The following is a 55866-nucleotide window of genomic DNA, read 5'->3' as shown; positions in this document are numbered from 1 at the left end:
TCAGCACCTGGCCGCGCTTGCCCGAACCATTGAGCTCGCCCTCGGCAATGCCATTCTCGGCCATCAGCTTTTGCGCCGATGGAGCCGGGGGCACACCGCCACCACCATTGCTCACCGGCTTGACCGCCTCTGCGACCGCTGCCGGGGCAGAAGCCTCGGCCGGCTTTGCCGCCGCCACCGGAGCCGCCGCTGCAGCAGCGCCCGCTGCGGCAATCGCACCGATCAGCGCCCCGACATTGACCGTGTCGCCGGCATTGGCCGCAATCGATTCGAGCACCCCGGCACTCGGCGCCGGCACTTCGATCGTCACCTTGTCGGTTTCGAGCTCAACCAGCGGTTCGTCGGCGGCAACCGTGTCGCCCACCTTTTTGAACCACTGCCCGATCGTTGCTTCGGTAACGCTCTCGCCCAGCGTCGGCACCCGGATCTCAGCCATCTTGTCGTCCTTTATCTGCCCGTATCGCCACCCGACGGGTCGTGTCTCTTACTTTGCAAACGCTTCTTCGAGGAACGCCTGCAACTGCTGCAGATGCGTGCGCATCAGCCCCGTCGCAGTCGCCGCCGCTGCCGGCCGCCCCGCATAGTGCGGCCGGTTGCCCGATTGCCCCATCTGCTCGAGCACCCAATCGATATAGGGCTGCACGAACGCCCAGGCACCCATATTCTTGGGCTCTTCCTGGCACCAGAACACTTCAGCGTTCTTGAACCGGTTGAGCTCATCGAGCAAGGCCTTGGCCGGGAACGGATAGAGCTGTTCGAGGCGCAGCAGATAAACGTCGTTGATGCCGCGCTTTTCGCGATCTTCGAGCAGATCGTAATACACCTTGCCGGTGCAGAGGATCACGCGGCGGATCTGGTCGTCTGGCGCCAGCTTGATAGTCGTCTTCGGCACACCTGGCGATTCCGCATCGTCCCAGAGCAGGCGATGGAAGGTCGAGTCCGGCCCGAATTCCACCAGCCCAGACACCGCCTTCTTGTGGCGCAGCAACGACTTGGGGGTCATCAGCACCAAAGGCTTGCGGAAATCGCGCTTCATCTGCCGGCGGAGGATATGGAAATAGTTCGCCGGCGTGGTGCAGTTCGCCACCTGCATATTGTCTTCAGCGCACAGCTGCAGATAGCGTTCGAGACGCGCCGACGAGTGCTCCGGCCCCTGGCCTTCGTAGCCATGCGGCAAGAGCATCACCAGCCCGCTCATGCGGAACCACTTGCGTTCACCCGATGAGATGAACTGGTCCACCACCACCTGCGCACCATTGGCAAAGTCGCCGAACTGCGCTTCCCACAGGGTCAGCGTATTGGGCTCGGCCAGCGAATAGCCATACTCGAACCCGAGCACCGCCTCCTCCGACAGCATCGAGTTGATGACTTCGTAGCGTGCCTGGTTCTCGGCAATATTGTTGAGCGGCGTATAGGTCTCCCCATCCCGCTCCTGGTCGTTCAGCACCGAGTGGCGCTGGCTGAAGGTACCGCGCTCGACGTCCTGGCCGGAAAGGCGCACCGAGTGCCCCTCTTCGAGCAGCGTCGCGAACGCCAAGGCTTCGCCGGTCGCCCAGTCGATGCCTTCGCCGGTTTCAATCGTCGCCAGCCGGTTGTCCATGAACCGCTTGACTGTCTTATGGGCGTTGAACCCGGCCGGCACGGTCGAGAGCCTGGTGCCGATCTTGGCGAGGTCGACCGTATCGACCCCCGTATCGCCACGGCGCGGCCCGTCGACATCGGCCTTCTTGATGTCCTTCCAGACACCATCCAGCCAGTCGGTCTTGTTGGGGCGGAAATCCTGGCCGGCCACATATTCGGCCTCCAGCTTTTCGCGCCAGTCGGCCTTCATCTTGTCGACGTCTTCAGGACTGACCAGGCCCTCGCCGATCAGGCGCTTCGAATAGATATCCAGCGTCGTTTCGTGGCCGCGGATCTTCGAATACATCATCGGCTGGGTGAAGCTCGGCTCGTCGCCTTCGTTGTGCCCGAAGCGGCGATAGCAGAACATGTCGATGACCACCGGCCGCCCGAAGCGCTGCCGGTATTCCGTTGCCACCTTCGAGACATAAACCACCGCTTCCGGGTCATCCCCATTCACGTGGAACACCGGCGCCTCGATCATCTTGGCAACGTCCGTCGGGTACGGCGACGAGCGCGAGTACATCGGCGCCGTCGTGAACCCGATCTGGTTGTTGATCACGAAGTGGATCGAGCCACCCGTACGGTGCCCCTTGAGGCCCGAAAGCCCCAGGCACTCGGCAATCACCCCCTGGCCGGCAAATGCCGCATCGCCATGCAGCAGCAGCGGCAGCACCACCGAGCGATCAGTCTGGCGCGTGTCGGCAATGAACTTGCCATCCACCGCCGAGCGCTGGTCCTGCTTGGCGCGCGCCTTGCCCAGCACCACCGGATCGACGATCTCGAGGTGCGAGGGGTTCGCTGTCAGCGACAGGTGCACGCTGTTGCCGTCGAACTCGCGATCCGCCGAAGCCCCGAGGTGGTACTTCACGTCGCCCGAGCCTTCGACTTCCTCGGGGTAGAACGCGCCACCCTTGAACTCGTGGAACAGCGCGCGGTGCGGCTTGGCCAGCACCTGGGTGAGGACGTTCAGCCGGCCGCGATGCGCCATGCCGAGGACGATATCCTTCACGCCCAGCGCGCCACCGCGCTTGATGATCTGCTCAAGCGCCGGGATCAGCGATTCCGAGCCATCGAGCCCAAACCGCTTGGTGCCGGTGAACTTGACGTCGAGGAACTTCTCAAAGCCCTCCGCTTCCACCAGCTTGTTGAGGATCGCCTTCTTGCCCTCGGGCGTGAACTTGATCTCCTTGTCCGGCCCTTCCATGCGCTCCTGGATCCACTGCTTGGCTTCGGGATCCGAGATGTGCATGAACTCGACGCCGACCGTCGAGCAGTAGGTGCGCTTCAAAATATCGAGCATTTCCGGGACGGTCGCGTATTCGAGCCCCAGGTAATTGTCGATGAAGATCTTCCGCGAATAGTCGTTCGGGTTGAACCCGTAGGCCGCCGGCTCCAGCTCCGGCGCCGACTCGTCAGTCTTGAGCTTTAGCGGGTCGAGATCAGCGTGCAGGTGCCCCCGCATGCGGTAGGCGCGGATCATCATGATGGCGCGGATCGAGTCGCGCGTCGCCTGCAGCACATCCACCGGGGTGGGGGCTGGCGCCGCCGCGACCTTGGCCTTTTCGACCAATACCTTCTGCACCTTGACCTGGATCTCACCCCAGTTGCCGTCGAGCGCCGAAACCAGCTCGCCATTGGCGGCCTGCGGCCAGTCGCTGCGCTGCCAGCTCGGCCCGCCCGCGTTCTGTTCAACCTGCTCGGTGGTGTCTTCGAGCTTGCCGAAATAGCTCGCCCAGGTCGCATCGATGCTGTTGGGGTCCGCCTTGTAGCGGGCATAGAGCTCTTCGATGTAACTGGCGTTGCCGCCATAAAGGAAAGAAGAGAGTAAGAACTGTTCGTTCTTGTCTTGTCGGGTCATGATCTCAGTTGCGAGGCGTTTGGCCCCGCCATCCTTCTGAATGCCCGGGATATCCTCAACCGGGCTGCTGCGCGCGGGGCGAACATGCCCGCATATTGTTTGTTTGACGTTAAGGCGCGGGGGTGAGCCCGCGTCCGGTACAACTCACAAGGCGTGACGTCAGCCTTTTAGTACTTCTGCCAGCGTCTGGCCAATTCTCGCAGGCGATCGCGACACTTTGATGCCTGCCGCTTCCATCGCCGCGATCTTGTCTTCCGCGCCGCCTTTACCACCCGAAATTACGGCGCCAGCATGGCCCATGGTCCGGCCCTTGGGCGCCGTCAGCCCGGCGATGAAACCGGCCATCGGCTTCTTCCGGCCGCGCTTGGCTTCATCGATCAGGAACTGGGCTGCGTCTTCCTCGGCCGATCCGCCAATCTCGCCGATCATGATGATCGACTTGGTCTCTTCGTCCGCGAGGAACATTTCGAGCATATCGATGAACTCGGTGCCCTTGACCGGGTCGCCGCCGATGCCGACCGCGGTCGTCTGGCCGAGCCCGGCATTGGTGGTCTGGAACACTGCCTCATAAGTAAGCGTGCCCGACCGTGAAACAATGCCCACCGACCCGCGCGAAAAGATATTGCCCGGCATGATGCCGATCTTGCATTCGCCCGCCGTCACCACGCCCGGGCAGTTCGGCCCGATCAGGCGCGACTTCGATTTTTCGAGCGCCGCCTTGACCTTGACCATGTCTAGCACCGGCACGCCCTCGGTGATGCAGACGATGAGCTCGATCCCCGCATCGATCGCCTCAAGAATCGCGCCGGCCGCACCCGGAGGCGGCACATAGATCACCGAGGCAGTCGCCCCGGTCTTGGCCTTGCCTTCGGCAACCGAGGCAAAGATCGGCAATTCGACATCGCCGCCGCCGGGGATCTTGCCCTGCCACATCTGCCCACCCTTTTTGGGGTGCGTGCCGCCCACCATCTTGGTGCCGAAATACCCCAGCGCATACTGCGTGTGCAGCGTGCCGGACTCACCAGTCAGCCCCTGCACCAGGATCTTGGTGTCTTTGTTGACGAGAATGGACATAAGGACCGACTTTCTGGTGCTTCAGTGTTCGAGAAACGGATTCACGACCCGCACGGGGCCGTAAGCTTGGTTGTGGTTGAGATCTTCTGAGTAAAAGACCCGTGCGCCCAGCCGCTCAGCGGCCGCAAGCAACGCAGCGTCATAGTAAGAAATTCCATAGCGGCGAGAGATATGTATCCCGCCGCGCACCATGGCCTCATCAAGCACGGCCAGAGGACGGTCAGACAGTTCATCGATCCAAATGTCGATGTCCGCCGGCTTCATCTTGTTCTTCGCCTTGCGCGTCACCGCATTGACGAACTCGGCGAGGCTTTGGGCTGACACGCCAAATCCACCGCTCAACACCAGGTTGCGGGCAATCTCGTGCTTGCGCGGCTCACTTACCCGACCCGCCGCCGCATAGACCAGTACGTTGGTGTCCAGGAAACAGTCAGTCGTCATACAGTTCATCCCGATTCCATTTGAAATCGGGCCCGATGTCCGCCGTCGAATTGTCCATCAAGTCCTTGAGCCGCGCCTTGGACCGCGCCCAGCGCTGCTCCTCGGTCGATAGCAGGGTCAAGTAATCGCGGACGATGGCATTAAGCGTCGTACCGCGCTTCTCTGCTACGGCACGGGCCTTCTCAAGCACCCCATCATCAATCGCCAGCGTAATGTTCTTCATCATACCCTCCACAGGTTTACACAGCATACCCTGTGTAAATATGTGGAATTCGATGCGCTCACAAGCCCAGCCATCACTTCGCCTCCACCGTCACGGTGGTATTGAACTGCAGCACCTGGCCGGAAAAGCCGGTTTGCTCTTTGTACTGGCTGACCTCGGGGACGAACGTCAGGTAGGTTTCCCGCGTCCCCGGCAGCGTGGGCGAAGGCGCCCACGAATAGCTGGCGATGTGCTCATCCACCTGGCTGTCGGCCACGGGCGCGCCCATCAGCGCCGTCACGGCTTCAGGATCAACCGACGCCACAGCGTTGAAATTGTAGAGAAAGCACCCGACGACCGATTCATTGGCGGCCGCGGGCCCCAGATCGGCAAAGCTGATCACGAGGAAATGCGGTAGGCCTTCGATGGTCTTGGCATAGGCCGCATAGACCATCCGGCCCTTCAGCGGTTCGAGCTTCTTGGCCACGTCGTCGGTCAGCTTTTCGACGATCCCCAGTTGCGGATCGGCGCTGGATTGAGCAGCAACCCAACCGGCCTTCGCCACCGCCGCCTCGGTCGCCTCATAGCTCAACCGGCCGGGAATGCACGCGTCGGCAAATGCCGAAACGAACGCCGTGTCATAGGCTGAAGGCGCCGCCAGCGCCGGGGCAGCAGCGAGTGCGACGCCAAGCGCCGCCACCACCCCTGCCAGCTGAGCGGCGCGTTGCTGCATCAGCCGCGGCCCTTCACCGCCGCCACGACTTTCTGCGCCGCATCGTCAAGATCGTCTGCCGAGATCACATCGAGGCCGGACGAGTTGAGGATCGCCTTGCCTTCCTTGACGTTGGTGCCTTCAAGACGCACCACCAGCGGCACCTTGAGGCCCACTTCCTTCACCGCCGCGATCACGCCTTCCGCGATGATATCGCAGCGCATGATGCCGCCGAAGATATTGACCAGGATGCCTTTGACGTTCGGATCGGCCGTGATGATCTTGAACGCCGCCGTCACCTTTTCCTTGCTCGCGCCGCCGCCAACATCGAGAAAGTTCGCCGGTTCCGCGCCATAGAGCTTGATGATGTCCATCGTTGCCATGGCAAGGCCCGCGCCGTTCACCATGCAGCCGATATTGCCGTCGAGCGCCACATAGGCGAGGTCGAACTTCGACGCTTCGATTTCCTTGGCGTCTTCTTCGCTGAGGTCGCGCAGCGGCTTCAGCTCGTCGTGCCGGAACCCGGCATTGTTATCAAAGCTCACCTTGGCATCGAGCACCCGGATGTGGCCGTCCGTCATGACGATCAGCGGGTTCACTTCCAGAAGCGACATGTCGGTTTCGACAAACGCCTTATAGAGCGCCGGGAACACCGTCTCGCCATCCTTGGCCGCCGCGCCATCAAGCTTCAGCGCCGCAACGATTTCCTTGATGTCCGCAGCGGTCACGCCGGCCGTCGGGTCGATATCGACCGCGATGATCTTTTCGGGCGTATCGTGGGCCACCGTCTCGATGTCCATGCCGCCTTCGGTCGAAACCACAAAGCTCACCCGGCCCGTCGAACGGTCGACCAGCAGCGAGCAGTAGAGTTCGCGCGCGATATCGGCGCCGTCCTCGATATAGAGCCGGTTGACCTGCTTGCCGGCCGGGCCGGTCTGCTTGGTCACCAGCGTGTGCCCAAGCATTTCCTTGGAATTGGAAACCACGTCCGCAATCGACTTCGCGAGCCGCACCCCGCCCTTGGCATCGGCCGGCAGTTCCTTGAACTTGCCCTTGCCGCGCCCACCGGCATGGATCTGGCTCTTGACCACATAGAGCGGCCCGGGCAGCGACTTTGCCGCCGCCTCAGCCTCTTCCGGCGTAAAGATCGCCACCCCTGCCGCCACCGGCAGACCATACGTCTTCAGCAGCGCCTTGGCCTGGTGTTCGTGGATGTTCATTGCACCGTCTCCCGGAAGCAGCGAGGGAAGGCCCCCTCACCCGGATTGCTCTGCAATCCGACCTCTCCCCCGAGGGAGAGGTGATGTTGTGGCACCATCTCGCCAACCCGCCACCTCTCCCTTCGGGGGAGAGGTCGACGCGAAGCGTCGGGTGAGGGGGCCTTCCCCACCACAACGCGGCTCATGTCTTACGCTAGCTTCGGCGCAATCTTCTTGCACGCGTCAACGAGGCCAGCGACCGCGGCCACCGACTTGTCGAACGCCTTCTGCTCGGAACTGCTGAGCGAAATCTCGATCACCTTCTCGACGCCACCGGCGCCGATGATCACCGGCACGCCGACATAGGTGTTCTTGACGCCATACTCGCCCTTGAGGAACGCGGCGCAGGGGAGAATCCGCTTCTTGTCCTTGAGGTAGCTCTCGGCCATCTCGATGGCCGACGTGGCGGGCGCATAGAACGCCGAACCGGTCTTCAAAAGCCCGACGATCTCGGCGCCGCCATCACGGGTGCGCTGGATGATCGCTTCGAGCTTTTCCTTGGTCAGCCAGCCCATCTTGACCACGTCGGTCAAGGGGATACCGGCGACGGTCGAATAGCGCGCCAGTGGCACCATGGTATCGCCATGGCCACCCAGCACGAACGCCGTCACGTCCTGCACCGATACCTTGAGCTCATCGGCGATGAAGTGGCGGAAACGCGACGAGTCGAGCACGCCCGCCATGCCGACGACGCGGTTGGCAGGGAGGCCCGAGAACTTCTGCAGCGCCCAGACCATCGCATCGAGCGGGTTGGTGATGCAGATCACGAAGGCTTCGGGAGCGTACTTGGCAATGCCAGCGCCCACCTGCTCCATGACCTTGAGATTAATCTCGAGCAGGTCGTCGCGGCTCATGCCGGGCTTCCGCGGCACGCCGGCGGTGACGATCACCACATCGGCGCCTACGATATCCTTGTATTCCGAGGTGCCCTTCAGCGTCGCATTGAAGCCCTCGACTGGTCCGGACTGGCTCAGGTCGAGCGCCTTGCCCTGCGGCACGCCATCGACCACGTCGAACAGGATGACGTCACCCAGCTCCTTGGTCGCCGCCAACAGCGCCAAAGTGCCGCCAATCTGCCCCGCACCGATCAGAGCGATCTTCTTGCGCGCCATACCGAACCCCTATCTTGCCAATCTGGAAATCGCGCTCCTATTAACCCTGTCGGGTGACGGGGGCAAGTCAGCCGTTATGTTAGGAAGACGCTGTTTCCTTGGACACACCGAGTTCACCGTCGCCACGCGGCGCCGCCGCCAGATACTGCGCCGATTGCATCTCGATCAGCCGCGACACGCAGCGCTGGAATTCAGCCCGTGTCTTGTCGTCTTCCGCCAGCGCATCGAGCGGCACCGCAAAGCTCGCCGCGAGCTTGACGCCCCGGTCGTAGAGCGTATCGACCAGCTGGATGAAGCGCTTGGCGGCATTGGATTTCAACCGGTCGAACTGCGGCACATGATCGATCATCACCGCCTCGAAGGCGTGGCTGATCTTCAGATAATCCCGCGCCCCCAGCGGCTTTTCGCAGAGCGCCGCAAACTCGAACCGCGCCGCCCCCATCGCCGCCCGCGGCACCTCGATCACCCTGCCCAGTGAGCGAAGTTCGCTTCGCGCACCCGGCACCCCACCCGTTAGCCGCAGCCACAGCCGGTCCATCGCCTGATCGACCTCGGACCAGGTGCCGAACTGATAGACCGCCTCGCCCTCGAACTTCAGCCGCCGGTAGTCCGTCGGCCCATCGAGTTCCACCACATCGCAGAACCGCTTCAGCTCATCGATAAACGGCAGCACCAATTCCCGGTTAAGCCCATCCCGGTAGAGCGCATCCGGCGGCGTATTCGAGGTCGCGACCACCGTCACTCGCCCGGCCCACAGCTTTTCAAATAGCCGCCCCAGCAGCATCGCATTGGTGATGTCCTGCACCTGGAATTCGTCGAGACAGAGCAGCCGCACCTCTTTGAGCAACGGCGCCACCACAGCCGCCACCGGATCAGCACTCTCCGATTTCCCACGCGGCGATTTGCGGAACACCGCGATGGCAGCGTGCATCTCATCCATGAACTCGTGAAAGTGCACCCGTCGCTTTTCGGCGATCGGAACCTCGGCAAAAAACAGGTCCATCAGCATGGTCTTGCCGCGCCCCACCTGCCCCACGAGATAGGCGCCCTTGACCGGTTCCGGCGAACTGAACAAGCCGCCCAGGAGGCCCTTCGATGGCGCCACCAGCCCATTGGCCACGCGGTCCAGCACCGTCGCCGCCGCCGTCTGCAGCGGGTCAGCCGTCAGCGCGCCGCTCTCAACCAGCGCCGCGAGTGCCGTTGAAACAGGTGTGGCAGCGGCCCCCTGCCGCGGCCGGGCCAACTCAGCCGACCATCGAAATGCCCTGGCCACCCGCCAGGGTACCGATGAAATGGTTCCCCGACAGGATCAGCGAAGCAATGATATCGCCCGCCTCGTCGAAGAGTTGCACCTGCGTGCCCACCAGTTGCCATGAGGCCACGACATTCAGCCCCTGCAGCGTGCAGCCCGGCGTCGAAGCGCGATAGCGGCTGGTGCCCGTCTTGGCCGTATAGGTGAGGTTGAGCTTGCACTGGTCAGCGCCCGCCACCACCGTCCAGCCGCCCAAGAGCTTCTCGATGGTCAGCCCGCTGGTAAGGTCGCGCCCCGGCACGTCCGGCACGCTACCCACCGAACCCAGCGTCACGAACGAGCCGTCATTGCTGGCGGTCTGCGGTGCCGCCGGAGCCGACGGATCGAGCGGCGTCGGCTGAGACAGTTGCGTCAGCGAATTGTTATCCGCCGTCTGCACGGTAGAGCTGTTGCCCAGCGCCGGCAGGTTCGAACTCGCCACCGGCGTATTCTGGATCGGCGTGATATCTTCGATCGTCGCGATATTGCGGGTCGTCACCCCGCTCGAGGCACAGCCCGCGAGCGCCAGCGTGGCGATCACCGCAACTGAAACGCTTGCGCGTCTCACATTCATCATGGACTGGCTCCGTGCCGAAGATGTTAACGAAATCCGAACGGGGCGATATAGCGTCATCGTCCGGGCCGGTTCAACCGCCCTTCCCCGAATTCCCCCTATGCAAGGATCAATATGGCCAAGTTGCGACCTCCACAGCCGGCACCAGCCGAACGACAGACGTCTATGACTTAACGGCAGCCGTTTGCCCGCCTAACGCGCCAGCATATCCTTGATCAGTTCGTCCGCCAGAAGCTTCCCGTCCTTGGCCTCGTCCTCGGGCAACTCGATCGCAATGCCGCGCGGCGCATAGACCCCAGGCAGCCCCGGCAGCCCGCTCTCGCCGCCCTCGCGCGGATGAAACCCATGTGCCTTCAGCGCCGCAATCAGTACCCGCGCCACCGAGGGATCCTTGAGTTCAGCAATCGTTTCAAACACTTGCCAAACCCTCCAGGGCCTTACGCGACGGCGCGCTCCACCATCATCTTCTTGATCTCGGCAATCGCCTTGGCCGGGTTCAACCCCTTGGGGCAGACCTTGGCGCAGTTCATGATCGTGTGGCAGCGATAGAGCTTGAACGGATCCTCGAGATTGTCGAGCCGCTCCTCCGTCGCCTCATCCCGGCTATCGATCAGCCACCGATAAGCCTGCAGCAGCACCGCCGGCCCGAGGTATTTTTCCCCGTTCCACCAATAGGATGGGCACGATGTCGAGCAGCACGCGCAGAGGATGCACTCGTAGAGCCCATCGAGCTTTTCGCGATCCGGCTTCGACTGCAGCCACTCGGTTGTCGGCGGCGGCGTCGTCGTCTTCAGCCACGGTTCGATCGAACGATGCTGGTCGTAGAAGTTGGAGAGATCCGGCACCAGATCCTTGATCACCGGCATATGCGGCAGCGGATAGACGCTGATATGGCCCGAAATATCGTCCATGCCCTTGGTGCAGGCGAGCGTATTGGCGCCCGCGATATTCATCGAACACGACCCGCAGATCCCCTCGCGGCAGCTGCGGCGCAGCGTGAGCGTCGGGTCGATCTTGTTCTTGATGTAGAGCAGCCCATCCAGCACCATCGGCCCGCAATCGTCGCGATCGACGAAATAGGTGTCGAGCCGAGGATTGGCTTCCGTATCCGGATCATAGCGATAGACGCGGAACTCGGTTACCCGCTTGGCACCCGCCGGTTTCGGCCAGGTCTTGCCCGGCGTGATCCGCGAGTTCTTGGGCAGCGTCAGTTCAGCCATTTTGGCTCAGTCCTTGAAAGTGAGACACTCAGTAGTTCGGCTTGCAGACCTGGTTCGAGCGGCCAATGTACTCGGCATATTTGAGGTTGTCGGCCGTCTGCGGGGCCTTGCCCTTCATCGAGGAAATGATCACACCCATGAACTCGGTGTCGACCAGCTTCAGCGCCGCATCCGCCTTGCAGCTGCACAACCCGTCATCCTGGGCAATCCCCATGCAGACCTTGTAGAACTCGTCATGCTGCGCCGTTGTCGGCGGTGTACCGGCAGCCTGGGCCGCGCCCGCCATCATTCCGAGCGCCATCAGCGCCACCAAAACCTGCTTCATTGCCGCCTCTTATACCTCACCGCAACGTTTTGCGGATCACCAGCTTCAAACCCGACCACACCGCATCGACCGCAGCCACTTTTACGTCAACCAGCCCGATCGGCAACACCACGTCCCGGATCACATCTTCGGTGATGTCGGTTAAAACCTTGCTCGCCTTTTTCGGCCACGAAATCCAGATCATTCCATCGCGGGCGATCATGTCCATCAGCGGCCGCGCATTGGCCTCCAGCACCGCCCGCGAGGTCGTGAACCCATGGATCACATCAACCCGGGGCGCCAACGCCGCATAATCCTGCCATCCGGCTCGCGCCACTTCGGCAAAATCCCGAGACTGCGCCAACTCTCCGAGCCCCTCCGGCAAATCCAGAAACACCACCCGCTGCCCATCCTTCAGCCCCAGCTTCTGAGCGAGTGGCGTACCGGAATAGCCGGCAGGATCGGTCATGGGGTATCCAGTGGCAATGACCCGATCAGCGCCGCTAGTCCGTGCTCTTTGGCGCGATCTATAAGTTCCTGATCGTAGGTAATCAGCAGGCCAGACTCAGCTTCCGCGACCGCCAGATAGATGCAGTCATAAATTGGATGGTACATGGCGTGTGACAATTCAAGCGCCCGATCCAGTAGTGCGGGCGTAAGCGGAGAGGTTCGTACCTTTGCACGAACGAAATCCAGGCCGGCCTTTGCCTGTCCGATGCTTATGTCGCCAACCCAGACCATCCGCCTCAGTGCGTTCGCCACTTCAAGCTGCAGCAGTTCAGGGGCTACGAGATCGTCCCTCAGCAAAAGGGTCTCGGACAGCTCTGAACTCTCTTCTTCAGCGACCCACTGCACGGCCACTGACGCATCCACAATGATCAATGGTCCCAGTCCCGACTGGCACGAATGAGCTTCCAGCTCTCCACGACGATGGACCCGGGAGGCGTCATAGCCCTGATGGACCGCGCACGCGCTAGCCAGTCAGCTGTCTCACGCACCGGCGCAACCGTGTCTCGCACAATGGTGCGTACTTCCTCGCCGATGGAATGCCCATGGCTTTCGGCGCGCTGCGCTAACGCCGCGAGTACATCCTGATCGAGATCGATGGTGATTTTGTCGTCCATGCTCTCCGCCTCAAAGCGTGAAAACCTGCTACAAGTACCTAGACTACAATCGGCCCTACTTCGCGCCCTTGCACAGCCCCGGCGCGGTCTTCATGAACTTGTCCACTGCCGCGAGTTCTGCCCCGGTCATCGCCTTGGCTGTCGCCGCCGTGTTCTTCACGTCGGTCGCCCCGAGGCTCAAGTAGAGGATCGAACGCTCATCGAGATCGGCTTCCGCCTTGTCCGCCATGCAGGCGCACTGGGGCGAGGTCATCAACATCTGCGTTTCGCACGATTTGATGAACCCGTCCCGCTGCGTCGGCGCCGCTGCATTGACCGGCACCGCCATGAGCAGCGCGAACCCAAGTCCCATCACCACTCGCCACATGCTTTTATCCCTCTGGAGGTCAGTAAACCCGCGCCTTGGGCGCAATCTTCTTCAAACTGATGCCGCCTTCGCTCTCCGGCGTCAGCGGGTCGACATGCACCGGGCGGTAGCCCAGCGACACGTTCCCCTTGCCGTCGATCCAGCTCAAAGTGTGCTTCCGCCACTCGACGTCGTCGCGGCTCGGATAATCCTCATGCGCATGGGCGCCGCGGCTCTCGTGCCGGGCTTCGGCGGAGACCACGGTCGTTGCTGCGCAGGCCATCAGGTTTTCGAGTTCCAGCGTCTCGACGAGATCGGAATTCCACACCATCGAGCGGTCGTGGACCTTGAGATCGTCGAGCGCCCCATAGAGCGTCGTGATCCGCTCGACGCCCGACTTCAGCGTCTCTGAGGTCCGGAACACCGCCGCGTCTTCCTGCATGATGCGCTGCATCTTTTCGCGCACCACCGCCGTCGGCGAGCCCCCATTGGCGTTGCGCAGCCGGTCGAAGCGCGCGAGAATCCGTTCGTCTTCCGACGCGACAATCCCCGGCACCTTGGCTCCCTTATCCACCGTCTGCGCCGCCCGCAGCGCCGCCGCGCGGCCGAACACCACGAGGTCGGTCAGCGAGTTCGAGCCCAGCCGGTTCGCGCCATGTACCGAGGCGCAGGCCGCTTCGCCTGCCGCCATCAACCCGTGCACGATCCGATCCGGATCATCGACCGTCGGGTTCAGCACTTCGCCGTGATAGTTCGCGGGGATGCCGCCCATATTATAGTGCACCGTCGGCAGCACCGGGATCGGCTCGCGCGTCAGGTCGACGCCGGCAAAGATCTTGGCGCTCTCGGAAATCCCCGGCAGCCGCTCATGCAGCACCTTGGGGTCGAGATGGTCGAGATGGAGAAAGATGTGGTCCTTGTTCTTGCCGACGCCACGCCCTTCGCGGATCTCGATGGTCATGCAGCGTGACACCACGTCGCGCGATGCAAGATCCTTGGCGTTGGGCGCATAGCGCTCCATGAACCGTTCGCCCTCGGAATTGACGAGATACCCGCCCTCGCCACGCGCGCCCTCAGTGATGAGGCAGCCGGCGCCGTAAATACCAGTCGGGTGGAACTGCACGAATTCCATGTCCTGCAGCGGCAACCCGGCGCGCGCCACCATGCCATTGCCGTCGCCGGTGCAGGTGTGGGCCGAGGTCGCCGAGAAATAGGCACGGCCGTAACCGCCCGTCGCCAGTACGGTGAGCTTGGAACGGAAGCGGTGCAGCGTGCCATCATCCAGCTTCCACGCCATCACGCCCTGGCACGAGCCATCGGCGCCCATGATCAGGTCGAGCGCGAAATACTCGATGAAGAACTGCGCGTTGTTTCTCAGCGATTGCCCATAGAGCGTGTGTAGGATCGCGTGCCCCGTCCGGTCCGCCGCGGCGCACGTGCGCTGCACCGGGGGGCCATCGCCATATTCGGTCATGTGGCCGCCGAACGGCCGCTGATAGATCTTGCCCTCATCGGTGCGCGAGAACGGCACGCCGTAATGCTCGAGCTCATAGATGGCCGCCGGCGCCTGCCGCGCCAGATATTCCATCGCGTCATTGTCGCCCAGCCAGTCCGACCCCTTGACGGTGTCGTACATGTGCCACTGCCAAGAATCCGGGCCCATATTGCCCAGCGACGCCGCGATCCCGCCCTGCGCCGCCACGGTGTGGCTGCGCGTCGGAAACACCTTGCTGATGCAGGCAGTATTGAGCCCCTGCTCGGCCATGCCCAGCGTCGCGCGAAGTCCCGCACCACCAGCCCCAACGATCACCACGTCGAACTCGTGGTCGATGATCTCGTAAGCGGCCATATGGACTAACCCCAGAAGACGATTTTTGCGATCGCGGCGAGCACCACGACACCCACACATACGGAAAGGCTGGTGTTGGCGATCAGTGCCATGCGGTTCGCTTCGCCATCGAAGTAGTCTTCAATCACATCGCGCATGCCGTTACGCATGTGGATCACCACAGTGACGATCAACAGCGCGAGGATGATCGCCACCACCGGATTGGCAACAATCGCCACCATCCCGGCCCGGTCAGCGCCCGCAAGGCTGACCACGAACCAGACAAAGAATGCCGTAAACACGATGTTGAGAGCGCCAGTCACCCGCTGGGTGATGAAGTGCCGTGTCGACGCCTTGGCATTGCCATAGTGCGTCTTGGGGTTCCGGATCTCAACAGAACTCGGCTTTTCGCTCATTTGAACCACACGAAAATCGCCCACACGATGAGGGTAAGCGCAATCGAAGCGCCCAGTTGGATGCGCACAATCAGCTCGCGCCCCGCGGGGTCCATCGCCTGGGTGAAATCCCAGATGAAGTGCCGGACGCCGCCCAGCATGTGGTGGAACAGCACCCAGGTGAACCCGAACAGCACCAGTTGGCCGAACCAGCTGCCATAGAGCGCATTGATGACATCGAAGGGTGCACCGCCAAATGCCGCCGCGACCAACCAAAGCGCCAGCAGCAGCGTCCCGCCATAAAGCGCGATGCCGGTGGCGCGATGGACGATCGACATCGTCATCGTCAGGGTGAAGCGGTAAATCGACAGGTGCGGCGAAAGCGGCCGTGAGCGTTGAGCCATATGGTCTCGGGCCTCGCCCGAGGGGGATTCGGGCGCTCCAGTTTGGAATGGTTCGAGACTTCTAGCCGCGCCGCGCCCCAAGGTCAAAGCCTCTGGTGACGCACCGGCCTCACTTATCGCGGATCGAGGGCGGCAGGTGCGGCCCGCAGCGCTTCGAGTGCAATGAGCAAGCTCAACACCCGTTCGCTGCGAAGGCCCGACACCACCCGAACCTGACCAGCCTCCGAACTGCCGGTGCGCCCATACGAGAGCTGCAACCGCGAGCCGTTCTCACCGAGAACTTCTCGTACCTGACCACCGTTCGTCATAAGCGCCTGATCTGCGATCATGGGCCCGGCGGCCATACTGTTCATCGTCTGGTCCTTTGCGGTCGACCCAAACTGGGTTCCCGCTGCTTGAGGTCACTGATATCAGCGCTGTCATGGCCTCGCCGTGAAGCGCCTGTTCAGTTTCGGTTCACCAACGTGCCAGTTTGATGGCGGTTCCCTTTGGAGAAAGTGCCTTGCGCGACCGCGTTAAGATCATTGAAGAAACCCTGCTGTCCCAGAACTGGGCGACGGTCAAAAAGACGACCTTCGAGTTCCGCCGCAATAACGGCCACTGGCAGCAGCAGACGCGCGAGACCTATGACCGCGGCGATGGCGCCGGCATCCTGCTCTACAACCGCGCGCAAAAGACCGTTGTCCTCACCCGCCAGTTCCGTTTTCCGTCCTGGTACAATGGCGAAGAGGGCTTCCTCATCGAAGTCTGCGCCGGCAAACTCGATGGTGACGACCCCATCACCGCCGCCAAAAAGGAAGCCGAGGAAGAAACCGGCTACCGCGTTCACGACGTAACGCCTGTATTTTCAGGCACTTACATGAGCCCCGGCTCGATCACCGAGCGCCTGACACTGTTCATCGCCGAATACGATGCAGGCTCAAAAGTCTCCGAAGGCGGCGGCCTCGTCGATGAAGGCGAGGATATCGAGGTGATCGAACTGGGCTTTGCCGAGGCTCTGCAGATGATCCGAACTGGCGAGATCGCCGACGCCAAGACCATCATGCTCCTCCAATACGCAGCCCTCAACGCGCTACTCTAGGCCGTTACCGCAGCGTTGGCAGTTACCTCACCGGCGCGCACCTGCTGCGCACTAGGCGGTGAGGTCAGATCCCTGCAACGAGTTGAAACGCGCGGCCTAGTAGTCCACCAGCTTCTTGTCCGGATCATACGGCTGGTCGGCGACAATCCGCGTAACCGCCTGCCCAGCCTTCATTTCCTTTTCCTCCGGATCATAGGCATAGGCGGTTGTGCCATGCAGCACCCACCCTTCGGACAGCGCCTTGGTCACCTTGTGGCAGAAGCTTGAATCGTCCACGCCGGTGAGAAACCGGTAGATCAACATGCACCTACTCCTGGTCCCGCACGCACCGTGCGGATTGTAATTTTCTTCAACAGCGGCTAATCGCTGGCCTATGGACAGGTTTCCAGCATTTTTGCTCGACGGCTACAAGTCGTTCATGGCCTCCCGCTACGCTCCTGAACAGGAGCGCTACAAGCAATTGGCCGATCGTGGGCAATCGCCCACCACCATGATCATTGCCTGCTGCGACAGCCGCTCGGCCCCCGAGACGATCTTCGATGCGGGTCCCGGCGAAATGTTCGTGCTCCGCAATGTCGCCAACCTCGTGCCGACCTTCCAGCCCGACGGCGGCCAGCACGGTACCTCGGCGGCAATCGAGTTCGCCGTCAACGCGCTGGAGATCTCGAACATCGTCGTCATGGGTCACGGCCGCTGCGGCGGCATCCGTGCGGCGCTTTTGCCTGATTCCGCTCCACTCGCGCAGGGCGATTTCATCGGCAAGTGGATGGGCATGCTCGCCCCGGTATCCGAGGCCGTCTCAAAATACACGCTGCTGACCGACAAGGAGCGCCAGACCATGCTTGAGCGCTTCTCGATCCGCAACTCGATCGCCAACCTCCGCACCTTCCCCTACGTCAAGCAGCTGGAAGACGAAGGCAAGCTGGGCGTCCACGGCGCCTGGTTCGACATCTCAACCGGTGAGCTTTGGGTCATGAACGCCGACGGCGACTTCTACCGCCCCGAAGTCTGACCCTTGATCCTCCCCCGTTGCAACGGGGGCCGGTGAAGGGGGCAAAACTTCCCTCAGTCGGAAGCTAGCGCTCCCAGCGATACCGCACATCCGGCGAACGCTCCTCATTCCCACTGCCGTCTGTCTCGTACAGCGCAACAAACCCATGCGCCGCGTAGAACGCCCGGCCCTTCAGGTTTTGCTTGAAACACCAGAGTTCCAGCTGCTTCTGACGCGCCTTCGCCTCAGCCATCAACGCCGACCCGATCCCACTCCGCACCGCGGCCGGGCTGACATAGAGGTGCTCGATCCACGCCTCGCCCTCGGCCATATAGCCCAGCAGGCGCCCATCCTCCTCGGCCAACGTCAGCCGGTACTCAGGCACGATATGGTGCGCAATGAACGCCCGGTCTTCCTCGGCGGTGTGGAGCTTCGGCAGGAACGTCAGCAACTCTCGCGACGCGGTGAAAACCTCCGCGATCGCGCCCGCATCGGCCGCCGTCGCCGCCCGCAGCCCGATCACGCCCGCCCCCACACACGCGGCCCGAACACGTTCATCAGCAGCCCGCAAAACACCAGCCCGCTCCCCACCCATTCAAGCCCGCTGATCGCCTCGCCCAGCAGCAGCGCCGCACTCGCGATCCCCGCAATCGGCACCAAGAGCGTGAACGGCGCGACCGTCGAGGCCGGATAGCGCCCTAGCAGTACGCTCCAGGCGCCATAGCCGAACACCGTCGAAAGCCAGCCGATAAACAGCAGCGAGGCAATTCCCAGCCAGGTGATCTGGCTAAGCGCCACCCCAACCGCCCCCGGCCCCTCGATCAGCAGCGAAAGCAGGTAAAGCGGGACCGGCGGCACCAGACTCGACCACACGACAAACGCCAGCATGTCGATCTTGCCCGCCTTCTTGGTCAGCAGGTTCGCCACGCCCCAGCAACCCGCTGCAATGATGGTCATTGCGAACGGCACCAGCGCCGCCCCGCCCAGCCGCTCCGACGCAATCACCCCGATGCCAGCAAACGCAATCAGCGCCCCCAGCAATTGCGGCAGCTTCGGCCGCTCGCCGAGGAACAACACCGCCAGCCCGATGGTGAAAAACACCTGCAGCTGCATCACCAGCGAGGCGAGCCCCGCTGGCATCCCGAGCTTGATCGCCGAGAACAGCAACCCGAACTGCGCCACGCCCACCGCCAGCCCATAGCCCACCAGCAGCGACAACGCGACCTTGGGCCGCCGGATGAAGAAGATCGCCGGCACCACCGCAGCGACATAACGCAACGCGCTCAGCAACAGCGGCGGCACCTCATCAACGCCCCACCGGATGGCCACGAAATTGACCCCCCAGACGGTGACGACGGCAAGGGCCAGGAGAACATCGCGAGGGGTCATGGACAGATCCGTGAGGTGCGCATTGATCTATCCGTGATCGCCTTCTCCCCCTGAGGGAGAAGCGACTGTCTTGTTGGTCAAGCTGGTGACCATGGTTTTTTGTCCCTGACGATGGCGTTGAGGATGGTGAGGAGCTTTCGAGCTGTGGCGACGATGGCGACAAGCTTTGGTTTGCCTGCGGCCACGAGCCTGTCCCGGAAGGCCTTGAGGGTGGGATTATGCCGTGCGGCAACGAGGGCGCCCATGAACAGGGCGGTGCGCACGGCAGTGCGGCCACCACCGATAAGGCTCTTGCCGCGCCATTTGCCGGACTGGCGGGTATAGGGGGCGAGCCCGGCGAGGGCCGCGACTTGCTTGGGATTGAGCTGTCCCAGTTCGGGCAGTTCGGCCAGCAGCGTGCGGGCGATGGTCTTGCCGATGCCAGGCACCGAGGCGAGCAGGTTCTCCTTGTCGCGCCACACAGGGGTGTCACGCACGGTGGTATCTATATGGCGGTCGAGGTCTTTGAGCTCGTCCTCCAGCGTGGTTACAATGCGGGCGAGCGATGTGCGGATCAGCCCCGGTGCTGCCTGCTGGCGCCGCATGCGCTCGGCAGCCAGCATCTGCACCAGTTGCCGGCGTCTGGCCATTAGCGCCGCCAGATCCTCGGTGTGCGCATCGGCTATCGGCCTTGGCTCAGGCTTTACTGCCGCAACGAACAGCGCGATGAGGCGGGCATCGATTGGGTCGGTCTTGGCCTTGAGCCCGATGGCCTGGGCGTAGTGCCGGACCTGAGCGGGGTTGAGCACCACCACCGGCAGACCTGCGGCAGCAAGTTCGGCCACCGCCAGCCGCTCATAGCGGCCCGACGCCTCGATGCCGACCGACACAAGCCCCTCCAGCCTGCGCAGCCGCTCGACGAGTTCACTCGCGCCAGCCTCGTCATTGCCGGACACAAGGCTCTCGCCCAGCGGATGGATATATACATCCAGCCGCGCCTTGCTCACATCGATACCTACGGTGATCTCCATCTTGTCCCCTCCTTGCCTAAGCGGGCTCGCCTTGTTGCGGCCCCGGCGACTGTTCGGGATCGATGGATCGATGCCAGGCGCCCCTCGCTTCTCCACGAGTTTTTCAACTCCTGGTGCCATCGGGCTGCCCGGCATCACCGCAGCGCTATCGATATCAGATAACTGCGGGATCAAGTTACAAGGTGCCCGAAGGGCGGATGAGGGGTCCCGCATCGCATCTCGATGCGCGCTACGAGCGCAGCGAGGAGCGACCCTTTCCCGCCGGGAGAGGGTAGTCCGACAAGACGAACGGCCTTAAGCCGCCTTCTGCTCCACCAGCTTGCGCTCGATCAGCGTCTCGAGGATCTGCACGGTATTGAGCGCCGCACCCTTCCGGAGGTTGTCCGAAACCACCCAGATCGAGAGCCCATTTTCTACCGTCACATCCTCGCGGATGCGGCTCACATAGGTGTCGTACTCGCCCACGCACTCGATCGGCGTGGCGTAGCCACCGGCCTCGCGCTTGTCGATCACGGAGACTCCCGGCGCTTCGCGAAGAATATCACGCGCCTCATCAGGCGAGATCGGCCGCTCGAACTCGATATTGACCGCTTCCGAGTGCCCCACAAACACCGGCACGCGCACGCAGGTGGCCGAAAGCTTGATCTTGGGATCGAGGATCTTCTTGGTCTCGACCACCATCTTCCACTCTTCCTTGGTCGAGCCGTCTTCCATGAAGACGTCGATATGCGGAATGACGTTGAAGGCGATCTGCTTGGAGAACTTCCTCGGCGTCGCGCTGTCGTTGACGAAAATGCCCTTGGTCTGCGTCCAGAGCTCGTCGACGCCCTCCTTGCCGGCGCCCGAGACCGACTGGTACGTCGCCACCACCACGCGCTTGATCGTCGCAAAGTCATGCAGCGGCTTCAGCGCCACCACCAGTTGCGCCGTCGAGCAGTTCGGGTTGGCGATGATGTTCTTGCGATCATTGCGTGCCATATAGGCATCGAGTACATGTGCATTGACCTCCGGAACCACCAGCGGCACATCGCCGTGGTAGCGCCAGAAGCTCGAATTATCGACCACGATACAGCCGGTCTTGCCGATCTTTTCGCCATATTCCTTGGCGACCGACGAGCCCGCGCTCATCAGCGCGAAATCGACGCCGGTGAAGTCGAAATTCTCGAGGTTCTGCACCTTCAGCCGCTTGTCGCCAAAGCTGATTTCCTGGCCCTGCGACTTGGCCGACGCCAGGGCGATCACTTCCGAAACCGGAAACTTCCGCTCATCGAGAATGTTGAGCATTTCGCGGCCCACATTGCCCGTGGCCCCGATAACGGCGACTCGATAACCCATTTGAACTGTCCTTCTTGCCTCAGGTCCCCCGCGCAGAACCGTCATGGTCTGCGGCGTCATGGCTTCCAGCCGCTCCCCGGCGGGAGAGGCCCGGGGATCGGCTCAGGGGGTTTTGGTGGTTTTGGTCGCCGGACAAACGCCAAAAGCCGGACCCTTGGCCCGGCACATCAGCTTTGCGATCATCTGGACGGGCTCGCTCACGGCAAACCGGTTCCTTCTTGCTACGGCGCCGCGTTTCTACGCCGAAATTGGGCGGAGTCAATTGTTTGTAGGCAATCGCCTATGCAACGGCTCAAGCGACTCGCGGCTGCACACCCACTTTCCGCTTGCACGGCGAAGCGAAAACAGGAATGCCGGTGCCATGGCCTCTCCCCTCACCCATCATGACGTCATCATTCTTGGCGCCGGCGCTGCCGGTCTCATGGCCGGCATCGAAGCCGCCAAGCGCGGCCGCACCGTGCTCGTCGTCGATCACGCCCGCGCCCCCGGCGAAAAGATCCGCATCTCGGGCGGTGGCCGCTGCAACTTCACCAACGTCAACGCCACAGTGAAAGCCGGCCGCGACCGCTTCTTGTCCAACAACCCGCGCTTCGCGCTCTCGGCGCTCGCCCGCTACACCCCGCAGATGTTCATCGCGCTGGTCGAAAGCTACGGCATCTCCTTCCACGAAAAGGTCCTCGGCCAACTCTTCTGCGACGGCTCCAGCCAGCAGATCATCGATCTGCTCACTACCGAATTCCGCAACGCCGGTGGCGTCATCTGGCTCAACTCCGAGATCGGCGCCATCGAAAAGACTGCCAACGGCTTTTCAGTGATGATCGGCCCAAAGCCGTTCACCGCCACTTCGCTGATCGTCGCCACCGGCGGCAAGTCGATCCCCAAGATGGGCGCCACCGGCCTCGCCTATCAGATCGCAGAGCAGTTCGGCCTGCGGCTCACCGAAACCCGGCCGGCGCTCGTGCCGCTCACTTTCGAGCCCCGCATCCTCGAACGCCTCGCGCCGCTTTCCGGCATCGCCATCGATGCCAAGGTAACTGCCAACAAGAAGAGCTTTGAGGAAGCCATGCTCTTCACCCATCGCGGTCTTTCCGGCCCGGCCATCCTACAGGTCTCGTCCTACTGGCGCGAAGGCGACCCGATCGTCATCGACCTCTTCCCCGGCGGCCACCTCGGCGACATCCTCAAGAAGGCCCGCGCCGAAACCCCAAAACTGGCGCTCCAGACCATCCTCTCCCACCATATGTCCAAGCGCCTCGCCCAGATGCTGGCCGAAGACCTGGGCGAAACACGCATGATCGGCGACTATTCCGACAAGGCGTTCCTCAGGGTCGAAGACGCGCTCCGCCGCTGGACCATCAAGCCCACCGGCTCCGAAGGCTACCGCACCGCCGAAGTCACCCTCGGCGGCATCGATACCGACGACCTCGATTCCACCACGCTCGCCGCCCGCTCCGATCCCAACATGTTCTTCGTCGGCGAATGTGTCGACGTCACCGGCTGGCTCGGCGGCTACAATTTCCAGTGGGCCTGGTCCTCAGGCTGGGCCGCGGGGCAAGTCGCCTGAGCGCTTGAGTCAGTCGAGAAGCTTCGACGCCATCCGAATTGGGTCGACCGGTACCAGCCGCAGTGACTTGACCATCGCCGCGCTCTCGCTCTTGTACGCAAGGAAATGCGGCGTCTTGAGATGCCGCTCGTAGGCTTGCTGGTCCTGATAGATTTCAAGGATGCGGACCTGCTCGGGCGCATCCTTGAGTGCCACCGCCTGCAACGTCAGGACACCCGGCTCATTGGCGACCGACGCAGCGATTTCCTCGGCCAGAAGGGCCCGATACGCGGCAAGATGCTCGGCGTGGATCTCGAGTTCGGCGATCCGAACTACCCACTCGCTGGTTTTTGACACGCTGTTCAACGGCCCACCCGCTCCACAAACTCCAGCACCCGCTCCAGCATCAGCTCAGCCGCAGCTGCGTCCCAGCCCGGCAGGCTGTTGTCAGTGAAGAGGTGCCGGTCACCCGGATAGATGAACAGTTCGGCCTCCTTGCGCTCAGCCGTAAACGCCTTGGCCGCCTCAAGATCACCAGAGCCGGCAAACTCCGGGTCGTGCTCCATCCCGTGGATCTGCACCGGCAGCCCCACTGGCCACCCGCCAAACTCGCTCACCGGAATGAACGATTCGAGCAGCACCGCACCCAGCGCCCCTCCTCGCGTCTGCGCCAGCAATTGCGAGGGCAGCGCCCCCATCGAGATACCGACATAGACCAGTTCCGCCGGCAGCCCCTCGACCGCCGCCTTGCCGCGCCCCAGCACCGTCTGGAACCCGAGCCCCGTCAGGTGCGTGATGCCCTCTGGGATCGAGCCGAACCGTTGCCCTTCGAACAGGTCCGGAACATGCACCTCATGACCCGCCGCCTGCAGCTTTTGCCCCAGCGCCGCAACACCCGGCGTCAGCCCCTGCACATGGTGAAACAGAACAATCTCGGCCATGGCTCATCCTCACTCTACACGGGTGACAGCCTGCCCTTCCTCCACCACCCTCACAACCCCGCGCCCGCAAAATCCATCCCACTCAGCCCTTGGTGTGGCTTTACCGACGCAGCCACAGCGGGCTAGCTAGCGCCAACAAAACGAGGAGGAACGCATGGCCGCGCAAAAGAAGGTTCGCTGGGGAATTCTCTCCACCGCCAATATCGGGCTCAAGAAGGTCACTCCGGCCATTCTCAAGTCGCCCTTGAGCGAAGTCGTCGCCGTCGCCTCCCGTGATGTCTCGAAAGCCGAGGCCTATATCGCCGAGCTCGGCCTCACCGGCAAAGCCACGGCTCACGGCAGCTACGAAGCGCTGTTTGCCGATCCCAATGTCGATGCCATCTACAACCCGCTGCCCAACCACCTCCACGTCCCCATGACGCTGGCCGCGGCCAAAGCCGGCAAGCACGTGCTCTGCGAAAAGCCCATTGCGCTGAATGCCAAGGAGGCAGAGCAGTTGCGGCAGATCCCCCCGGGCATCGTTTTCTACGAAGCCTTCATGGTGCGCTGGCATCCGCAATGGATCCGCGCCCGCGAGATCGTGCGCTCGGGTGAGCTTGGCGAACTTCGCGCCGTCCGCGCCGCCTTCACCTATTTCAACAATGACCCCGCCAATGTCCGCAACCAGGCCGATATCGGCGGCGGCGGCATCTACGATATCGGCTGTTACCCGGTGACCGGCGCCCGCTTCCTCTTTGGCGCCGAACCGCTGCGTGTCGTCTCGCTCGTCGATCGCGACCCCAACTTCGGCACCGACCGCCTCGCGTCCGTCCTCGCCGATTTCGGCAACGGCCGGCAGTTGAGCTTTGTCTGCTCCACCCAGTCCACCGGACGGCAGTCGATCGAACTGATCGGCAGTAAGGGCCGCGTCGAAATCCTAATCCCCTTCAACGCCCCTCCCGATACCGCCACCGCCATCCTCGTCGATACTGGCTATGCCCTCGACGGCAGCCTCTCCCGCCGCGAAATCATCGCCCCCACCGATCAGTACACCGACCAGGCCAACGCCTTCTGCCGCGCCGTTCTCGATGGCACCCAGCTCGAGTGGGGTGTGGAAGATGCCATTCTCAACATGCGCGTTCTCGATGCGATCTTTGCGAGCGAAAAGACCGGCGGCTGGGCGACGGTCTGACCGGCGAGCGGTCGCAGCCTATTTGAACTCCGGCCCCACCAGCCGCTCCACCAGCACCCGCATCGCCGGCCCGATCTCGGCCGGCGATGCCGCCTTCCGCCCCACCCCAAACGCTGCCGCCAGCAGCAGCTCAGTGAGCCTTCCCGCATCCTTCACACCCGCCGCTGTCAACTCTTCGACCACACGGTCTGCGGTCGCAGCATCGGCCCGCCGCAGTTGCGGCGCCATGCTGCGTTCCTGCTCGCCATAGAGCTCGTCCGCATGCGGCGATCCTGCGAGCACCCGGTCTATCTCCCGGTACTTGACCGTCAGCGCCTCTGCCAACCGGTCGATGATGCCACCATTGCCATCCAGCGCATCGGAGAAATCGGCATGGAGCCGCACCGCGAGGCCGGTGACGATGGCCTCGAACACCTCGCGCTTGTCGCCGAAATATTTGTAAAGCGTGGGCTTGGCCACCTGCGCCTCGGCCGCGATCGCCTCCATGGTGGTCGCGCGCAACCCTTGGCGCAGGATCAACGCCTGCGCCGCCGCGAGAATCTGCTCCCGCTTTGTCCCCTCAGCCAACATTCCCCTCCGGCACGTCACAGTCCTACTTGAACGAATTGAACGTTATTCGTATATTTCGTTCAGTTCAACGGAGACTTCAGTCTTATGTCGACCGCCCCCGACCGCGTCCTCGTCACCGGTATATCCGGTTTTCTGGGCGGCCACGTCGCCCTCCAGCTTCTCAGTGCAGGCTACACCGTTCGTGGCTCGGTGCGAAACCTCGCTCGCGCCGACAAGGTGAAAGCCACCCTCGCCGCCAACGGCGCCGACATCTCCCGGCTCGAGTTCGTTGCTCTTGACCTCCTCAGCGACAAGGGCTGGGAAGAGGCCGTCGCCGGCTGCCGCTACGTCCAGCACGTCGCCTCGCCCTTCGTCATCGATATGCCCAAGGACCGCAACGAGCTGATCATCCCAGCTGTCGAAGGCACGCGCCGCGCCGTCACCACATCTCTTGCGGCGGGCGTCGAGCGTATCGTCCTCACCTCATCGATCGCTGCGATCGTCTACGGGCACTTCGACTATTCGAAAACCTTCACCGCCGCCGACTGGACCCGCCTCGATGGCCGCCCAGTCCCTGCCTACCAGGAGTCAAAACTGCGCGCCGAGCAAGAAGCCTGGCGCCTCGCCGATGGGTTTGGGGCACGCAGCAAGCTCGCCGTGATCAACCCCGGCGCCATCCTCGGCCCGCTGCTCGACGACGATCCAGGCACCTCAGGCGCCCTCATTCAGCGCCTGCTCGACGGGTCCGTTCCCGCCGCCCCGCGCATCGCGTTTTCCATCGTCGATGTCCGCGACGTCGCCGCCGCGCACCTTGCCGCAATGACTAAGCCCGAGGCCGGCGGCCAGCGCGTCATCCTTTCGGACAACGAGATGAGCATCATTGAGATCGCAAACGTCTTGCGCACCGCCCTTCCGACCTATGCCAAAAAGCTCCCACGGTTCGAACTGCCCGACTGGATAGTCCGCCTGGCGGCCATGTTCGACCCGCAGATCCGCGGCAACACCGGCGAACTCGGCAATATCCGCCGCGTCGACGGCAACCCCGGCCGCGCCCTCCTCGGCCGCCCCACCATCACGGCAAGCGACGCCGCACTCGCCACCGCCCAGAGCCTCATCGCGCATGGACTCGTCAAGCCATAAAGAAGGGGTCGCGCTGGTGCGTGCCAGCAGCGGCCCGACAAGTGGCTCTCGTTGCGTCCTAGCGGTAGCGCACCTGGTTCCAGCGATGCCCGAGCAGCGACAGGATGATGATCAACCCGTAGAAGAACTGCACGTAAAAGCCAGAGAGCCCAACGCCCACCACGCCCGTCTGGATGAAGGACACCGTCAGGCTGCCGATCGCACTGCCCAGGATCGTGCCAACGCCACCCCATGGCGCGGTGCCGCCCACAAAGACTGACGCCAGCGTCGGCAGCAGGTAGCCATCGCCGGAACTCGGGTACCAGGTAAAGTTCACCAGCACGGAGAACACCCCGGCAAACGCCGATCCCAGCCCCATGAACACGTAGCACATCACCCGTACCCGGTTGATGTTGATGCCCATCTGCTGCGCTGCATCGGGGTTGTCGCCCACCACATGCACCCGCGCCCCGAACCGGTGCCGGTTGTATAGCAGCGCGCACACGATGGTGAATGCGACAGCCCATAGCGACTGCGCTGGAATGCCGAACAGGTCGCTCGAAAACATTTTGTACATAAGGGTCTGCGGCAACGTCACCACCGCGATCGAGATCCCCTGCGTCTTGATCAGGATCAGCCCGCGCAGCATGAAGCTGAAGCCCAGCGTGGCGATCAGTGAAGACAGCTGGCCATAGACCACCAGCCAGCCAACGGAGGCGCCAAGCACCACGCCCACGAGAAGCGCGGCGATGCCACCCAGAAACGGATCGAACCCCGCCTGCGTCACCAGCACAAAGGCCCAGCCAGAGGCTGCCATAGTCGCCGGAAACGAGAGGTCGATTTCTCCCACCGTGACAATGAACACCAGCGGCACTACGAGGAAGATCACGATAGGCAGTGTGGTCAGCACGGCGCGATAAATCTGCCACTGCGTAAATACACCTGGATTGCCGACCACAAAGAAGGTCAGCATCACCGCAAACACCACCAGCGAGCCGAGCGCAGCGCGGTTGTCGAGGATGAAGCGGCGCAACGGCGTCTGGTCCGGATGCGCCGGGCGCGGCGTGACAGCCATCACCTTGAGGGCCTCCGAAGCCGGGTCGATATTGCTCATTGGTGGCCTCCCGCCAGCGTCTTCATCGCTTCCTGCTTGGGATGCGCGATTTCTTCCATGAAATTGATCAGTCGCTCCGCCGAGCCCATCTCGGCCTTCGTCGCCTCAAGTACGATCCGGCCGCGGTCAACCACCACGAAGCGTTCGGCAATATCGAACACGTGATGGATATTGTGCCCGATGAACAGGATCGAGCGGCCCGCCGCCCGCGCCTGGCGCACAAAATGAAACACCTTTTCGGTCTCGGTCAGCGACAGCGCTGTCGTCGGCTCATCGAGAATGATCAGGTCGGACTGATTGTAGATGGCGCGCGCGATTGCGACGCCCTGCCGCTCGCCTCCCGACAACTGGCCCACGATGGAGTCCGGGGAGAACACCTTTGACGTAAAGCCGATCTCGCGCATCAGCTTCTCGGCCTGCCGGTGCTGCTCGCGGACCTTCAGGAACCCCAGCGGGTTAACCAGCTCGCGGCCCATGAAAATGTTGCGGGTAATGGTCTGCTGGATGGCCAGCGCGCGGTCCTGGAACACCGTCTCGATGCCATATTCGCGCGACTTGGCCGCGTTCCACTCGCTGACCTTCTTGCCCTTGATCAGGATATCGCCGCTCGAGGGCTGCACCGCGCCGGCCAGCACCTTGATCAGTGTCGACTTGCCAGCGCCGTTGTCACCCACGAGGCCGACAACCTCGCCGCGATTGATGTGCAGATTGATGCCGCCCAATGCGTAGACGCGCCCGTAGGACTTCTTGATGTCCTTCAATTCAATAATGCGATCGTCCACCCTGACCTCCTGTTGGGTAGACCCGGCCAGGAGGCCGGGTCCTTTGTCGCTATGTATCGATCAGCGCAGGCCCTGCGTTGCGAGGTCGGCCACGGCCTTGTAGTTTTCCGGCGTCACGAAGCCGGCGCCGGTATCCACATTCATACCGCCCAGGCCATAGACGACCTGTTCGCAGAGGCTGAGGATCGGCAGGTAGCCCTGCTGGAAGGGCTGCTGGTCCGAGGCAAGCTGCACCCAGCCGTCTGCAAAGGACTGCACCACCTGCGGGCTGGTATCAAACCCGATATTGATGATCTCGCCCGGCTTCTTGCCTGCTGCCTGCATGTAGGTCGGCACGTTGCCCAGCAGCTGGCCGCCTGGATAGGCAATCAGCTTGACCTCTGGATGGGCCGCAATGGCCGCCACGAAGATCGGGATTGCCGAGTTCGGATCACTTGCCGAGCCTGTTGGGGCATCGAGCTTGATCACCGTCATGCCGGCCTCTTCGAAGGCCTGCACCGTGCCAAGCTCGCGCTGCGCGCGCTCGACCTGGGCCCAGCCACCCATCACGAACGCCACGTCGCCTGACTTGAGCCCGAAGCGACGGATTGCCTCGACGCCCAGAGCACGGCCCTGCGGGTTCTGCTGTGCACCAACATAGGTGCCGCCGAACTTGGCGGTAACTTCATCGAGCGGCACGTTCTGGTAGATCATCTTGATGCCGGCCTTCTCGGCCTCTTCGGCCAGCGGCATCACGGCGGCGTTGCCCGGGTGACCCATCATGGCAATGCCATCGGGCATGGCAGCAATCGATTCACGCAGCTGCTGGACCATCTTCTCCTGGTCCCAGCCAGAGAACACATAGTCCACCTTCGCGCCGAGATCGTGCTCGGCCTGCTTGGCGCCGTTATAGACGATCGTGCCGAATGCGTCGCCTTCCGCGCCACCGACGAAGAAACGGATATGCACGTCGCTGCACCATTTGTCGCGCAGGGCTTCGGCGCTGGCGGCGCCAGCGGTAGCAAACATTGCGGCCGATGTGAGCGCCAGGGCGGTCATCAGCTTGAGTGTCTTGGTCCCAGTCATAGTCTTCCTCCTCAGGGTCTTGATGGGTTCTGTGCGTCGTCCAGCCGTTGACGGCCTTGGTTCCACGCGCCGCTTAGCCGGAGCGCTTGAGCGAAGGATCTCCCCCTTCGTATTGGGCCGTGACGTCGACAAAATCGCCACCACGGCAATGCTTGAGATAATTGAGCGCCCTGACCTGCCCGGTCATTTCGAGCGCGTTGCGATAGACCGGATCGTGCCAGCCCTCGATATCGATCGAACCGGACCAGCCCGCGAGCCGGAGCTCGGAAATAACATCGGTCCAGTTGCTGTCCCCGAACCCGGGGGTGCGCATGAACACGAACTTCTCCTTGCCGAAAATTCCGTGTTCCTTGACCACGTCCCAGCGCACCGTCGCGTCCTTGCCGTGCACGTGGAAGAACTTGTGTGCCCACTTGCGGATCTGCGGCAGCGGATCGATCAGGTAGACCAACTGGTGGCAGGGCTCCCATTCGAGCCCGATATTGTCGTCCGGTGTCTCATTGAACATCAGCTCCCAGGCATCAGGATTGTGCGCGATGTTCCAGTCGCCGGTGGCCCAATTGCCATCCATGGCGCAGTTCTCGAACGCGATCTTGATACCCTTGTCGGCGGCCCGCTTGGCGAGTTCGCTCCACACCTTATTGTACTGCGGCAGGCTGTCGGTCAGCGGCTTGTTGCGGATGCGGCCGGTAAAGCCCGCCACACAGTTCGCGCCAAAATGATGAGCGTTGTCGATGCAATCCTTCCAGCCCTGCAGCGTCTGGCGATCCATCTCCTGGTCCTCGAGCGGATTGCCGAACATCCCCAGCGTCGAGATCGTGATATCGCGGTCGCCTATCGCCGCGAGGCTGCGCTTGCCCAGTTCGGCAAGATCCTGGCCATTGGTGGTCTGCCAGAAGAACGGCTCAAAACTCTCAAATCCCAGATCGGCAATCTCCGCTATGCGCGCGGCGCTGTGTCCGCCGGTCGCGTTGATCATCGTGCCGATGCGAACGGCTTTGGCTGCATTGCTCATGAGGTCTCCTGAATTTTGATCTGCACGCGCTGGCGAGTGCGGGCGCTTTCGATCGCACCGAACACCATGGCAAGGCTGTTGATATTGTCGCTGCCTGCGGTCTCCGGCACTCGCCCTTCGGCAATGGCATCGAGAAATTCCGCCAGCACGCTGGCGTGGCCATGGGTCTGGCTCTCCTGGCTGACAGCCGGCACGTCGATCGCCTCGAGGGGGCGGAAGAACCCGTCATCGCCAGCGACCCGGTGCGCCTCCCAGCGATCAGCGCCATCCCAGACCAGCGTGCCCTTGGTGCCGATGATCCGCCAGGCACTCTCCCAGCTGGTATTTGCGCCCTCGGCCGCCCATGATCCACGATAGGTAAAGACGATGTCGTTGCTGAATTCGAAGATGGCGTTGGCGACCGCACCGTGCCGATACCAGGAGCCGCGCGGATTGGTTTGGTGGCAATAGACCGCCACCGGTTGGGCGCCCGCCATGAACCGTGCCGCGTCGAGCGTATGGATCGCCATGTCCAGCAGCAGCACATTGTCCATCTGTTCGCGGAACCCGCCGAAATGCGCGCCGATGAAGAAATCCGCGTGCAGGGCCGTCAACTCGCCCAGCGCGCCGCTCGCGATCATCTGCCGGATGCGCCGCACCCCATCGATGAACCGCCGGTTCTGCACCACCGCATGCACGCGGCCCGCAGCCTTTGCCGCCGCGACGATCTCCTCGGCCTCGGCCAATGACGCCGCCATCGGCTTTTCGGTCAGCACATGACACCCGTGTCGCAGCCCCGTCAGCACAACATCGCGCCGGGCCGAAGGCACCACCACGTCAAACAGCAGGTCAGGTTTGGTCAGGGCCAGCATGGCATCGAGGTCGCCACCGCTTCGTGCGCCAGTCAGTCCGAACGCGTCACGCAGCGCATCGGCAGCGCCGATATTCATGTCCACCAGCCCGACAACATCGACGCGACCGATCAGCGCAGGCGCTTCTGCAAGCGCCTTCAGCCAGCCTTTGGCCATAGCTCCGCACCCGACCAAAACAGCACGTTTTGTCATCAGAACTCCTCCGCCCGCGATCCTCCGGCTGTCTTTGCGACAATTCGAAGGGAGTGACCGTAAGCGCTTACGAAGCTATATTTCGGACCGTTTCCGTGTCAATAGGCGTTTGTTGGGCGGGGAGAGACGATGAAGGGTATTGCCAGACTGGCGAGCGAACTGGGGATTTCCACCGGCACGGTTTCGCGCGCCCTCAATGGAAAACCCGACGTGAACGCCGAAACGCGAGCCCGGGTTCTGGAGGCCGCACAGCGCATTGGCTATGCCCCGAACGCTTCGGCACGGAACCTCGCCAAGGGCGTTACCAATAGCATTGGCTTCATGATCGAGCTGAACCCGGTCACTGCCTCCAACAGCGACAACTTTTTCATGGGCGTATTCGATGGCGTACAGAGTGTGCTGCGCCTGCATGGCCTCGAGTTGCTGGTTCTGCCCTGCCCTACCGATGACGACCCATACCTCTACCTGCAGCGTTTCGTCGCCCGCGACACCGTCGATGCCATGATCATCTCGGCCACGCAGAAGATCGATCCCCGCATCGATCTGTTGCAGCGCCGCGACATCCCCTTCGTCGCCCTGGGCCGCTCGGATTCCGGCCGTGAATATTCCTGGATCGATCTCGACGTAGAGGGGGTGGTGCACCAGTCGATCGACCGTCTGGTCGCCCTGGGACACCGCCGCATCGCGGCGACCGTGCCCGTCAAGGGGATCAATTTCACCTCACTCTTTCATCACGCCTATCGCGACGCTCTGGCTCGAAACGGTCTCCCCTATGACCCGGACCTCGCCATCGATACCCAATGGGGTGAACTTGGCGGCTACCAGATGACCGACAAGCTCCTTGCCACCCTCAATCCGCCAACCGCCGTGCTGCTTATCTACGAAATGATGGCGCTCGGGCTCTATCGCCGGCTCGCCGAGCTGGGCAAATCGCCTGGCCGCGACCTTGCCGTCATCACCTTCCGCGACGAGCCGGCGCTCCGCTTCCTCCATCCAACTGTCACCTGCTTTTCAATGTCGCTGCACGATCTGGGCGTCACCGTCGCCGAGGCTGTACTCGCGCGATTGCGTCGGGATCCCGCCCCACCCGTCCAGATGCGCTGGCCGATGGTCCTCAAGCCAGGCGACAGCGATCGGCCCCTGTCCGCAATGCGGCCGTGACTCGCTAAAAAAGGACTGGTCCTTGCCCGCCGGATTGGGTAATACCCCCGCATCGAAGCGGGGCTGTAGCTCAGTTGGGAGAGCGCATCGTTCGCAATGATGAGGCCAGCGGTTCGATTCCGCTCAGCTCCACCACTTCGATCTAGGGCCCTGCCCATCCCCAGACCAAATCGCCCCACCCCCTCACGATCATCCGTCAGGCACCCCACATATGGGGTGCAGGCGCCGCTTGGAGCGGGTCGTCCGATCCCCTCAGCCGCATCGCGCGAACCAGAGGGATTTCATGCACACCCACACACTCGTTTGGATCGACCACACCGAGGCTAAGCTCTTCGACATCGGCCCTAACAATGCCGACACAGAAACCATTGCCGAAGCCAGGCAGAGCCACTCCCATCGGCGCGACAATGACCATCTGGGCCATGCCCAAGACGCCAATGAACAGGTCTTCCACGCCGCCATCGCCAAGTCACTCGAGGGCGCCACAGGCATCCTGATCACCGGTCCCGGCCAGGCGCGCACCGAGTTTGCGCATTACCTTGAGGCCAAGGCGCCAGCCGTCTCCGCCAAGGTGTGGGCCGTCGAACCGCTCGACCACCTGACCGATCCGCAGCTGATCGCACACGGCCGCAGCTTCTTTTCCAAGGAAGAGCGGATGCACTAGTCGCCGCTTGCCCCCATACGAAATGGCCGGCGCCCACGGGTGCCGGCCACATCAAATTGAGCGGCCACGATCGTGGCCGAACACTGCGGAAACGTATTAGGCGAGGAACGGCGTGGCCGCAGCGAGCACCTGCTTTTTGGTCAGCGGCTTGTCAAACGCACCGGTAAAGCTCGACTTGCCGATCAACGGCCGCACGGCCGCCGCGTGGCGGGCCTCGACCGAGTGGATCTGCAGCGCCGTCGTCAGCACCGGCGTGCCGATCAGGTTGCCCGCTTGGCCCTTGTAGGCCGCAACACCGAGATCCTCGAAGGTCGCCGAGAGCGTTGCAAAGGTCTCGAAGTTCTCGAACACATCCGCGAATTTGCCGCCAGCGGTGAAATCAACCGCCGGTGCCTTTACGGCGGCTGCGCCAAGCGCACCCTTCAGCAGCTTCACATGCGCCGTCTCGTGCTCGCCAATGGTGCGGAACAGCGAGCGGTACTTGGCTGGGATCAGGCCCTTGGCGCCGTTGCCGGCTTTGTAGAATGCGGCTTCCAGGTACTCCAGCGTCAGTGCGAAGTTGAGCACGTCGACCACCTGCTTGGGCAGCCCACCTGCCGCGAATGCCTGCTGCGACGCGACAGCCAGCACCAGCGGGGCGGAGCCGATGATCGCGGCGGGCGCACCATAGCGTGCAAACAGTCCGCGGCGAGCATGGTCGATGCGCTCACCCACTTCGGGCTCGATGGCATCAAGGATGAAGTTCTCTTGCGTGTTCATGATGATCATCTCCTCAAGTCAGCGAATTGGCGGTGAAGGGCGTCGTGATGAAGGGCGCAGCTTTGGGCAGCACTTCGGCGGGCGACAGGGCGCCGTCGAGACCCTTGCCATCGACATGGCCACCATCCACCGCGTCCTTGGTGGCGCCGTGCAGCATTTCGGCGATGGCAGCAGCATGCCGCGCTTCGACCGACACGATCGATCCGGCGGCAGCCAGATAGTCGACGTTCTTGATCAACTGACCAGCGCCGTTATAGGCGGCGACGCCCAGGTTCTCGAACACATCGGCCGTCCCCAGCACACTCTTGCGGCTGGAGAAATCGACCGCCGAAAAGTCCACTTCCAGCGAGGGAATGGCCTTGCGGCCAAGTGCCTTCTTGAGGAAATCGCGGTGCGCGACTTCATGGTCGCGGATCGACTTGAGGATGGAAAGCTCGCCCTTGCTGATGTTCTTGTAGGGCGACTTCACCACGCTGATGTAGAAGGCCGCCTCGAGTTGCTCGAGCGCATAGGCATAGTTCAACACGCCCACATCGCCTTCACCGAGGTCTGTAGCCATGGCGGCAGTGATGCCAAAATTGGGGAGCAGAGAGCCGGCGACAAGCACACCGGCAGCAGCTCCACTCCAGCGCAGCAAATCGCGCCGTGTGGTTGAAAGAGACTGTATCATCGGAAACTCCAGTTTTCTGTTGAACTCACGCGGAGCAACGGAACCGGAGCATGCAATGTTTCAGTTTTCTGCCGGATTTCTGAGTCTATATTTGCGCAACCATTTGATCCGCCTCGCGTTTACGCGCGAGGCTGAACAGGTGCTGGAGGGTCACGATCTGGACGGCTCACGGCCCCAGATAAGTCAGTTCGGCCGGCACCTTGATGGCGCCGGCCGTTTTGCCACACTAGGCTAGTTGGTCACAGCCGCCGCGCCCGGCGCACCCTGCGGGCCCTGCGGACCAGCGGGGCCAGCAGGCCCTGCGGGGCCAGCGTCACCCTTCGGGCCGGCCGGACCGGCAGCGCCGGTATCACCCTTGGCACCGGCAGCGCCCTGCGGGCCTGCAGGACCTGCGGGGCCGGTGTCGCCCTTGGCGCCAGCGGAGCCCACCGCGCCGGTGTCACCCTTGGGACCTGCAGGTCCTGCCGCTCCAGCGGGACCCGCGGGGCCAGTGTCACCCTTCGGGCCTGCGACGCCTGCGTCACCAGCCGGGCCCGCTTCGCCCTGCGGACCTGGCGTCGTCTGCACCTTGGTAATCGCTGCCTGCAATTGCGCATTCGTCGCGCCGCCGAACCAGCTGACCACCATGCCCGGACTGATCGCATTCAGGACCAGCAGCACGATCAGCAAAGCCACCGCCCCGATGACTCCGGGCAGGAACCTCCCACTAAACCAGTTACTTTCCATTTTCGCCTCCTCGCGTGTTAACCACGAGGCCATCCTAGACCCATGACATGGCAGCCCGATAGCAACACCGAGCCGGTTAGTCACAGCGCTGGAAGGGTGCCTGGCTAGCTTGTCATCGTGCCGTGCAGCAGCATGTTCACGGCGTTTTCCATCGATCCGGCCGCCGTCACCGTGCCGCCATTGACGAAAAAGATCTCGTCCGCGCTGTCGATGGTGTTGAGCCGGTGCGCAATCACCACCTTGGTGGTCGAAGCCGGCAACTGCTTCAGGATCTCGCCCAGGAGCTGCTCGGTCATCGTATCGATATTGGCCGTCGCCTCGTCGAGGATCAGCAGTTCCGGGTTGCGCAGCGCGGCGCGGATGAAGGCGATCAGCTGCTTTTGTCCGAGACTCATCGCCTCGCCTGCCGACGACACCGGCGTCTCTAGCCCTTTGTCAAAGCGGCTGAGCAGCGCCGAAAGACCTGCCGTCTCGAGCCGCCCCGTCAGCTCGCCATCGCTCAACGCCGCCAGCGCCGCATTGCCGTAGACGATGTTGTCGCGCACCGTGCCGGTGAACAGGAACGGCTCCTGGAGGATGAAGCCGATCTGGTTCGCCCGCTCCTCTGCCGAATACGCCCTGATGTCCTTGCCGTTGAGCAGCACCGTCCCGGCGCTCGGGTCGTAGAGCCGCGCCATCAGCGAGGCCGTCGTCGTCTTGCCCCCGCCCGTTGGCCCGATCAGCGCATAGGTCTTGCCGCGCTCGAGCGCAAAGCTCACCGACTTCAGCACATCCTTGCCGTCGGGATAGCCGAACGACACGTTGTCGAACCGCAGCACCGCCGCCCCTGCCCGAGCCTCCGCCGGCACCACGTCCATGTCGGACTTCAGCGCCAGCACTTCCGAAATCCGGTCGAACGCCGCCAGCGCCAGCTGCAGCGAAGACCAGATGCTCGCCAGTTGCCGCAGCGGAGTGTAAAAATTGGTGACATAAAGCAGAAACCCGATCAGCAGCCCCACCGTCAGATCGCCCGCCGCGATCAGGCTCACGCCGTAAGCCAGAACCACCAACTGCCCGAGCGTCGAGGCGAGGCCGTAGAGCGGGATGAAGATGTTGCTCGCCGCCCCTGCTTTCACCGAGGCATCGTAGTTGGCAGCGTTAGCCACCGCGAACTTGTCCCGGAAATAGTCGAGCCGGTTGAACGCCACAATCACCTTGAAATTGGCAAGGCTCTCCTGGATTTCGCCACTGAGATTGCCCAGCGTCTGGAGGCTCGTAAAACTCGCGCGCCGCACCCACCCCGAGAGCACTTGCGTCACCACCAGCACCGCCACCGCCGGCAGCAGCGCCGCGCCACCGAGTCTGATGTTCAGCACCAGCAGCAAGACCCCTGCGCCCACGATCAGGAACGCGTTGCCCAGGAACTGCATCAGCGCCTGCGCAAAAAACTGGTTCAGTTTGTCGGTGTCGTTGTTGATGCGCGAGATCAGGTCGCCCGAGCGGTTCTGGTTGAAGAACGCCACCGGCAGGTCCTGCAGCTTGGTGAAGATCGCATTGCGGAGATTGAACAATATCCGCCGCCCCACCCCGCCCATCGTCCGCGTCTGGGTATAGCCAGAAACCAGCGCCACCATGAACACCGCCAGCAGCACCCCGGACCAGGTGAACAGCCCCTGATAGTCCTTCCCGGCAATGAACGTATCAACGATGTGCGATATGATGATCGGCGACAGCAGCGAAGCCCCCGATGTCACCAGCAGCGCCGCCAGCGCGATCAAAACATTGCGGCCTTCGCCCGCCATCAGCGGCAGCAGGCGCCTGAGGGCTACCCATACCGGCTCCTTGGCCTTATCCGCCCCGCCCGTGTTAAGCTTGTAGTTCATAGTCTTCGGTGCTCTGCTGGGACGAGAAAATCTGCGCGTATTCAGGCGATGTCGCGAGCAGCTCCTTGTGCGTGCCGATGGCCAGCATCTTGCCCTCCATCAGCAGCACGATCTGGTCGTAATCCTCCACCGGCGCGATCTTTTGGGTCACCGAGATCAGCGTGATGTCCGGGTAGTTCGCCCGCACATTTGCAAGGATCTTCCGCTCGGTCCGCGCATCGACCCGCGCCGTGAAATCGTCGAGCAGCAGCACTTTTGGGTCGAGCGCCAGCGCCCGGGCCAGCATGATGCGCTGCTTCTGCCCACCCGACAGACTCGTGCCGCGCTCCGAAATCACGGTGTCGAGCCCCTGCGGCAGGCTGGCGATGAACCCGTCAAGCTCAGCCGTCCGGATCGCCTTTTCGAGCCGCGCATCGTCCACCTCGTTCGAGAACGCGATGTTCTCGCGCACGCTGAGGTTGAACGTCACGCTGTCCTGAAACACCAGCCCCACCTGCTTGTAGAGCGACTGCCGGTCGTATTCGGAAATATCGACCCCATCATAGGTGACCCGCCCAGCGTCCGGCACGATCAGCCCAGTGATAGCGAACAACAGCTGCGTCTTGCCCGCCGCCGTCGGCCCGATCACCGCGGTCCGCGTCCCCGCCTTGGCAGCAAAGCTGACCTCATCGAGCACCAGCCGCTGCCCGTAGCGTACACTCAGTCCGTCGACCGCCAGCGCCCCGGTCAACTCCGCCACCCGCGTCCCGGTCTCCTTCGGCTCCGCCGCCTCCAGCACCGCCGAAATCCGGTCATACGAGGCAGAGGCCTGCGACACCACGTTGCTCATGAACCCGATGATCAGGATCGGAAAGATCAGGATCGAGAGATAGGAGTTGAACGCGGTGAAATCGCCAAGGCTCATGCCGCCCGAGATCACCAGGTGCCCGCCGAACGCCACGATGGCAAGCGTTGCGAGGTTGGTGGCAAACGTGATCACCGGGATCATCGCCGAAAACAGCCCGACGATCGAGAGGCCGATGGTCTTGGCCTCGGTATTGGCCCCGATGAACTTGTTATATTCGAGCGCCTGCGAGTTCAGCAGCCGGATCAGCGAGGACCCTAGAATCGACTCGTTGATCACCCGGTTAAGCCAGTCGATCGCCTCCTGCGACTTGCGGAACAGCTTCCTGACCCGGCTCAGCACATAATAGAAAGTCGCGCCAATGATCGGCACCACCGCCAGCACCAGCAGCGCCAGTTGCCAGTTGAGCAGCAAGAGCAGCACGCTCGCGCCAACGATCAGGAACAGTGAAGAAACGATCGAGGCAATCGCCTGCGAGACGAACGATTTGATCGCATCGACATCTGAGGTGAGATTGGTCAAAAGCCGCGACGGGGACACCGTCTGCACATAGGCAAAATCCTGCTGCGCAATCTTTCCGACCAGCTTCGTCCTCAGGTCGCGCGCCACTCGCTCCGACGTGATCGTCTGGACGATCGCCTGCCCATAGGTGAGGATGAACACCCCCGCCGCAATCAGGCAGAACTCCAGCACCAGCTTGGGCAGTGTCAGCGCTGGCGTGCCGATCCCGTCAATCGCCGCCGACACCAGCTTCGGTAAGAGAAGGTTGAGCGCGTTGCTGAGGATCGTCAGCCCTACGAGCAGCGCAATCCACGGCCAATAGGGGCGCAAGATGGCGCCAATGCCACCCTTATTTGGTGCTCTGGGTGGTTTTGCGTCGTCGGCCATAAGGTTCGAAATTCCTGCTCTCGCCAATCATATGGTGTTCCGGGCCGGAGCGCCAAACTTTCCGCTGCGGCGCTTGGAACCACCCGTCTGCCCTCACCGCCCATGGCCGTAAGGGGCTGGCGGTTAGGCACAAAGTCGCAGTCCAATCGTGAAGGCGCCGTCCACCCCGCATCTCGACGCCTCACCCCTTGCGCCCTACACTTCCTCTCGGAGGAATGAACGGAATTTGCCGTTCGAGGGAGGAATGACTTGAAAATCACTTCGATAAAGACGGCCGCCAGCACCGGCCATTGCATGCATTTGTGGGTGAGGATCACCACCGACGCCGGCATTACCGGTCTCGGCGAATGCGTCCATGGCGGCCACCAGGCCATTGCCATCATCAAGGATCTGGAAGAGCGCCTGATCGGCCGCGACCCCTTTGCCATCGACGCTCTCTTTGAAGAAACCCGGCGCAGCCTCGTCTTCGAAGGCGGCTTTGCCGGCGCCCTGATCACCGCCCTCACGGGTATCGAGATCGCGCTCTGGGACCTGAAGGGCAAGGCGCTGAAGGTCCCCATCTACGAGTTAATGGGCGGCAAGTTCCGTGACGACATCCGCGTCTATGCTGACTGTGAAGTTTCCCCCGGCATGAACATGGGCGAAGTTCAGGCCGTCGTCGACGAGGTGCTGGAAGCCGGTTTCACCGCCCTCAAGGTCGACCTCGATATCCGCGCCTACGGCCATACCGGCTCAGAAACCGGCTGGTACGAAAAGGACAAGTTCAACATGACTCCCAACAAGTGGGAGCATGACCGCATGGTGCAATTGGCCGAAATGGTGGTGAAGGCCGCCGGTAACGATGTCGACGTCGCCACCGACCTCCACACCCGACTCGACAAGCACTCCGCCATCCGCCTCGCCCGCGACCTCGAACACCTGCAACTGATGTGGCTGGAAGAGCCGGTACCGCCCGAAAATATCGACGTCATGGCCGAGATCACCCGCTCGACCTCAACCCCGATCTGCGCCGGTGAAAACCTTTACCTGCGCCACGGGTTCCGCAAGCTCCTCGAGCAACAGGCCGTCGATATCATCATGCCCGATATCCCCAAATGCGGCGGGCTGTCCGAGTGCCGCAAGATCGCCGAGATGGCCGACCTCTATTCGATCCCTTTCGCACCGCACAACGTCAGCTCACCCATCGGCACGATGGCGTCGGCCCATGTCTGCGCCACCGTCCCCAACTTCCTCGTCCTCGAATTCCACTGGTTCAACCGCGACTACTGGAAGACCATCACCGATGGCGGCGAAATCATCGAGAACGGCCGCATCAAAATCAGCGACCGCCCCGGCATCGGCCTCGAACTCAACGAGGACGTCGCCAGGCAGTACCAATACCCCGGCACCACCTGGTTCGAGTAACCGCAAGCTTGATCCTCCCCCGCCAAGCGGGGGAGGGGGACCACGCGCGGCGTGGTGGAGGGGGTCACTAACCGCTCTGCTCTCACTTGCATTCCATCCCACGGAGACACGCCATGTATCTCGGCACCCAGAACGCCGTGACCACCGACGACCAGTACCGCCAGTTCGTCCAGCTCGGCGTCCGGCACATCAATGCCGACCCCGATGGCAACCCGCATGACTGGACGCTCGATATCCTGAAGCGCCACCGAGATCGTTTGGAGAGCCTCGGGCTCATCCTCGACATGGTGCAGCTGCCGCTCTCGTCCCATCCGATCGAAAAGCAGTACAGCCCCGACATCCTCTCCAACGGCCCCAACCGCGACCGCCAGATCGACTCGATCTGCCGCCTCATCGAAAATGTCGCCGCCGCGGGCATCCCTTCGGTCAAATACAACCTCAACATCATCGGCATTCCACGCTCGCCGAACGAGCCCGGCCGCGGCGGCTCGTCCAATGCCAGCTTCCGCTGGGACAAGATGGATCAGGCCGCGCCTCCCAGCATCGCCGGCGTGCTGTCCGAAGACGAAAACTGGGAGCGCATCGACTATTTCCTTGAGCGCGTCGTTCCCGTGGCCGATGCCAACCGCGTCCGCCTCGCCTGCCATCCACACGATCCCTACACGCCCCCCGGCTACCGCGGCGTCACCCGTGTCCTCGGCACCGTCGATGGGCTGAAGAAGTTTGTGCAGCTGCGCGAGAGCCCCTATCACGGGCTCAACTTCTGCATCGGCACAGTCGGCGAAATGCTCGACAATCCGCGTGCCGAAATCGACGACGTGATCCGCTGGTTCGGCCAGCGCGGCAAGCTCTTCAACATCCACTACCGCAACATCAAGGGCCGGAAACTGAGCTTCATGGAAACCTTCCCTGACGAAGGCGACATGGACATGTGGTCGGCGCTTAGGGTGCTGGCCGAGGTGGGCTACAAGTACATGGTCATGCCCGACCACGTCCCCCACCTCTCCGCCACCGCCGACGACTCCCAGGCCTTCGCCTATTGCTTCGGCTACATCCGCGCCCTCTTGCAGGTGCTCAACGAGACCAACCCGGGCGCCGTCGAAATGTAACGCCGGTCGCTCAGCCCTTCACGGCGCCAACCGTCAGGCCGCCGACAAGGAAGCGCTGGGCGTACATGTAGAGGATGGCAACCGGGATCGCCGTCAGCAGCGAAGCGGCCATCAACTCGCCCCAGGGCAGGATGTCGCCCACCACCATCGATTGCAGCCCGATAGGCAGCGTCCTCAGCGATTCCGACGTGATGAACACGAACGCGAACAGGAACTCGTTCCACGCATTGGTGAAGGCGAACAGCGCCACCGAGAGCAGGGCCGGCGCCGCCAGCGGCAGCGTGATGCGCACGAAGGCATAGAGCCGGCTGGCCCCATCGATCATCGCAGCTTCCTCGAGTTCCACCGGAATCGACCGGAAATAGCCGATCAGCACCCAGGTCGCGAAGGGCACGAGGAAGGTCGGATAGGTGGTCAGCAGCGCGCCATAGCTGTTGATCAGCCCCATGTCGCTGAGCGTCTGGTAGAGCGGGATGAAGATCAGCGTCCCGGGCAACAGATAGGTAATCAGGATCGCCGTGGTCAGCAAACCGGCGCCAAGGAACTTGAGCCGGGTCAGGGCATAAGCCGCCAGCGCAGCAATCGCCACCGAGATGATCGTGCTCAGCGCCGCCACCAGCAGCGAGTTACCCAGCCACACGAGGAACGGCGAGTTGAAGATCAACTGTTCGTACTGCGTCAGCGTCGCCGGGCTCGGCCAGAAGATTGACTGCCGCTGGCTGATCTGCGTGGTGGTTTTGAACGAAGTGATGATCACCCAGTAGAACGGAAATAGCACGAAGATCATGATCGGGACGAGCATCAGCATGCGCGTCACGACGCCGATCCTCTCGCGCCCTTCTGGCTTGAACACCGGCTTCGCCGCAGTGCCGGTCAAGCTCTTGCGCAGCCACAGGCCGAGCTTTTCGAAGCCGATATTGAGCATCGTGAACGGCCAGAAGATCACATCCATCACGAAGCTGAAGATCCGGCCGAAAAACTTGCCGATACCCAGGTTGAAGCCCTTCTTGGCCACGCCCGCCGAGCGCTCGTCGTACCGCATGTATTTGGCGAGGAGGTAGATGAGAAAGGCCATCAGCGGCGCGACAGAGAGCGCGATCGCGCTGCCCGGACCGTACTGCAGCGAGCCGATCGCCTTTTCATAGGCAAGGATCGAATAGAGCCGGGTGGCGCCGCTCGGCCCGCCGCCGGTCATCAGGAAGATGAGGCCAAACTGGTTGAAGGTCGAAATGAAACTCAGCAGCAGCACCACGAGAATGACATAGCGCATGCCGGGGAGCGTGATGTAGCGGAAGCGCTGCACCGAATTGGCGCCATCGACTTCGGCCGATTCATAGAGTTCGGTATCGATGGCCTTGAGGCCCGCCAGCAGCAGCAGGGTGAAGAAGGGGATGCCCTTCCAGACGTTGACCGCGATCACGCTGCCCAAGGCGAGCTTCGAGTCCGACAGCCAGCCGAGCGGCTCGTTGATGATGCCGGCGCCCTGGAGGATCGGGTTGAGCCCGCCGAACAGCGGATCGTAGATCGACTTCCACGCCAGCGCCGTGACGATCTCGGGCACGATCCAGGGCAGGAGCATGATCGCTGACAACAGGTTCCGCCACGGCAGCTTGGAATGGAGGATCATGGCGATGGTCATGCCGGTGACGAACTTGATCAGCAGCGACCAGAACGTGAAGCTGATCGTGTTCGAAAGGCTCAAGAGGTAATCGGAATTGAAGTAGAGCTTTTCGTAGTTCCTGAGGCCCACTTGGTTGGTCGCGCCGGTCAGGAAGTTGAATGTCGTCGTCGACATCAGGATGGCGCTGATGAACGGCCAGAAGATCAGGCCCGCCATCAGCAGCACCATCGGCAAGACGAAGAGGTACGCAATCTTCCAGTCGCGGCCGAGCACGCCCTGCACCCGCCGCGTCATCGACATCGGACGCATCGGTCGCGCCACTACGGAATTTGCCTGAGCTTGATCAACCATAGACCGTCCCCTTGGAATTGCCGGAGGGCGAGGCGGCGCCTGAAGCGCACCGAAGCCATATCATTGCACTGACGGCGCTCGCACTCGTCCCTTGAGCGCTGCAAATAACGCTGTGCTGGATTGGAGAGGGCGGTCGTGCCGCCCTCCCGTTTGGGTGACGTCGCCTTTAGGGTTGCGCGATCCCGCCTTCTTCGAACAGGTCCACCATCTTCTGGTGCGCGTCCTTGACGGCGTCCGCCGGCGACATGCGGCCGGAGATGACGTTACCGACCGACTGTTCCAGTACGCCCTGCGCACGGATGGCATCGACACCCGCGTTGGGGTTTGCCGGCCACGACTGGCCAAGGAACGGATTGGTCACGTCAACCGCTTCCTTGATGGTCGCAAGGTTGGGTTCTGCGGCCAGCAGTTCAGGCGTCCAGAGTTTCTGGTAGGCCGGCGTGAACAGCACGCTGCCCAGCGACGCGATCTTGTTGAAGTTCACCGGATCGAGCAGATTGAGCGCCAGTTCCTTCGCCAGCGCGGCGTTGGCCGAACCCTTGAAGATCGTCATCCAGCCGCCGACATTGCCGCCGTCACGGCTGTCGCCGTTGATCGCGGTCGGCGCCCTGAGCAACAGGGTGTTGGCGTAGACCGGGTTCCCGTCACGCTTGGACTGGGCGTAGATCGAGAACGCGTTCTGTGTAAAGCCGATCTGGCCGGCGAGGTACGCTTCGTTGTTGCCGGTATCGTTCCAGCTTTCGACACCCGGCGGCAGCATGGCGGCATACTTGCCCTTGCGGTCGTAGGTTTCGCGCAGGAATTCGAACGCCGCCACCGTTTCGGGTGTGTTGAACGTCACCACCTGGCCGGTTTCGTCGGTGAAGTGGCCACCAAACGCCTGCACCGTCGCGATCAGGAAGCCGAAGCCGTCACCCGACTGGTTGGGCGTAAAGCCCCAGCCGTAAAAGTCCGGACCAGAAATCGCGAGCGCCGCTTCACGACGATCGACGATCGTCTTGAGCGAGGCCGGATCGATGCCCTTTTCCTTCAGCTTGTCGCCACGGGCATAATAGCCGGTGGTGGTGCCGATCAGCGGAATGGCCTTCCAGCGGCCGTCGAACTGGGCAGTCTTGGCGGCATTCAGCCCCGGCATGATGTCGCCGTACTTGGCCACGGCTTCATCCACCACATCGGTCACGTCCTCGACCAGGTCGAGCAGGTGCAACTGGGCGATCGAGACGTTGGACGTATAGGCGAAATCCGGCGCATTGCCGGCCTTCACCGCCGCCGTCATCTTGCCCATGAAGTCGCCGAACGATTCAGGGTTCGTGGTCGAAATGTCGAGCTGCACGCCCTTCGAGTCGGCAAACGCCTGTACCGTCTCGCGGAACGCTGTCTGGGCCGCTTCGAAGTATTCTGTGCGGTGAATAACCGTCAGCTTGCCGGCGCCTCCCACGGGCAGCGGGGCATCGGGCTTCGGCTTATCTTCGGCAAATACCGGCAATCCAGTGCCGGCCGCCAGCAGCCCGGCACCTGCCGCTGCCGTACCGACCAGCAAATCGCGGCGTGTTAACGTCTTGAAAGTCATAGCGGTAATCTCCTCCTGAGCGACTATCTCCCGTAGTCATGCCCCCACGCGAGCCGGCTCTTTTGGCCGTTGCTCGCAGGGAACCTCGCTACCATTGACCAGAACGGGTGCTACCGCAACCGCCCATGACAAAGCCCGAGCCTGCGCAGCAGGTAGGACAGTCCCAGGTGCACGGCACTGGGCCAATGCCGCAATGTCGGGATGTGGAAAACTTTCGGAGCTTGGCGTATCGAGGCCAAAGCCTTCGCCAATACTAAGCACAACTACTCGGGCAGCACCCGGAGCCTCAGGCTGCGCGCATCCTGCCGGCCGGCTCTGCGGCGCGCCTCTTGCCGCGCAGCATCCGCAGCACCGGCATTTCAACCCACTTGTGCACCAGCCGCCCCACCGCCAGCGCCAGCACTGCCGTCACCGCCACCAGCCCCAGATACGCCACCGGCACGTCCGGCAACACCCGCGAGGCAATCGCGACCATCAGTCCGATCACAAACATGTGGGTGAGGTAGATCGCATAAGACGCATCGCCGAGCTCTTCGAGCAACGCGATCCGCGGCAACCGCTTCTCATACCGCAACCCTGTCAGCATCAGCGCCGCAGAAAACAGTACGAGGCAGGCAAACGAAATCAGGCTCTCGTCCGGCTCGCGATAGACAACAAACGCCCATCCCAGCGCGGCAAAACCCACCACTAGCAGAGCCGGTACCACCGCGCCGGGCAACCGCTCAATCCCGCCCCGAAGCTTCAGCCACCCGATCCAGGCGCCCACCACAAACCCCAGCACCGCCTGGTTGGTGTAAAAACTCAATGCCGGGTCCTGCGGTTGGAACAGCACACCGATCACCACCAGCGCCGCAAACACCACGCTCAGCACCACCACCCGCCGCGTCGCTGCCAGCAGAGCGCAGAGCGCAAACGCCACGTAAAAGAACGCCTCGTAGTTGAGCGTCCAACCGAGGCTCAACAGCGGGCTGGTGCCGCCCCGCCCCGGCGCTTCATGCGGAACAAACAGCAGCGACTGGAGATAGTGCGGCCAGGTGAACACCGTGGTGTGAAACAGCGCCGGCAGCGCCAGCGCCAACACCGCCGTGAGGCTCGTCACCAGCCAGTAGAGCGGCACCACCCGGATGATCCGGCGCTTCAGGAATGTCAGCGGCGCGAAGGGGCCCGGCCCCGTGATCGCCACCATGATGAAGCCGCTGATCACAAAGAACAGCATCACGCCCAACTGCCCCAGCCGCAGCAGCACATAATTGCTCTCGCTCAGCGGATGCGCCGCCGCGTGGGCGATCACCACCAGCACGGCTGCGAGGCCGCGGAGGTACTGTACCGAATAGAGCTTGTTTTCCATCTGTGGCCGCGCCTGTAACTGCCCCTCCATACCACCGCCCGCGCACTGAGCGGCGCAGCATGCCCAAACACGGTTAAGTGCGCCGCCTGCGACGACATCGCGCTTGCCAACACCTCACATTGAATTGCCTTGTTTGCGCCCTATCTCCTCGCAAACGCTCCAAACCCGGTGGCCCATGTCCGCTTCTGTCGTCGCCGCCAAAGGCGTCAATCTCCACCTCACCAGCGGCGGCGCACCGTTGCACATCCTCAAGGATGTCGATCTGAGCCTCAGCGCCGGGGAAGTCACCGCCATCGTCGGCCCCTCGGGCAGCGGCAAGACCTCGCTGCTGATGGTGCTGGGCGGGCTCGAACGTCCCACCACCGGCGCCATCACCGTCGCCGGCACCGACATCACCGGGCTCAACGAGGACAAGCTGGCGATCTTCCGCCGCGCCAATCTCGGCATCCTGTTCCAGAACTTCCACCTGATCCCCTCGATGACGGCGCTCGAAAACGTCGCGCTCACCCTCGAAATCGCCGACCCCGGCCGCCCCTTCCACCAGATCCGTGATGCGGCAATGACTGCCCTCACCGATGTCGGCCTTGCCGACCGCCACAGCCATCTCCCGAGCGCGCTGTCGGGTGGCGAGCAGCAGCGCGTCGGCCTCGCCCGCGCCATGGTCGGCAACCCCAAGCTGCTCTTGGCCGATGAGCCGACCGGCAACCTCGACCAGGAAACCGGCGCCCGCGTCATCGAACTGATGCTGGAGCTCGCCCGCACCCGCGGCACCGCTATCCTTCTCATCACCCACGATCCGAACATCGCCGCCCGCGCCGATCGTCAGCTGCGCATGAGCGGCGGCCACCTCTCCGCCCAGATGAGCGTCGCCGCATGAGCGTGCTCTCCGGCTGGCTGCGCGTCGCGCTCACCGACCTGCGCGGCGACCTCCGCCGTTTCGCCATCCTCCTCGCCTGCCTCGCGCTCGGCGTTGCCACAATCACCATCGTCGGCTCGGTTGGCGCAGCGCTGCAATCGGCGCTCTTGCGCGATGCGCGCGACGTGCTGGGCGGCGATCTCGAGGCCCAGCTCTCCTACCGCCCCGCCAATCCGGAAGAGCGGACACTGTTCGCGAGCCTCGGCAAGGTCTCCGAAGTCGTCGAAGTCATGGGCCGAGGCGCCACCGAGACCGCCTCGTCCTTCCTTAGCTTGCGCGCCGTCGACGCCAACTACCCCCTCGTCGGCACCGCCACCCTCAGCGAAACCCTGCCGCCCGATACCCCGCTCGCAACGCTCCTCGCCCCGCAGAATGGTCAGTACGGCGCCGTCGCCGATCCGCTCCTCCTTGACCGGCTGGGCCTGAAACTCGGCGACAGCTTCAAGATCGGCGAGACGCCCTTCACCCTCCGCGGTACTATCGAGAAGCTCCCGGATTCCATCTCCAGCGGCTTCCAGCTCGGCATTCCAGTGCTGCTCTCGGTCGATGGGCTCAACACCACCAATATCCTCGCCCCGGGCGTCCTCGCCCGCTATCGCTACAAGATCGCTCTCGACAAGCCCGATTTCGACACCGCCGCGGCAACCATCCGCACGGCCTTCCCGGATGCCGGCTGGCAGATCAACTCGCCGCGCGACGCCACGGCAGACCTCGCGCGCTTCTTCGATATCTTCGGCCGCTTCCTGATCATTGTCGGCCTCTCCTCGCTGCTGGTCGGCGGCGTCGGCGTCTCCAACGCCATTTCCGCCTACATCACCGAACGGCAGCGCTCGATCGCCACCCTCAAGGCGCTCGGCGCTACCGGTGGCCGCATCATGTTCCACTTCCTCGTTCAGGTGATGCTGCTCGCTGCAGTCGGCATCGGCCTCGGTCTGATCCTCGGCACGTTGCTGACGCTGGTGGCGCTCCCCATCCTCGGCTCGCTGCTGGCCATCAGCCTGCCGCCGGTCGTCGATCTCCCGGCGCTGCTCACCGCTGCCGGTTTCGGCGCGCTCACCGCCTTCGCCTTCGGCTACCTGCCGCTCCGCCGCGCCCAGAACCTCAGGCCGGCTTTGCTGTTCCGCTCAGCCGGCTCCGCCGTCGAAGGCGGCCTCAACTGGCGCGATCTGCTGAAGCCCGGCCTTTGGGTGCCCATGGGCCTCGCCATTGCCGGCATCTTCGGGCTCGCCATGCTGTCGACAGGCCGCCCGATCCTGGTGCTCTTCTACGGCCTCGCCGTCGTCGGCGCCTTCCTCCTCCTGCGTGGTGTCGCCTGGCTGCTGCAGGCCGCGCTGCGGCTGATCCCACCGGTTCCCAACGCCTTCTTCCGCAATGCGCTGAAGGCCATCTACCGTCCCGGGGCCCCCGCCCCGGTCGTCATCCTCTCGCTCGGCCTCGGCCTCGCCATGCTGCTGATGATTGCGCTGATCGATGGCAATCTCCGCCACCAGCTCGACCGCGAGTCGATCCCCAATGCCCCGAGCTTTGTCTTCATGGACCTGTTCGAGGACGAAGCGACCGACCTTAAGACCTATTCGTCGAAAGATCCCCGCATCGCCGACTTCACTTCCCTGCCCCTGATGCGCGGCAGCATCGGCGCCATCAACGGCATTGCCCCCAAGGACCTCGGCCGCACCCCGCCGCCCGAACTCGCCTTCGTTTTCGAGGATGAAGTCCCCTTCACCGCCGCCGCCACGCCGCCAGAGGGGTCAACCGTCATCTCCGGCAAATGGTGGGGCGCCGATTACGCCGGCGAACCGCAAGTCTCGGTCTTCGACCGCCTGCGCGAACCGCTCGGCCTCAAGCTCGGCGACAAGCTGACCTTCCGCGTCTTCGGCGACGAGATCACCGCCACCATCGGCAGCTTCCGCGATTTCGCCTTCCGCTCCGGCGGCGTCAACTTCGCCTTCGTCCTCTCCCCCAACGCCATCGCCGATTTCCCGGTGAGCTATCTGGGCCTGATGAAAGCCACCCCAGGCAGCGAGCGGAGCCTCCAGTCGAGCCTCGTCAAGGATTTCCCCAGCCTGATCTTCCTTCCCGTCGGCGATGCGCTCGCCACCTTCGCGACGATCCTCTCGAGCGTCACCACTGCCATCGAAGTCATCGGCGGCCTCGCCGTCGTCAGCGGCGTCCTGGTGCTCGCCGGCGCCATGGTCGCGGGGCGCAAGCAACGCGAAGCCGATGCGGTGGTGATGAAAGTCCTCGGCGCCAGCCGTGGCGACGTCGTCCGCGCCTATCTCGTCGAATACGGCCTCCTGGGCCTGCTCTCGGCCGTCCTCGCCGGCCTCCTCGGCCTCGCCGGCACCTGGGCCTTCGTCGCCTTCGTCCTCGAACTCGATTTCTGGTTCGATCCCCTGCTCATCGTCTGGGTCACCGGCGCCACCATCCTTCTCACCATCGCAGTAGGAACCCTAACCACCTGGTCCGCCCTCTCCACGCGGCCAGCGAGGTTCCTCAGGGAGGAGTAGCTGTGACCTGCACGAGCCACAACGTCCCCTCGCCCCCATCGGGAGAGGGTAGCGCAGCTAGGAGCGTTAGCGACGTAGCAAAGCTAGGGTGAGGGGCACTTCACTTTCGTACCCTTAAGACCTGCCCCCTACCCCGGCTGCCCCCCAACCCGCTGCACCGCCTCCGACCCCGCAGCAATCCCGCGCCTGAGACACTCCCCCACCCCCGCGCCCGCAACCTCAGCCGCGAGGAACGCCGCCGCAAACGCATCGCCCGCGCCGGTTGAATCCACCACCTCAACCACCGGCGCCGCCTGCCGCAGCAGCACGCCCTCTGCTCCGCCGACCGCCGCCCCATCGGCCCCAAGCTTGATCACCACCCGCGCGTACGTCGCCCCCAGCACCCGCATCTGCTGGTCCAACTCCACAACCCCCGACAGCGCCTCCGCCTCTTCACGATTGGCAAACAGCGTCGAAAAGCCCCGCGTCCAGTCCAGGAACTGCGCCGCCCCGACCTCTTTCAGAAATCCCACCGACGCCGCATCCACCGCCACCGCGATACCGCGCTTCAGCGCTTCTGCCGCCAGCCAAAGCACCGCATCCCGCGGCCCTTCGGCAAACAGCGAATAGCCCGAAACCACCAGTTGCCGCGTCCCATCGAGCAGCGGCAGCGGCAGGTCTTCGCGGCAGAGGTTGAGGTTCGCCCCCCGGTCGGTGAGAAAGCTCCGCTCGCCATCCGGATCAACGATCGTCACCAGCACACCCGAGGGCTGGCCTGCATCGCCCACCAACACCGGCGACACTCCGTGCCCCTCGAAATACCCTGTGAGCTGCGCCCGGTCCGCCGCCCCAACCCGCGCCACGAACGTCACGTTCGCGCCCATCGCGCCCAGCCACACCGCCTGGTTGGCGCCCGAGCCGCCCGGCCGCGAGCGGATCGCCGCGCGCCGGTCCGAGCCGCGCACCAGCGGCCCCTCCGGCAAGACAATCACGTCGGTCATCACATCGCCGATGACGAGGATCCGGCCGCTCCCGGCTGCGGCGCTCACTTGCCCTTCTGCGCCAGCTTCGCCATCGCCACCGCGATTCCAGCTGCCACCATGGCGTTGTTCTCAACCAGCGCGATATTGGCGACCAGACTCTTGCCCGCCGTGAGTTCGAAAATCCGCTTCAACAGGAACGGCGTCAGTTCCTTCCGGCCCACGCCTTCGGCTTCCGCACCCTTGATCGCCTCGTTGATCCGCCCCTCGATCTCGTCCTTGTCGAGCGCATGGCTCTCGGGGATCGGGTTGGCGACCAGCACGCCGCCGAGCCCCAGCGCGAACTGCAGCGCAATGATCTTGGCCGCATCCTTGAAGCTGTCGACCCGGTGGTCGACCTTCCCGCCGCTGGTCCGCGCCCAGAAGGCCGGGAAATCGTCAGTGCCATAGCCCAGCACCGGCACACCCTTGCTCTCCAGCACTTCGAGCGTCTTGGGAATATCAAGGATCGACTTGGCCCCCGCGCACACCACCGCCACCTGGGTCCGGCCCAGCTCGTCGAGGTCCGCCGATATATCGAACGTCGTCTCCGCCCCGCGATGCACCCCGCCAATGCCGCCGGTCGCAAACACCGATATCCCCGCCGCTTCCGCCGCCATCATCGTCGTCGCTACGGTCGTCCCGGCAATTGCGTCTGACGCGAGCAGTGCCGAAACGTCCCGGCGCGAGGCCTTCGCCGCCTTGCCGCCGGTCTGCGCCAGCCGCTCGAGGTCCTTGGCCGTCACCCCGACCTTGAACTTGCCATCCATGATCGCGATCGTTGCCGGCACCGCCCCGTGCTTTTCGATCACCGCCTCGACATTGCGCGCCATCTCGAGGTTCTGCGGATAGGGCATCCCGTGGGTGATGATGGTCGATTCCAGCGCCACCACCGGCTGGCCGGCGGCCAGCGCCTTCTTGACGGCGGGGGAGATCGAAAGATGCTTGGTCAGGCTCACGGGAGCGCCTCATGAAACAGGGAGAAAATCGCTCCTCCAATGAACCCAAACGGCGCCTATTTCAACTCTCACCTCTCCCTTCGGGGGAGAGGTCGGCGCGCAGCGCCGGGTGAGGAGGCCTTTGTCGGAAAGCCCGATTTTCAGGTGGTTCGGCAACACCTTTGTTCCGCCGTGCGACCCGTCAAACGAACTGCAGCAAAACTGCCCGCCCTGTGCCTTGCAAGCCCTTGCCCCATACGCAATTTGCCACTAGTTTTCGGGCTCGCGAGCCCACCTGCAGCCTGCGGAAGGTCACTTCACTGAACACGGTCATTGTTGACCCGGAGCCTCCGGGTCGATGCGCGCCCGGCACCGGGCACATCGCGACCCCCTTGTTTCCCGGCGCGCCGCTCGCGCCGCTTGGCCTGACCTCCCTGCATCCTCTCGCATCCTCCAGAAATTCCGCTGCACCCTGCGCCCGTCTGAGCGCCGGTGCTGATCACCTCATCACGCCCGTGGCGACCCGGCTCCCCCTCCGCGCCGCCTGATAGTCAAGGAGACTGTTTTCAATGCAAAAAACCATGCTCACCGCCCTCGGCGTCCTGCTGCTCGCGGCCCCCGCCATTGCACAGGACAATGTCGTCAACGTCTACAACTGGTCGGACTACATCGCCGAAGACACCGTCGCCAAGTTCGAGGCCGAAACCGGCATCAAGGTGAACTACGACGTCTTTGACTCAAACGAACTCGTCGAAGCCAAGCTCCTTGCCGGCGGCTCGGGCTACGACGTGGTGGTCCCCTCGGGCTTCTTTCTTGAGCGTCAGGTGGCCGCCGGGCTGTTCCTGCCCTTCGATAAGTCGAAGCTCCCCAACCTCGCCAATATGGATCCCGACGTGATGGCCTCGACCGCCGCCCACGATCCGGACAATGCCCATTCCGTCGATTACATGTGGGGCACCACAGCCCTCGGCTACAATGTCGCCAAGGTAAAGGCCGCGCTCGGCGACCAGCCCATCGACAGCTGGGATGTCGTCTTCAAGCCCGAGATCGTCTCCAAGCTCAAGGATTGCGGCGTCACACTGCTCGACGCCCCAGCCGAGATCATGGCGTCCGCGCTCAACTACCTTGGCCTCGACCCCAACTCGGAATCGACCGACGACCTCAAGAAGGCCGAAGACCTGCTGATGTCGATCCGCCCCTACGTGCGCTACTTCAACTCGTCGCAGTACATCGACGATCTGGGCAATGGCGAAGTCTGCCTCTCGGTCGGCTATTCGGGTGACGTGTTCATCGCCCGCGATGCCGCGGCCGAAGCCAAGGCCGGTGTCGAAGTCGCCTACACCATCCCCAAGGAAGGCGCGCTCAAGTGGTTCGACCTCTTCGCCATTCCGGCCGACGCCCCGCATGCCGATAACGCCTACAAGTTCATCGACTTCATGATGCGTCCCGATATCGCCGCCGCCAACACCAACTTCGTCTTCTACGCCTCGGGCAACAAGGCGGCGCTGGATCTGATCAGCCCCGATATCAAGAACGATCCGGCGATCTACCCGACCGCTGAAATCTCCAAGAAGCTCTTTCCGTTGAAGGCGCACACGCCTGATTACGACGAGCTTCTCACCGAAGCCTGGCAGCGCATCAAAGCCGGCTCCTAAGCTCCAACCAGGGCGGGGATCGCTCCCCGCCTTCTAGAAACCCGCACTCGATGGAGACCCGCAGAGCCGAGTCAGATGGCGTGATTTTCGAGAACCGGAGCGCAGCGTACCTAGGGTACGTGAGCACCGGAAGCGCAGAAAATTGCGTCAGGTGGCCGGCTGTGCGGGTCGTGAGTTTATAACAAATGGCGAAGAAACCTCAGCCCGCTGCCGACACCCGCCTCTGGCGCGATCCCGCCGCCAAGCCGTTCGTGCGCATCCGCAGCGTCACCAAGAAATTCGGTGATATCGCCGCCGTCGACGATCTCTCGCTCGATATCTACAAGGGCGAACTGTTCTGTCTTCTCGGCGGCTCGGGCTCGGGCAAGTCTACCCTGCTCCGCATGCTCGCCGGCTTCGAAAGCCCCACCTCGGGCACCATCGAAATCGATGGCCAGGACATGTCCAAGGTCGCGCCCTACAACCGGCCGGTCAACATGATGTTCCAGTCCTATGCGCTGTTCCCGCATATGACGGTGTGGAACAACATCGCGTACGGCCTCAAGCGAGACAACCTGCTCCGCTCCGAAATCGTCGCGCGCGTCGACGAACTGCTGAAACTGGTCAAGCTCGAAGCCTATGCCGAGCGGCGTCCGCATCAGCTCTCCGGCGGCCAGCGCCAGCGCGTGGCCCTCGCCCGCGCCCTCGCCAAACGCCCCAAGCTGCTGCTGCTCGACGAGCCCCTGGGCGCGCTCGACAAGAAGCTCCGCGAAGAAACCCAGTTCGAGCTGGTCAAGATCCAGGAAACCCTCGGCGTCACCTTCATCGTCGTCACCCACGACCAGGAAGAGGCCATGTCGCTCGCCACCCGCATCGGGGTGATGAACCAGGGCGAAATCGCCATGATCGGCGAGCCGACCGAAATCTATGAGTTCCCCAACTCCCGGTTCGTCGCCGGCTTCATCGGCTCGGTCAACATCTTCGAGGGCGTCGTCACCGAGGATGAACCCGATCACGTGCGCATCCGCTCCGTCGACGCGGGCACCGATATCTATGTCGGCCACGGCGTCGAATGCGCCCCCGACCAGACCCTCTGGTACGCCATCCGTCCCGAAAAGATCGTCCTCTCGCGCGAGCGCCCGGCAGGCGACGCCAACATCACCCGCGGCATCGTCGAAGATATCGGCTACCTTGGCGACATGAGCGTCTTCCAGGTCCGGCTCGAAAGCGGTCAGTTGGTGCGCGTCACCAAGGCCAACTCACTGCGCGGCGACCCCGATGCCATCACCTGGGACGAAGCCGTGTGGTGCTCGTGGACCGATGAATCCGGCTCGGTGCTGACCAATTGAGCAAGGCGCCCGAATACATCCCGCCGGCCACGCGCGGCGCAATCATCCGCAAGATCCTCGCCTCGGTCGGCATTTCCGGCCGTGGCCTCGTCATCGCAGCACCGGCGGCATGGCTCACACTGTTCTTTCTCGTGCCGCTCGCCGTGGTCTTCGGTATTTCCTTTGCCACCAAGGAGTTCGGCCAGCCGCCATTTTCGGATCTGCTGACCAATGAAGGCGGCACTGTGCAACTGACGTTGCACCTCTCCAACTATCTCCGGGTCCTCACCGACCCCTCGGGCATCTACATCAACGCCTTCCTGTCCTCGATCCGCATCGCCGCGATCTCGACCTTCTTTGCCATCCTCATCGGCTATCCGATGGCCTACGCCATCGCCCGCGCGCCCGACAAGTGGCGCAACATCCTCCTGATGCTGGTGATCCTGCCGTTCTGGACCTCGTTCCTCCTGCGCGTTTATGCGCTCAGCGGGTTCCTCCGCGGCGAAGGCGTCATCAACAACGTGCTTGCAGTGTTCGGCATCGCGCCATTGGTGATGATGAAGACCGATTTCGCGGTCTATGTCGGCATCGTCTATTGCTACGTGCCCTTCTTCATCCTGCCGCTCTACACCAACCTCGTAAAACTCGACGGC

The 55866-nt window shown here is 63.0% G+C and carries 58 protein-coding genes and 1 tRNA gene (2 of these 59 running past the window's edge); 15 read left to right on the top strand and 44 right to left on the bottom strand.

The genetic code is table 11. The annotated features are described in order from the left end of the window. The 21 genes from odhB to ACO06J_RS17785 form a co-directional block, all read right to left on the bottom strand. Positions 1 to 436: the 5' end (the start) of a 2-oxoglutarate dehydrogenase complex dihydrolipoyllysine-residue succinyltransferase gene (gene odhB / locus ACO06J_RS17885; RefSeq protein ID WP_421762067.1), read on the bottom strand. 914 nt of this gene lie to the left of the window's left edge; the window shows 436 of its 1350 coding nt (coding positions 1-436); it begins with the start codon at positions 434 to 436; its stop codon lies off the left edge, out of view. 48 nt (positions 437 to 484) lie between these two features. Continuing rightward, positions 485 to 3481 (bottom strand): 2-oxoglutarate dehydrogenase E1 component, encoded by a 2997-nt coding sequence (locus ACO06J_RS17880; protein ID WP_421762066.1) that lies wholly within the window; start codon positions 3479 to 3481, stop codon positions 485 to 487. Positions 3482 to 3640: 159 nt separating this feature from the next. Continuing rightward, positions 3641 to 4555 (bottom strand): succinate--CoA ligase subunit alpha, encoded by a 915-nt coding sequence (gene sucD / locus ACO06J_RS17875; RefSeq protein WP_421762065.1) that lies wholly within the window; start codon positions 4553 to 4555, stop codon positions 3641 to 3643. Between the two features lie 21 nt (positions 4556 to 4576). Continuing rightward, positions 4577 to 4996 carry a PIN domain-containing protein gene (locus ACO06J_RS17870; RefSeq protein WP_421762064.1) on the bottom strand — a complete coding sequence of 140 codons (420 nt, stop codon included), beginning with the start codon at positions 4994 to 4996 and terminating at the stop codon, positions 4577 to 4579. After that, the gene (locus ACO06J_RS17865; protein ID WP_421762063.1) at positions 4986 to 5219 is read right to left on the bottom strand and encodes a DUF6364 family protein; all 234 of its coding nucleotides are present in this window, start codon (positions 5217 to 5219) and stop codon (positions 4986 to 4988) included. Before ACO06J_RS17865 ends, ACO06J_RS17870 begins: the two co-directional genes overlap by 11 nt. Positions 5220 to 5292: 73 nt before the next feature. Then, complete coding sequence (locus ACO06J_RS17860) at positions 5293 to 5931, bottom strand: hypothetical protein (RefSeq protein WP_421762062.1); 639 nt, start codon at positions 5929 to 5931, stop codon at positions 5293 to 5295. Further along, positions 5931 to 7130: an ADP-forming succinate--CoA ligase subunit beta gene (sucC, locus tag ACO06J_RS17855; RefSeq protein WP_421762061.1), complete on the bottom strand. Its 1200-nt coding sequence runs from the start codon at positions 7128 to 7130 to the stop codon at positions 5931 to 5933. Before sucC ends, ACO06J_RS17860 begins: the two co-directional genes overlap by 1 nt. A 188-nt stretch (positions 7131 to 7318) precedes the next feature. Further along, complete coding sequence (gene mdh, locus ACO06J_RS17850; RefSeq protein WP_421762060.1) at positions 7319 to 8281, bottom strand: malate dehydrogenase; 963 nt, start codon at positions 8279 to 8281, stop codon at positions 7319 to 7321. 79 nt (positions 8282 to 8360) lie between these two features. Continuing rightward, a complete protein-coding gene (zapE, locus tag ACO06J_RS17845; RefSeq protein ID WP_421762059.1) occupies positions 8361 to 9524 on the bottom strand; it encodes a cell division protein ZapE in 1164 nt (387 codons plus the stop codon). Between the two features lies 1 nt (position 9525). Then, on the bottom strand, positions 9526 to 10149 hold the full coding sequence (locus tag ACO06J_RS17840) for an AprI/Inh family metalloprotease inhibitor (protein ID WP_421762058.1): 624 nt from the start codon (positions 10147 to 10149) through the stop codon (positions 9526 to 9528). A gap of 189 nt (positions 10150 to 10338) precedes the next feature. Next, positions 10339 to 10563, bottom strand: coding sequence for a hypothetical protein (locus tag ACO06J_RS17835; protein ID WP_421762057.1), 225 nt, complete (start codon positions 10561 to 10563; stop codon positions 10339 to 10341). A gap of 20 nt (positions 10564 to 10583) precedes the next feature. Then, complete coding sequence (locus ACO06J_RS17830) at positions 10584 to 11366, bottom strand: succinate dehydrogenase iron-sulfur subunit (protein WP_421762056.1); 783 nt, start codon at positions 11364 to 11366, stop codon at positions 10584 to 10586. Between the two features lie 28 nt (positions 11367 to 11394). Next, positions 11395 to 11691: a hypothetical protein gene (locus ACO06J_RS17825; RefSeq protein ID WP_421762055.1), complete on the bottom strand. Its 297-nt coding sequence runs from the start codon at positions 11689 to 11691 to the stop codon at positions 11395 to 11397. Between the two features lie 16 nt (positions 11692 to 11707). Continuing rightward, complete coding sequence (locus ACO06J_RS17820) at positions 11708 to 12139, bottom strand: DUF3052 domain-containing protein (RefSeq protein WP_421762054.1); 432 nt, start codon at positions 12137 to 12139, stop codon at positions 11708 to 11710. Beyond that, positions 12136 to 12543: a type II toxin-antitoxin system VapC family toxin gene (locus tag ACO06J_RS17815; RefSeq protein WP_421762541.1), complete on the bottom strand. Its 408-nt coding sequence runs from the start codon at positions 12541 to 12543 to the stop codon at positions 12136 to 12138. The genes ACO06J_RS17820 and ACO06J_RS17815 overlap by 4 nt, the downstream gene beginning before the upstream one ends. A gap of 5 nt (positions 12544 to 12548) precedes the next feature. Further along, complete coding sequence (locus ACO06J_RS17810) at positions 12549 to 12794, bottom strand: FitA-like ribbon-helix-helix domain-containing protein (protein WP_421762053.1); 246 nt, start codon at positions 12792 to 12794, stop codon at positions 12549 to 12551. A 55-nt stretch (positions 12795 to 12849) separates the two neighbouring features. Beyond that, the gene (locus ACO06J_RS17805) at positions 12850 to 13161 is read right to left on the bottom strand and encodes a hypothetical protein (RefSeq protein WP_421762052.1); all 312 of its coding nucleotides are present in this window, start codon (positions 13159 to 13161) and stop codon (positions 12850 to 12852) included. Between the two features lie 19 nt (positions 13162 to 13180). Next, positions 13181 to 14989 (bottom strand): succinate dehydrogenase flavoprotein subunit, encoded by a 1809-nt coding sequence (gene sdhA, locus ACO06J_RS17800; RefSeq protein ID WP_421762051.1) that lies wholly within the window; start codon positions 14987 to 14989, stop codon positions 13181 to 13183. A gap of 5 nt (positions 14990 to 14994) precedes the next feature. Beyond that, positions 14995 to 15384, bottom strand: a complete 390-nt coding sequence (gene sdhD / locus ACO06J_RS17795) for a succinate dehydrogenase, hydrophobic membrane anchor protein (protein ID WP_421762050.1) — start codon at positions 15382 to 15384, stop codon at positions 14995 to 14997. Further along, positions 15381 to 15767: a succinate dehydrogenase, cytochrome b556 subunit gene (gene sdhC, locus ACO06J_RS17790; protein WP_421762049.1), complete on the bottom strand. Its 387-nt coding sequence runs from the start codon at positions 15765 to 15767 to the stop codon at positions 15381 to 15383. The genes sdhD and sdhC overlap by 4 nt, the downstream gene beginning before the upstream one ends. A gap of 113 nt (positions 15768 to 15880) precedes the next feature. After that, positions 15881 to 16120: a hypothetical protein gene (locus ACO06J_RS17785; RefSeq protein WP_421762048.1), complete on the bottom strand. Its 240-nt coding sequence runs from the start codon at positions 16118 to 16120 to the stop codon at positions 15881 to 15883. Between the two features lie 149 nt (positions 16121 to 16269). Here ACO06J_RS17785 and ACO06J_RS17780 point away from each other — a divergent pair, with 149 nt between their 5' ends. Beyond that, positions 16270 to 16848, top strand: a complete 579-nt coding sequence (locus ACO06J_RS17780; RefSeq protein WP_421762047.1) for an NUDIX domain-containing protein — start codon at positions 16270 to 16272, stop codon at positions 16846 to 16848. Positions 16849 to 16944: 96 nt separating this feature from the next. On the opposite strand, the gene ACO06J_RS17775 is transcribed toward ACO06J_RS17780, so the two are convergent. Then, a complete protein-coding gene (locus tag ACO06J_RS17775) occupies positions 16945 to 17151 on the bottom strand; it encodes a DUF1737 domain-containing protein (RefSeq protein WP_421762046.1) in 207 nt (68 codons plus the stop codon). Between the two features lie 70 nt (positions 17152 to 17221). Between ACO06J_RS17775 and ACO06J_RS17770 the strand changes: the two genes are divergently transcribed. Then, entirely contained in the window at positions 17222 to 17860 is a 639-nt protein-coding gene (locus ACO06J_RS17770) for a carbonic anhydrase (protein WP_421762045.1), read from the top strand. A 64-nt stretch (positions 17861 to 17924) separates the two neighbouring features. Here ACO06J_RS17770 and ACO06J_RS17765 read toward each other — a convergent pair whose 3' ends face one another. The 4 genes from ACO06J_RS17765 to ACO06J_RS17750 form a co-directional block, all read right to left on the bottom strand. Then, positions 17925 to 18362 carry a GNAT family N-acetyltransferase gene (locus ACO06J_RS17765; protein WP_421762044.1) on the bottom strand — a complete coding sequence of 146 codons (438 nt, stop codon included), beginning with the start codon at positions 18360 to 18362 and terminating at the stop codon, positions 17925 to 17927. Continuing rightward, positions 18359 to 19228 (bottom strand): EamA family transporter, encoded by an 870-nt coding sequence (locus tag ACO06J_RS17760; RefSeq protein WP_421762043.1) that lies wholly within the window; start codon positions 19226 to 19228, stop codon positions 18359 to 18361. Before ACO06J_RS17760 ends, ACO06J_RS17765 begins: the two co-directional genes overlap by 4 nt. Before the next feature lie 77 nt (positions 19229 to 19305). Next, positions 19306 to 20238 carry an IS110 family transposase gene (locus tag ACO06J_RS17755; protein WP_421758802.1) on the bottom strand — a complete coding sequence of 311 codons (933 nt, stop codon included), beginning with the start codon at positions 20236 to 20238 and terminating at the stop codon, positions 19306 to 19308. A 294-nt stretch (positions 20239 to 20532) separates the two neighbouring features. Beyond that, the gene (locus ACO06J_RS17750) at positions 20533 to 21573 is read right to left on the bottom strand and encodes an aspartate-semialdehyde dehydrogenase (RefSeq protein WP_421762042.1); all 1041 of its coding nucleotides are present in this window, start codon (positions 21571 to 21573) and stop codon (positions 20533 to 20535) included. 361 nt (positions 21574 to 21934) lie between these two features. Between ACO06J_RS17750 and ACO06J_RS17745 the strand changes: the two genes are divergently transcribed. Beyond that, positions 21935 to 23137 carry an NAD(P)/FAD-dependent oxidoreductase gene (locus tag ACO06J_RS17745; RefSeq protein ID WP_421762041.1) on the top strand — a complete coding sequence of 401 codons (1203 nt, stop codon included), beginning with the start codon at positions 21935 to 21937 and terminating at the stop codon, positions 23135 to 23137. A gap of 9 nt (positions 23138 to 23146) precedes the next feature. On the opposite strand, the gene ACO06J_RS17740 is transcribed toward ACO06J_RS17745, so the two are convergent. Both ACO06J_RS17740 and ACO06J_RS17735 read right to left on the bottom strand, forming a co-directional pair. Next, positions 23147 to 23482 carry a putative quinol monooxygenase gene (locus tag ACO06J_RS17740; RefSeq protein ID WP_421762040.1) on the bottom strand — a complete coding sequence of 112 codons (336 nt, stop codon included), beginning with the start codon at positions 23480 to 23482 and terminating at the stop codon, positions 23147 to 23149. Continuing rightward, entirely contained in the window at positions 23479 to 24057 is a 579-nt protein-coding gene (locus ACO06J_RS17735) for a dienelactone hydrolase family protein (protein WP_421762039.1), read from the bottom strand. The genes ACO06J_RS17740 and ACO06J_RS17735 overlap by 4 nt, the downstream gene beginning before the upstream one ends. A 154-nt stretch (positions 24058 to 24211) precedes the next feature. Here ACO06J_RS17735 and ACO06J_RS17730 point away from each other — a divergent pair, with 154 nt between their 5' ends. Further along, entirely contained in the window at positions 24212 to 25228 is a 1017-nt protein-coding gene (locus ACO06J_RS17730; RefSeq protein WP_421762038.1) for a Gfo/Idh/MocA family protein, read from the top strand. Positions 25229 to 25246: 18 nt separating this feature from the next. Here the strand turns inward: ACO06J_RS17730 and ACO06J_RS17725 are convergent, their stop codons facing one another. Next, positions 25247 to 25795 carry a TetR/AcrR family transcriptional regulator gene (locus ACO06J_RS17725; protein WP_421762037.1) on the bottom strand — a complete coding sequence of 183 codons (549 nt, stop codon included), beginning with the start codon at positions 25793 to 25795 and terminating at the stop codon, positions 25247 to 25249. A gap of 87 nt (positions 25796 to 25882) precedes the next feature. On the opposite strand from ACO06J_RS17725, the gene ACO06J_RS17720 reads away from it, so the two are divergent. Further along, positions 25883 to 26917: an SDR family oxidoreductase gene (locus tag ACO06J_RS17720; protein ID WP_421762036.1), complete on the top strand. Its 1035-nt coding sequence runs from the start codon at positions 25883 to 25885 to the stop codon at positions 26915 to 26917. Positions 26918 to 26975: 58 nt separating this feature from the next. Here ACO06J_RS17720 and ACO06J_RS17715 read toward each other — a convergent pair whose 3' ends face one another. The 5 genes from ACO06J_RS17715 to ACO06J_RS17695 form a co-directional block, all read right to left on the bottom strand. Further along, complete coding sequence (locus tag ACO06J_RS17715; protein WP_421762035.1) at positions 26976 to 28010, bottom strand: ABC transporter permease; 1035 nt, start codon at positions 28008 to 28010, stop codon at positions 26976 to 26978. After that, positions 28007 to 28792, bottom strand: coding sequence for an ATP-binding cassette domain-containing protein (locus tag ACO06J_RS17710; RefSeq protein ID WP_421762034.1), 786 nt, complete (start codon positions 28790 to 28792; stop codon positions 28007 to 28009). Before ACO06J_RS17710 ends, ACO06J_RS17715 begins: the two co-directional genes overlap by 4 nt. Before the next feature lie 60 nt (positions 28793 to 28852). Then, entirely contained in the window at positions 28853 to 29830 is a 978-nt protein-coding gene (locus ACO06J_RS17705; protein WP_421762540.1) for a substrate-binding domain-containing protein, read from the bottom strand. Positions 29831 to 29930: 100 nt separating this feature from the next. Continuing rightward, a complete protein-coding gene (locus ACO06J_RS17700) occupies positions 29931 to 30872 on the bottom strand; it encodes a sugar phosphate isomerase/epimerase family protein (protein ID WP_421762033.1) in 942 nt (313 codons plus the stop codon). Then, positions 30869 to 31915: a Gfo/Idh/MocA family protein gene (locus tag ACO06J_RS17695; protein ID WP_421762032.1), complete on the bottom strand. Its 1047-nt coding sequence runs from the start codon at positions 31913 to 31915 to the stop codon at positions 30869 to 30871. The genes ACO06J_RS17700 and ACO06J_RS17695 overlap by 4 nt, the downstream gene beginning before the upstream one ends. 129 nt (positions 31916 to 32044) lie before the next feature. Here ACO06J_RS17695 and ACO06J_RS17690 point away from each other — a divergent pair, with 129 nt between their 5' ends. From ACO06J_RS17690 to ACO06J_RS17680, 3 genes are all read left to right on the top strand, one after another. Further along, positions 32045 to 33076, top strand: coding sequence for a substrate-binding domain-containing protein (locus ACO06J_RS17690; protein ID WP_421762031.1), 1032 nt, complete (start codon positions 32045 to 32047; stop codon positions 33074 to 33076). 59 nt (positions 33077 to 33135) lie between these two features. Further along, a tRNA-Ala gene (locus tag ACO06J_RS17685) sits at positions 33136 to 33211 on the top strand. A 148-nt stretch (positions 33212 to 33359) separates the two neighbouring features. Further along, positions 33360 to 33740, top strand: coding sequence for a translational machinery protein (locus tag ACO06J_RS17680; protein ID WP_421762030.1), 381 nt, complete (start codon positions 33360 to 33362; stop codon positions 33738 to 33740). 96 nt (positions 33741 to 33836) lie between these two features. Here the strand turns inward: ACO06J_RS17680 and ACO06J_RS17675 are convergent, their stop codons facing one another. The 5 genes from ACO06J_RS17675 to ACO06J_RS17655 all read right to left on the bottom strand — a co-directional run bounded on the left by ACO06J_RS17675 (position 33837) and on the right by ACO06J_RS17655 (position 39489). Continuing rightward, the gene (locus ACO06J_RS17675) at positions 33837 to 34499 is read right to left on the bottom strand and encodes a ferritin-like domain-containing protein (RefSeq protein WP_421762029.1); all 663 of its coding nucleotides are present in this window, start codon (positions 34497 to 34499) and stop codon (positions 33837 to 33839) included. A 13-nt stretch (positions 34500 to 34512) separates the two neighbouring features. Next, positions 34513 to 35169 carry a ferritin-like domain-containing protein gene (locus ACO06J_RS17670; RefSeq protein WP_421762028.1) on the bottom strand — a complete coding sequence of 219 codons (657 nt, stop codon included), beginning with the start codon at positions 35167 to 35169 and terminating at the stop codon, positions 34513 to 34515. A 231-nt stretch (positions 35170 to 35400) separates the two neighbouring features. Then, entirely contained in the window at positions 35401 to 35895 is a 495-nt protein-coding gene (locus tag ACO06J_RS17665; RefSeq protein ID WP_421762027.1) for a hypothetical protein, read from the bottom strand. A 104-nt stretch (positions 35896 to 35999) separates the two neighbouring features. Next, a complete protein-coding gene (locus ACO06J_RS17660; RefSeq protein WP_421762026.1) occupies positions 36000 to 37757 on the bottom strand; it encodes an ABC transporter ATP-binding protein in 1758 nt (585 codons plus the stop codon). Next, positions 37741 to 39489 carry an ABC transporter ATP-binding protein gene (locus tag ACO06J_RS17655; RefSeq protein WP_421762025.1) on the bottom strand — a complete coding sequence of 583 codons (1749 nt, stop codon included), beginning with the start codon at positions 39487 to 39489 and terminating at the stop codon, positions 37741 to 37743. Before ACO06J_RS17655 ends, ACO06J_RS17660 begins: the two co-directional genes overlap by 17 nt. Positions 39490 to 39738: 249 nt before the next feature. Here ACO06J_RS17655 and ACO06J_RS17650 point away from each other — a divergent pair, with 249 nt between their 5' ends. Next, on the top strand, positions 39739 to 40893 hold the full coding sequence (locus ACO06J_RS17650; protein ID WP_421762024.1) for a mandelate racemase/muconate lactonizing enzyme family protein: 1155 nt from the start codon (positions 39739 to 39741) through the stop codon (positions 40891 to 40893). 113 nt (positions 40894 to 41006) lie between these two features. Next, positions 41007 to 42002 carry a mannonate dehydratase gene (locus tag ACO06J_RS17645; protein WP_421762023.1) on the top strand — a complete coding sequence of 332 codons (996 nt, stop codon included), beginning with the start codon at positions 41007 to 41009 and terminating at the stop codon, positions 42000 to 42002. A gap of 10 nt (positions 42003 to 42012) precedes the next feature. On the opposite strand, the gene ACO06J_RS17640 is transcribed toward ACO06J_RS17645, so the two are convergent. The 3 genes from ACO06J_RS17640 to ACO06J_RS17630 form a co-directional block, all read right to left on the bottom strand. Then, positions 42013 to 43974 carry an ABC transporter permease subunit gene (locus ACO06J_RS17640; protein ID WP_421762022.1) on the bottom strand — a complete coding sequence of 654 codons (1962 nt, stop codon included), beginning with the start codon at positions 43972 to 43974 and terminating at the stop codon, positions 42013 to 42015. 166 nt (positions 43975 to 44140) lie between these two features. Further along, positions 44141 to 45544: an ABC transporter substrate-binding protein gene (locus ACO06J_RS17635; protein WP_421762021.1), complete on the bottom strand. Its 1404-nt coding sequence runs from the start codon at positions 45542 to 45544 to the stop codon at positions 44141 to 44143. Between the two features lie 286 nt (positions 45545 to 45830). After that, a complete protein-coding gene (locus ACO06J_RS17630) occupies positions 45831 to 46892 on the bottom strand; it encodes an acyltransferase family protein (protein ID WP_421762020.1) in 1062 nt (353 codons plus the stop codon). Between the two features lie 175 nt (positions 46893 to 47067). Between ACO06J_RS17630 and ACO06J_RS17625 the strand changes: the two genes are divergently transcribed. Then, positions 47068 to 47769, top strand: coding sequence for an ABC transporter ATP-binding protein (locus ACO06J_RS17625; protein WP_421762019.1), 702 nt, complete (start codon positions 47068 to 47070; stop codon positions 47767 to 47769). Beyond that, the gene (locus ACO06J_RS17620; protein ID WP_421762018.1) at positions 47766 to 50315 is read left to right on the top strand and encodes an ABC transporter permease; all 2550 of its coding nucleotides are present in this window, start codon (positions 47766 to 47768) and stop codon (positions 50313 to 50315) included. The genes ACO06J_RS17625 and ACO06J_RS17620 overlap by 4 nt, the downstream gene beginning before the upstream one ends. A gap of 128 nt (positions 50316 to 50443) precedes the next feature. Here ACO06J_RS17620 and ACO06J_RS17615 read toward each other — a convergent pair whose 3' ends face one another. Together ACO06J_RS17615 and ACO06J_RS17610 are read right to left on the bottom strand one after the other, a co-directional pair. Next, positions 50444 to 51343 (bottom strand): carbohydrate kinase family protein, encoded by a 900-nt coding sequence (locus ACO06J_RS17615; RefSeq protein WP_421762017.1) that lies wholly within the window; start codon positions 51341 to 51343, stop codon positions 50444 to 50446. Beyond that, positions 51340 to 52266, bottom strand: coding sequence for a pseudouridine-5'-phosphate glycosidase (locus ACO06J_RS17610; RefSeq protein WP_421762539.1), 927 nt, complete (start codon positions 52264 to 52266; stop codon positions 51340 to 51342). The genes ACO06J_RS17615 and ACO06J_RS17610 overlap by 4 nt, the downstream gene beginning before the upstream one ends. Positions 52267 to 52820: 554 nt before the next feature. Here ACO06J_RS17610 and ACO06J_RS17605 point away from each other — a divergent pair. The 3 genes from ACO06J_RS17605 to ACO06J_RS17595 all read left to right on the top strand — a co-directional run. Beyond that, positions 52821 to 53906, top strand: a complete 1086-nt coding sequence (locus ACO06J_RS17605) for a polyamine ABC transporter substrate-binding protein (protein WP_421762016.1) — start codon at positions 52821 to 52823, stop codon at positions 53904 to 53906. Positions 53907 to 54091: 185 nt separating this feature from the next. Next, positions 54092 to 55234, top strand: a complete 1143-nt coding sequence (locus ACO06J_RS17600) for an ABC transporter ATP-binding protein (protein WP_421762015.1) — start codon at positions 54092 to 54094, stop codon at positions 55232 to 55234. After that, on the top strand, positions 55231 to 55866 hold the 5' portion of the coding sequence (locus ACO06J_RS17595; protein ID WP_421762014.1) for an ABC transporter permease subunit. The gene runs 318 nt beyond the window's last position; 636 of the gene's 954 nt are visible here — the first part of the coding sequence; the start codon lies at positions 55231 to 55233; its stop codon lies off the right edge, out of view. Before ACO06J_RS17600 ends, ACO06J_RS17595 begins: the two co-directional genes overlap by 4 nt.

It is taken from the genome of Devosia sp. (assembly GCF_965229025.1).
In the GTDB taxonomy this organism is placed as follows: Bacteria; Pseudomonadota; Alphaproteobacteria; order Rhizobiales; family Devosiaceae; genus Devosia_A.
Note: the sequence above shows the minus strand (reverse complement) of the source record. Positions and strands in the feature narration are given on the sequence as shown.

Bases quoted from the DNA above. Each gene is read 5' to 3' on its own strand.
- ACO06J_RS17880 (WP_421762066.1), bottom strand. From the start codon at position 3,481: ATGACCCGACAAGACAAGAACGAACAGTTCTTACTCTCTTCTTTCCTT.
- ACO06J_RS17690 (WP_421762031.1), top strand. From the start codon at position 32,045: ATGAAGGGTATTGCCAGACTGGCGAGCGAACTGGGGATTTCCACCGGC.
- ACO06J_RS17600 (WP_421762015.1), top strand. From the start codon at position 54,092: ATGGCGAAGAAACCTCAGCCCGCTGCCGACACCCGCCTCTGGCGCGAT.
- mdh (WP_421762060.1), bottom strand. From the start codon at position 8,281: ATGGCGCGCAAGAAGATCGCTCTGATCGGTGCGGGGCAGATTGGCGGC.
- ACO06J_RS17840 (WP_421762058.1), bottom strand. From the start codon at position 10,149: ATGATGAATGTGAGACGCGCAAGCGTTTCAGTTGCGGTGATCGCCACG.
- ACO06J_RS17720 (WP_421762036.1), top strand. From the start codon at position 25,883: ATGTCGACCGCCCCCGACCGCGTCCTCGTCACCGGTATATCCGGTTTT.
- ACO06J_RS17785 (WP_421762048.1), bottom strand. From the start codon at position 16,120: ATGAACAGTATGGCCGCCGGGCCCATGATCGCAGATCAGGCGCTTATG.
- ACO06J_RS17680 (WP_421762030.1), top strand. From the start codon at position 33,360: ATGCACACCCACACACTCGTTTGGATCGACCACACCGAGGCTAAGCTC.
- ACO06J_RS17625 (WP_421762019.1), top strand. From the start codon at position 47,068: ATGTCCGCTTCTGTCGTCGCCGCCAAAGGCGTCAATCTCCACCTCACC.
- ACO06J_RS17695 (WP_421762032.1), bottom strand. From the start codon at position 31,915: ATGACAAAACGTGCTGTTTTGGTCGGGTGCGGAGCTATGGCCAAAGGC.
- ACO06J_RS17825 (WP_421762055.1), bottom strand. From the start codon at position 11,691: ATGAAGCAGGTTTTGGTGGCGCTGATGGCGCTCGGAATGATGGCGGGC.
- ACO06J_RS17630 (WP_421762020.1), bottom strand. From the start codon at position 46,892: ATGGAAAACAAGCTCTATTCGGTACAGTACCTCCGCGGCCTCGCAGCC.
- ACO06J_RS17750 (WP_421762042.1), bottom strand. From the start codon at position 21,573: ATGGGTTATCGAGTCGCCGTTATCGGGGCCACGGGCAATGTGGGCCGC.
- ACO06J_RS17635 (WP_421762021.1), bottom strand. From the start codon at position 45,544: ATGACTTTCAAGACGTTAACACGCCGCGATTTGCTGGTCGGTACGGCA.
- ACO06J_RS17670 (WP_421762028.1), bottom strand. From the start codon at position 35,169: ATGATACAGTCTCTTTCAACCACACGGCGCGATTTGCTGCGCTGGAGT.
- sdhA (WP_421762051.1), bottom strand. From the start codon at position 14,989: ATGGCCGCTTACGAGATCATCGACCACGAGTTCGACGTGGTGATCGTT.
- ACO06J_RS17820 (WP_421762054.1), bottom strand. From the start codon at position 12,139: ATGACCGATCCTGCCGGCTATTCCGGTACGCCACTCGCTCAGAAGCTG.
- ACO06J_RS17705 (WP_421762540.1), bottom strand. From the start codon at position 29,830: ATGACCGCCCTGGCGCTCACATCGGCCGCAATGTTTGCTACCGCTGGC.
- ACO06J_RS17605 (WP_421762016.1), top strand. From the start codon at position 52,821: ATGCAAAAAACCATGCTCACCGCCCTCGGCGTCCTGCTGCTCGCGGCC.
- ACO06J_RS17760 (WP_421762043.1), bottom strand. From the start codon at position 19,228: ATGACCCCTCGCGATGTTCTCCTGGCCCTTGCCGTCGTCACCGTCTGG.
- ACO06J_RS17735 (WP_421762039.1), bottom strand. From the start codon at position 24,057: ATGGCCGAGATTGTTCTGTTTCACCATGTGCAGGGGCTGACGCCGGGT.
- ACO06J_RS17805 (WP_421762052.1), bottom strand. From the start codon at position 13,161: ATGTGGCGAGTGGTGATGGGACTTGGGTTCGCGCTGCTCATGGCGGTG.
- ACO06J_RS17640 (WP_421762022.1), bottom strand. From the start codon at position 43,974: ATGGTTGATCAAGCTCAGGCAAATTCCGTAGTGGCGCGACCGATGCGT.
- ACO06J_RS17745 (WP_421762041.1), top strand. From the start codon at position 21,935: ATGGCCTCTCCCCTCACCCATCATGACGTCATCATTCTTGGCGCCGGC.
- sdhC (WP_421762049.1), bottom strand. From the start codon at position 15,767: ATGGCTCAACGCTCACGGCCGCTTTCGCCGCACCTGTCGATTTACCGC.
- sucD (WP_421762065.1), bottom strand. From the start codon at position 4,555: ATGTCCATTCTCGTCAACAAAGACACCAAGATCCTGGTGCAGGGGCTG.
- ACO06J_RS17645 (WP_421762023.1), top strand. From the start codon at position 41,007: ATGTATCTCGGCACCCAGAACGCCGTGACCACCGACGACCAGTACCGC.
- ACO06J_RS17675 (WP_421762029.1), bottom strand. From the start codon at position 34,499: ATGAACACGCAAGAGAACTTCATCCTTGATGCCATCGAGCCCGAAGTG.
- ACO06J_RS17715 (WP_421762035.1), bottom strand. From the start codon at position 28,010: ATGAGCAATATCGACCCGGCTTCGGAGGCCCTCAAGGTGATGGCTGTC.
- ACO06J_RS17755 (WP_421758802.1), bottom strand. From the start codon at position 20,238: ATGGAGATCACCGTAGGTATCGATGTGAGCAAGGCGCGGCTGGATGTA.
- ACO06J_RS17730 (WP_421762038.1), top strand. From the start codon at position 24,212: ATGGCCGCGCAAAAGAAGGTTCGCTGGGGAATTCTCTCCACCGCCAAT.
- ACO06J_RS17810 (WP_421762053.1), bottom strand. From the start codon at position 12,794: ATGGACGACAAAATCACCATCGATCTCGATCAGGATGTACTCGCGGCG.
- ACO06J_RS17655 (WP_421762025.1), bottom strand. From the start codon at position 39,489: ATGGCCGACGACGCAAAACCACCCAGAGCACCAAATAAGGGTGGCATT.
- sucC (WP_421762061.1), bottom strand. From the start codon at position 7,130: ATGAACATCCACGAACACCAGGCCAAGGCGCTGCTGAAGACGTATGGT.
- ACO06J_RS17700 (WP_421762033.1), bottom strand. From the start codon at position 30,872: ATGAGCAATGCAGCCAAAGCCGTTCGCATCGGCACGATGATCAACGCG.
- sdhD (WP_421762050.1), bottom strand. From the start codon at position 15,384: ATGAGCGAAAAGCCGAGTTCTGTTGAGATCCGGAACCCCAAGACGCAC.
- ACO06J_RS17770 (WP_421762045.1), top strand. From the start codon at position 17,222: ATGGACAGGTTTCCAGCATTTTTGCTCGACGGCTACAAGTCGTTCATG.
- ACO06J_RS17660 (WP_421762026.1), bottom strand. From the start codon at position 37,757: ATGAACTACAAGCTTAACACGGGCGGGGCGGATAAGGCCAAGGAGCCG.
- ACO06J_RS17775 (WP_421762046.1), bottom strand. From the start codon at position 17,151: ATGTTGATCTACCGGTTTCTCACCGGCGTGGACGATTCAAGCTTCTGC.
- ACO06J_RS17665 (WP_421762027.1), bottom strand. From the start codon at position 35,895: ATGGAAAGTAACTGGTTTAGTGGGAGGTTCCTGCCCGGAGTCATCGGG.
- ACO06J_RS17620 (WP_421762018.1), top strand. From the start codon at position 47,766: ATGAGCGTGCTCTCCGGCTGGCTGCGCGTCGCGCTCACCGACCTGCGC.
- ACO06J_RS17865 (WP_421762063.1), bottom strand. From the start codon at position 5,219: ATGAAGAACATTACGCTGGCGATTGATGATGGGGTGCTTGAGAAGGCC.
- ACO06J_RS17860 (WP_421762062.1), bottom strand. From the start codon at position 5,931: ATGCAGCAACGCGCCGCTCAGCTGGCAGGGGTGGTGGCGGCGCTTGGC.
- ACO06J_RS17830 (WP_421762056.1), bottom strand. From the start codon at position 11,366: ATGGCTGAACTGACGCTGCCCAAGAACTCGCGGATCACGCCGGGCAAG.
- ACO06J_RS17870 (WP_421762064.1), bottom strand. From the start codon at position 4,996: ATGACGACTGACTGTTTCCTGGACACCAACGTACTGGTCTATGCGGCG.